This is a genomic window from Candidatus Chloroploca sp. Khr17 (assembly GCF_004138165.1).
Taxonomy (GTDB): domain Bacteria; phylum Chloroflexota; class Chloroflexia; order Chloroflexales; family Chloroflexaceae; genus Chloroploca.
The window spans coordinates 1-57,486 of sequence record NZ_RYFF01000031.1 but is presented as its reverse complement, the minus strand read 5'-3'; the positions used below and the strand labels follow the sequence as shown (position 1 = coordinate 57,486).

The window sequence follows — 57,486 nt, the reverse complement described above, 5'->3', positions numbered from 1 at the left end:
CGCTGCGGGTGATGCGCCGTGAGGCGCCGCCCGAACCTGAAGCGCCCCGGGCCACGCCAGCAGCCACCGATGGACGTTCCTATATGCTCGAGCGCCTCCGTGAAACGAAGCGTGAAGAGCAAGAGCGGGCTGAGTTGACGAAGATGGTGACGGACGTAACGGCTGACCTTGCGGCCCTCGCCGTTCAGGTTGAACAGAAATTTCTGATCTCGCCGCGTACTCTGTTAAAAGCCGCCTATCTGCTTGACCGTGAAAGTATGGACGAGGCACGACGTCGCCTTGCCACGATGCGCGAAGCATCGCCTGAGCTTGCTTTTCTGGCCACAGGCCCGTGGCCGGTGTATAGTTTTGTACGACAACTCGCTGACTGATACCATTGCAGATTGCAGATTTTGGATTGCGGATTGCCGCGGATGATAAAGGAAAAAAAAGTATGAGTCTACAAGAACATGCAGATATAAAGCATTCAACCGCACATTGTGACCTGGAAATCCAGGAAATTGATGATCTAAATAAGATACTCTGTGCCCCTGAAGATCGTACCGGACTCGTGGCTGAGCTTGGTGCAACACGCCAGGCGCATTCAGGCCGGATAACCTTGGATCCCGACAAGGTCGAAAGTGGTCTGGCGCAACTGGTTCTGACGGTCGTTGAGTTGCTGCGTCAATTGATGGAACGCCAGGCCTTGCATCGCGTCGAGGATGGTACGCTTGACGACGCGGCGATTGAACGGCTTGGCCTGACCTTTATGCGTCTCGACGAGCGCATGAAAGAGTTGAAAGAAGTCTTCGGTTTGACGGATGAAGATCTTAATATTGATCTTGGGCCGCTTGGCAAATTGCTGTGAGTATGTGGTGGAGACCACAGAACCCCAATAATCTCGCTTGTGCGGGCGAAAACGACTAGCTTCGCTGGTCGTTTTCGCCCGCACAAGCATGGATTTTCATCACCAGGTGATGGCAAGTTGCGCATTGCCAGCGTCGAGGGGGACGGCGATGTAGCGGTCGTGGGCGATACCTTCGATGGTGGTGGGTACGATGTCGCCGTTGAGTGTGACCTGGAGGGTCGCGGCGGCAAGTTCGGGCGGGATGAGGATACGTGCATAGATGCGTTCGCTTGACCCGGTGATGTCGAGATGGATGGCCCGATCTTCACGCTGCCAGCGATAGGCGAGGTAATGTTGCGAGGCGGCGTAGGTGGCAACAGCGCGTACCTGGGTCAACGAGGGGTCACTGGCCCAGCGCGGCGAGAGGATCACGTCGCGGTAGCGTTCGGCCTGGTCGTCAAAGCCGGCCAGACCTTCCAAGAGGGCGCCGATCATCGCCCCGGCACCCCAACCGTCGTTAGAAATCGTATCTGGTCCTTGAATCCCTGGGCGCCCGTCGGGATAATACCAGAGATAGGTTGATCCGGTGAGCTCGGTGAGGTCGGCGTAGCGACGGAGAATGTCGAGACCGTAGGCGGCAAAGCCGAGACGAAAGGCACCGCGGGCGAGTTCGCCGCCAACGAGGGGTTTGATGCCGCCGTTGGTGTATTCGCCGGGATTTTCGCCTTTGCCACCCGCCATGCCAAAGCTGCCCGCTGGGAAGGGTGGGTCAATCGAGTACCATTCGGCAAAGGCCCGGGCAAAGTCGCGTCGGTTGAAGTACTCTTCGATGATGCGCTGCCCTTGATACCCGTCCACGCCGAGCCGGTTGAGGGCATAGGCATTCGAGAGGCTCAACTGGGCGGCAGGGTCAACGCCAGCCGGCGCAAAGGTTGGATCTTCGGGGATGAAGTGGGTGAAAAAGCGCCCGTTCCAACTCAGTTCGTTTAGGCGATCCATCAAACCCTTGCTTGCACTACGCCATACTGAGGCCATAGCCGGGTCGCCAACGTGTTCTTCGATGCGGGCCATCAAGAGCATGGCGTGGGCGACGCCGGTATTGTCGCCGTGGAAGGTGCCCCAGATGGTATCGGGCTCGATCCAGTGGCGAGGGGCGGGCTTGCCATCAGGACTGATCGTTGTTGGCCCATAGGCAAAGTCCCACATGTCAATCGTGTAAGGCCGGCGCACGAGTTGGCGCTGGGCGTCCCAGCGGAGTGGATCGCTGGTGATGTAGTTCAGCGCACGCCGCATTGACTCAACATGTCCACGGAGCCACTCGTCGTCACCGGTCATTTGCCAGGCTTCGTAGACGCCCTGAACATAGAGAAATTCGAGGTCGCTTTCAACTTCTTTGCGATGGGCCTTGACCATGCGTTCGGGGTAATCGAGCACATCGGGCAGGCTGCCGTCGGGCAACTGGGCCTCGCGGAAGGCATCGAGCACACTGGTGACATCGGTCTCGAAATAGCGGAAGCCGCGCCCCTGATAGACGTGATCGCGGAGCCAGATGAGCGGATTGTCGGGCGAACGATAGCCGCGAATGACGCGCCCATTGAGCTCGTAGCTTACAACGGCGCGTTCCATAAAACCACGAAGCCGTGGATAGAGCGCATCAAGCTCGGGATCGCCTGTTTCCAATGCAGTTGTTGGATGGAGGGTGAAGAGGGTGCTGCGTGCCCCGGCCACCTGCCCATCAATCAACACAACGGCCCACTGTGGACCAGGGGCACCACGCGGGTAGATCGTGACGTGGGCATAGCCCTCGGCGAGTTCCAGGCTCACCTGACCGGCGGGTTGCACAGCTGCATCAAAGAGATGCAACTCGGCAGGCCCGTTATAGCCAGGGGCCCGAACAGTCACGTTAAGCGGGGCAAGCGGCCCTGCGAGGCTCTCGGCTCCCTCGCCGAGCAACACCGAGGCGCGCTGGGTTGCCGCCGGGGCGTCGCGCAGCAGCGCGGGGTAGCCGGTGCTCCAACCTTCTTCCAGCCCCTCGACCACCGCACGGCGAGCATCAATGGCCGTGATGCGGTGGTTGGCAAAGAGTTGCACCTGGTATTCGTCAATCCAGAGCGGTGGAGTCTGAGGGGGGCCAAGCGTTTCGCCGCCGGCCCGGCGCCATGCGCTCAAAAACGGCTCATCGAGATCGTAGGGTGCTGGCAACCCTGGTGCAAGGGCACAACCAGCCAGGGCCAGGATCACCCAGGCAACAAGGATTACACGCACAAACATAGCTCCGACAGTTGTCGTCCTCCGATTATCTTGGGCAATGCATTTGCCCGCAGTGTTGCACATGCTAGAGACCGTGCGGGCAATGACTGGGTCCAAAGAGCCAGTCTACCCCGAGGTGGTGCAATGTCCATGTCCTCATTGTACCGCGTTCTTGCCATTCCTGATTGAATAACTAGTGTGTCAACTAAGTTTGCTGGCAGAGGGCTTGGCTTCGACAAGCTCAGCCAACCGCAGGTGATGGGCGTTGCGCACGGACGTAGGCTGAGCCTGTCGAAGCCCCCGTTGGTAGAAGAAAACATCGTTCCCAGACTAATTAGGCTATAATTGTTCAATTTCCTGGCTCTAAATGAGGGGGGTGTATGCATCCGTTTCCTTCCGATGCGGCTCACCGGATGATCACGGTTGAGGCGACGCGGCTGAGCTACCTTGATTGGGGTGGCACGGGATCGCCAGCCGTGCTGTTGCACGGCATTACGAGTAGTGCGGCGACCCTCTGGCAGGTTGCCGGGGCGTTACGTGAGGCTGGTTTGCACCCGATCTCGTTTGACATGCCCGGCCACGGTCTCAGCGACGTGAGTCGTGAGCACAGCATTGATGCGATTGCGCGGCTGATTGGCGAGGCAATGCAGCAACTTGGGCTCGCCGAGGTGACGTTGCTTGGGCATTCGTGGGGCGGGGCGACGGCTCTGGCGCTCGCGAGTCACCCGGTCTATGGCAAGTTACTGAGGCGGGTTGTCTTGGTTGATCCATTGTTGGGTCTTGATCCCGCGTGGGCCAGCGAGCGGAAGTCTACCTATGGGGCGGGTGTTGGTGGCCCGGTCGAGCAGGGGCTTGTCACCGTGCGGGCCAATAATGCAACCTGGTGTGATGAGGATGTGTATTGGAAAGCAATTGCCCTTGAGCAGTGCCGTGTTGCGCAGGTCGAGGGTCTTTTTTGCCCACCGGCGGCATGGGATCTGCTTGATCGATTTGCGCAGGTTCATGTACCGCTGCTGATGCTTGTCGCTGATCCTACGTTGACCGTTGTTTCGCCCGCACAACTCGTTATGGTGCAACAAGGCCTTGAGGGTCGTCAGGCGCAGATCGAGGTGGTACCGGGCACGAGCCATAATATGCTGCGAGGGTACGATTATGCGGTGACGGTGCTGATTGTGCTACGCTGGTTGGAGGTTTGAAAATATGTAGGAAAAGTGGTGTATACTATTGCTGTGCCTTTTGAGCGAGTTTTATTAACAAAATCGTGTCCGCTCCTTCAACCGGTATGGCTACACCTGTACGTATCCCGTGGGCACGTCCAGCCTTTGGCGAGGCCGAAATTGCTTCGGCGGTAGCTGCACTTCATTCCAACTGGTTAACGATGGGGCCACGGGTTGCTGCGTTTGAGCAGCAACTTGCTGCGCTGGCGGGTCGTCGGTATGCTGTTGCCGTGTCGTCGGGGACGGCGGCCCTCGATCTTGCCCTGGCCGCCCTCGGGATCGGCCCCGGCGACGAGGTGATTGTGCCGGCGATGGCCTATATCGCTGCGCCCAATGCCGTCAGCTATCAGGGGGCGCGGCTGGTGCTCGCTGATGTTGATCCGGTGACCTGGACGCTTGATCCCGCCGAGGTCGTATGCCACATTACGCCGGCGACGCGGGCTGTGCTGGCGCTTGATTATGGTGGTGCTCCGGCTCATCATGAGGTACTTACCACCCTGGCCGAGGCGCATGGTCTTGCGCTTGTCGTTGATGCGGCCGAGTCATTCGGCGCGTGTTTCCAGCAGCGCCAGACGGTCGCGTATGGGCATGTTGCGATAACGAGCTTTCACATGGTCAAGATCCTGACCACGATCGAGGGTGGCATGATCTTTACCGATGATCATGCCATGGCCGAGCGTCTCCGGCTACTGCGCAATCAGGGCGAAGATCCGCAGCAGAAGTATTGCCATCTTGCGATTGGCAACAACTACCGTCTGAGTGATCTGCACGCTGCGATTGGTCTCGCGCAAATCCCGCAACTCGAGGCGCGTCTGGCTGAGCGGGCACGCCTGGCGGCACGCTACCAGGCGCGCCTGGCGCATCTGCCGATTCAGTTGCCGTGCCTCTTGCCCGGTGCAACCTCGACATGGTTTCTCTATTCGGTGTTGGTGCCAAACCGTGACGTTGTACAGGCGGCCCTCGCTGCGCAAGGGATCGAGACGCGGGTGAGTTGGCCGCTGCCGGTGCATTGGCAACCATGTTATCAGGCACTTGCTTTGGGTTCTCGTTTTCCTGTCGCCGAGCATATGGCTGCCCATGTGTTGAGTCTGCCGCTCTATCTTGGGATGCGTGATGAGGAGCAGGATGAGGTATGCGCTGCGCTGGAGGATGCGTTGCGCACGTTGCTTTAGCTTGCACGGTAGACTGCCTCGGTCTGGGCGGCCATGGCCTGGTAGCTGAAGTTGGCAAGCACGCGAGTACGGGCCTGCCTGCCGAGGTGCTGGCGCAAGGCTGGGTCGTTGAGCAACTGACGCAGCGCGGCGGCCATAGCGCCAGGGTTGCGCGCCGGCACGACGATCCCGTAAGCCCCAACTTCTTCATAGCCCGAGGAGGCGTCGGTGACAATGGCTGGTGTGCCACACGCCTGGGCTTCGATTGGGGTTAGGCCAAAACCTTCGAGCAGCGACGGCGAGACATAGACATCGGCGAGCGAGTAGTAGGCGGCGCGTTCGTCGTCGGCAATCGGGCCGATTTCGATGGCGCGCTCGTAGGCCTCGCCAAGTGCCGCCATGACTCTGGCGCGATAGCCGGGTTCCCATTGTCCGACGATCAGCCAGACAACATCGGGCGGAAGTTGGCGTAACGCGAGCGCCAGATGCTCGAGGCCTTTGCGGGCCGTCGCAAAGCCGACAAAAAGAATGATGCGTTTGCCGTTCAAGCCAAGGCGCTCGCGGAGTGCGTTGGTTGGGACGGGGCGCAGTGCTGTCAGGTTTGTACCCTGCACGACGTGGCTGATCCGCGTTGGCGCAACACCATAGTGTTCGATGAATTCCTGGGCGGTCGAGGCACATGCAGCGAGCAGGCACCGGGCTCGCCGCAGGCTGATTGGTTCCATCACGCGCTGCGCCACGGCATAGTACGTGCGCCTGATCAGATAGTTGTGCCGACTACTGGCGTACGGATGTCCCCCATCCGCGTGTAGGCGCTGGCGAAATGATTGCCAGAGCGAGGCGACGTATGGCCCATTGTAGGCATAAGCAAAGTGAACATCGAGAAAATGGACGATGTCAAAGCTTTTTGTACGGCGGAGTTGGGTGACTGCCCGGGCCGCCCAGAGGCTATACCCGATCCAGTCGGTGAAGCCGAGTGCAACCCGGTAGACGGTGACCCCGTTGCTTGTTGCTATACGCGGCGTACCGTTGCGGTGCGCTGCGATCACACTGACCGTGTGGCCGCGTTCGCACAATCCCCGCGCAAGATCCTCGGCATAGATCGTCAGGCCCGAACTGCGGTGGGGCCAGTAGTCGAGGCTCACAAGACAGATCTGCATAGCTCGGTTTACCCCTTCTGGCGTGTGTGGTGACCGTGGTCAAACGAAGTCCCGCTCAGATACCAGATCGTCTTCTGGTCATATGCGGCCAGGCAAACTCGCTATGGGCAATGTGCTGCTGGCGGAACCAGGGTTCCAGCCGCGATAAAGCTGGCTGCCTGACCGGATCTGCCCAGAGGCCCGAGAAATGGTGTGCTGGCTTAGGTTTCACTCGCTTCGCTCTCGATCCAGGCCATATGGCGGCGGGCATAGAGCCTGGTATTGCGCCAGAGCCGTAAGGCCAGCAACCCATCGAGCAAGCGCCCTGCCAACCGATCCATCGGCTCGAGACTCATGATGCGGAAAACGAGATAGGTGGCGAGCACGCGCAAAAAGGGTTGGGGCAGATTGAGACTATGGCAAAAGAGGGCAAAGTTATAGTAGGTTGAGGCGATGATCTGAAAATTGTAGGCATAACTACGCTGGTCATCGGGGGTGATGTAACCGTCAACGATTGCCCGGTGATAGAGGTCGGTGCCTGGATAAAAGGTCAGCGCGTGGAGCGCAAGACGGTAAGGCGGGGGGATCTGGTTGATGAGTTGCAGCGTTGCCCAGCGATCTTCCAGCGTTTCATAGGGATTATCGGTGATGAGATCATAGTTTGGTCGCGGTACCCAGGCTTGAAAGCGGTGGATCTCCCTGGCCGCTTGCAATACCCGTTCATTGGTTACCTTGCGCTCGTAGAGTTTCTGGATGCGTCGAGATCCGCTCTGGATGCCCATGATGACATAACGCAACCCCGCCTCGGTGAGGTACTGCAACTTGACTGGATCGACGGTTTGCGCTGTCGTATAGGCACGAAACGGTAACCCGACCGCTTCGCGATAGAGGCGGCTGAATTTAGCGATATAGTCGGTTGCATTGGCAAGAAAGGTATCATCGTGCAGAATGATGGCCTCGATCTGAGGTAGACGCTCGCGTACCGCCTGGATCTCGGCGATCACACTCGCGGGACTCCGCCGTCGCAGGTGGCTCCAATGCTCATAGATGTCCATCAGCGCATTATTGGCACAAAAGGTACAATGATACGGGCACCCGCGCATCGTCAACACCCCATAAACCGGGCCGACGGCCCAACTCCCCACGTCGGTCATATAGTAGGCCATCAGTCGTTCTGTTGCGTGCGTCAACGTCCCCTCGTGCAGCAGATAATGGTCTTCAAAGGCATAATCGGGAAAGGGCAGTGCATCAAGATTGGTGATCAGTGGACGCAGCGGATTGAGCACGAGTTGGCCGTCCTGGTCGAGGTACCCCAGGTTACGAATGGTCTTATACGAGCGTCCTTCAGCGAGGGCTTGCACCAGTTCAACGATGGCCTGTTCCCCTTCACCGATACAGACCAGATCGGCGTATTGGAGGCACTCATCGGGCCGCACGGTTGGATGAATTCCGCCCCAGATCACCGGGATAGACAGGTTCGTTTTGATTGCCTGCGTTAAGACACGGGCCTTGTGAAAACTCGGTGTCATGACGCTTATGGCAACGAGATCCGCGTTGGCGCAGATGCTCGTCATCTGCTGCACCAGCGCGGGCTCAACGTTGCGCACGTGGAAATGATCACCGGCCATGGCTTCTTCGAGATTGGGGAGAAAGATCATGCTGGTTGTGGCCCCCGCCGCTTTGAGACATGACGATAGGACGCGCAACCCGATTGCCTCAATGCGACTGTAGGGGCTGATCAGAACGATGTGCATAGGTGTGTTCTCCCAAGAGCGATTTTATGCTCAACTTTCATCCTCTTTGCATGGGCGTCAAGTTTTCTATATAGTAGCTAAAAAAACAGTTCATAGCGTAAAGAAAGCACAACTGAGAACACGTTGTTTTGTCTTGTCGATAGCATGGTTGGACAAACGTCCAGCTTTTGCAGATCGTTGCTATCTGAGCTAATATACCAGTCCGATCTGGGTTGCAAACAGAAGTGTCGGCTTTAGTCGGCTCTAGCAGTCCGATCTGGGTTGTAAACAGGAGGGTCGGCTTTAGCCGGCTAAAGTCGGCACTCCTCAGACACAAACCGCACAGGTCTGCTAGACCCAATACTTTTCAAATAAGGATGAGAAGAGACCTCACAGGTCTTGCTGATGGCGTTCCAATGCCGACGAGCAGACCTGTGAGGTCTTCTTTGCAAAGTATTGCTGCTAGACCGGTGAGGTCTCAGGCGGGTTACGGTTCCTGCAAGCGTCATTGGTAGCATAGAAAGGCAAGAAGATGACAGAGCGCGTTGGCTTTATCGGGTTGGGCATTATGGGGCGCGGGATGGCCGCTAATCTGTTGAAGGCAGGGTTTGAGCTCACGGTCTGGAATCGGACGAGTGGGCGTGCAGATGAGTTGCTGGCCCAAGGCGCGAGCCTGGCGGCGAGCCCGGCGCAATTGGCGGCCCAGTGCCAGGTGATTATTTCGTGTGTCAGTGATACGCCCGATGTCCATGCTCTCTTGCTTGGCGATGTGTTGACGTCGGCGCAGCCTGGGAGCCTGGTGATTGATATGAGTACAATCAGCCCGCAGGGTGCGCGGGTCTGTGCCGAGGCGCTTGCGGCGCGCGGCATTGCGTTCCTCGATGCACCGGTTAGCGGGGGCAGCGAGGGTGCCGCCAAGGGCACGCTGAGTATCATGGTTGGCGGTGCCGCCGAGGATGTTGAACGCGCTCGGCCCTATTTTGAAGCGATGGGCAAGACGATTACCCATGTTGGGCGCGTCGGCGATGGTCAGACGGTCAAGCTTGTCAATCAGATTCTGGTGGTCGGGACGATGCTCGCCGTGAGCGAGGCCCTCGTCTTTGCCCAGGCGAGTGGTGTCGATCTCGAGCGCACGCTTGCTGCCGTTTCGGGTGGGGCGGCAGGGAGTTGGATGCTCACGAATCGCGGGCCACAGTGCGTCAACCGTGACTGGCGTCCTGGGTTCACGATTGATTTGCAGCAAAAAGATCTGCGCCTCGTGCTCCAGGCGGCTGATCAAATCGGGGTACCGATGCTTGGCACGGGCATGATCTTTCAACTCTACCGCACCCTGCAAGCCGATGGTCTGGGTGAAGAGGGCAATCATGCGTTGATCAAGGCGCTTGAGCGCCTCGCAGGCGTCGAAGTTGGGGAGGCGTTGGGGTAATACCGGTCAAAGAAGGCGGTTTTTTTGACGCAAAGGCGCAAAGACCGTTGTGAGCGCCCGTCAGACCTCACAGGTCTTCAAGACCTGTGAGGTCTCAGATGGTAGGCACCACCATCAATGTAGAGTGGCAACTCTGCCGGGTCTTTATGCGACATAGATCGGATTGGCAAAGAGCCAGCTTTTACTGCCAATATAGGCTTCGAGGCGATAGACGCCGGGGGTTGCGATCGTGTGGCGCAGTTGGCGTACCCCGTGGGCGATCATGTGTCCATTGGCAATGAGGCGGAGGTCGGCGTTGCGCTGAACGTCCACCTCGATGTGCAATGGCCCCTGGGCGAGCGAGGCGGTGTCGCCGATGCGATACGCGTGACTATTGCGCCGGGCCACAAAATGCAACGCGGGCAGCTCGGCTTCACGCCGGTTGATAAAGTAACTCTGGCCTTGGCGCAGGGCGGCATAGACCTGTTGGGTCGCCTCGGTGGCGTCGTTGCTCAATGGTTCGGTGAGCTGCAAATAGTTGGTCAGGGTCTGGAAGAGCCACCGATAGGGGAAGATTTCGATCTCATACCAGCCGATCTTCCGGCGAAAGGCGTGGGCATCAACCCCACCGACGCCAAATGTACGCCGCCCGGTCATATTGAGCCGATCCCACCAGGCGAGCGTGGCGGGCGAAGGCCCGCTGAGACCGAGGCCGGGCACGCAAAAATGGAGAAGTTGATTGCCCGGCGTCAGGTGTTCCCCCCAATCGCTCATCAGATTCCACAACTCGAGCCCGACCGCTTGCCCGGCCCGGTCGCGTGGGCCATCTATCGTCCAATCGTCCCAGCGATAACAATCTTTGAAGCGATTGACGACCTGCTCATCGGGATGCGCAATAATGCCAAACCCACCGCTTGCATAGGTCTGGTCAATGAACTGTTGGGGCGGCAACTGATGGTTGATAACCTGGTCAACCCCCAGGGCGAGAAAATGATTGCGGTCAGGCGTAATCTCGTGGTCAACAATCACCAGCACGCCATCGTGCCAACCGGCATACGAGCGCCCGGCAAGCGTATCGTGGTCGGTGACAATGATCCAGCGCAGACCGGCATCCCAGGCTGCGGCGACGATCTCAGGGAGGGTACCGGTGCCATCAGAATACGTCGTATGGATATGCAGCGCACCAGGATAACTAAAGATCATAGTGGTGACGGCACATCCAGGGCCTCGGCGAGGCGAGCGAGCATATCGCGTTCGGCCTGATTGACGCGTTCACCCCCGAGGCCAAAAAAGCCACCTTCGACGGCTGCGTGAGCGACGTTGACCCCGATTTCAAGCAACCAGGCGCGCAACTCGGCTGACAGGTCGGGGGGGGCCTTTTGTTCAAGCAACTCGCGGGCGACGCGGCAGGCTTCCACGGCACGATCCACATCCTGGCCCAGTTCAAGAATATTCATCTGCTGGAGTGCCGGATCATCAAGCCCGCCGCCAAACGCCTCAAAACGCTCTTTGAGGCTCAAGAGCACGGCAACAATCAACGGATTATCGCGCTTCGTTTCGGCGGCTTGCTCAAAACTCTTCACCGCGGCGGCGACCTCTTTCATAATGCCCACCGGCCCACCGAGACTCGAGCCAATAATTGCCGAAATCACCGCCACCGGTGCCGCGAGAACGGTAGCCCATTCCTCATCCGTATATTCGACTCGTTCAGTCATTGTTTCCTCTCCTTGCTGGCATCGTTACCCAAGAATATCATCAACACGGACGTTGAGCATGGCAAGATGCGGACTCGTCAAGGTCTGGCCGTGAACCCATGTCTGTTTGGTTCGATACGATCCATTGGCAGGATCGATATACTGTTCAATCTGCTGATGAGAGAGATCAACAAGCCACACTTCACGGATGCCTGACTCGGCATACCGTGGAAGTTTTTGTTCGCGATCATAGTCAAGCGAGGTATCTGACACTTCGATCAGCAGTTCAATCTCAGCGGGTTGTGGATGTGAGGCTGCATAATAATCAGCACGATAGTGCAGGAGCGCAAGATCCGGTTGTGGTTCACTCAAATCTGATAACTGAATAGGATCTTGAACACTCAGCATAAACTGATGGCCTGCAGCCTGACTCAAGATTGTATTCAGACGACGGACAATGGCAGCGTGCAGGGGTCCGATCGGACTCATAAGCACGACCTCTCCATCAAGTAATTCAACGCGATCATCTTCCGCAAAAATACCAACATCGCGCATCCGATGGTAATCCTGGACGGTAAACTGACGGCGAGCGACAAGCATAGCGCGCTCCTTTGGCTTGAGTTTTGTTGGCAGGGGTTACTCCTAGCCGAGGTTCATTGCCTCGAGGTGTTCGTGCAGCCACTCGGCGAGGCGTTGGCCCTGGCCCAGCACCTCACAATGATAATCGGGATCGGCATCGTGGGTGGTCAGGACACGGCGCAGATTGCCTTGAAGCCAGATTACCTCAATCATCAGCGGCAGCGCTTTGCGCTCATAGGATGAGAGGGGCGCGATCTGGTCGTAGCCATTGAGCAACTGAGCTGCTCGCTGCGCATCAAGGGGACCAGCATAGACACCCCAGGGATACCAATCTTTGGGAGGCATCCCGACGGCAAAATCAACGAGCGCATCGGCGAGATCAACGAGGCGCGCATCAAGCGTCACCTGATCGAAATCAATCAAGGCGGCGACGGTATCACCACGAAAGATCAGATTATCGCGATGGACATCACCGTGAATCAGCACGTGCGGCAGAGCCTCATAGCTTTGCTCGCTGAGTGAGCGTTTGAGATCGGCGGCTCGTCGGTCATACCAGTTGAGTTGGACGGTCAAATCGCCCATCATATCGCGCTGCATAATGCGCTCGATCAGCCCTGACAGCGATGACGTGCTATAGCGTGGCCCTTGTGAGAGGGGTGGATCAGGGAAGCCATCAACGGCATTGTGATAGTGGGCCAGGATCGACCCGGTGCCAGCGAGGTGAGCCGGGCGATCGTGGTTAAACTCGTCACCTTCAATAAAGGTCTGGACTTCAAAGAAGCGCCCATCAAAATCAATGGCCTGATCGCCATTACGTGCCGGAATAAGCCGGGGGGCAGGAAAGCCGCGCGCACGCAGCCAGGCCATCAAGCGATGGCGCAGATCAACAGCGCTCAACCCTTGTTTGCGCTGATTGCGGCGTACCACATAGCGCCCGATGCTCGTCTCGACGAACGCCGTCTCATTGACCGCCCCGTGGCTCGCCGGGCGGACACTACGAACCTCCCCGAGGTCATAGTGTTGCAAAGCACGCTCGACATCAAATTGTGTGAGCATAACGTACGTCCTGTCATGCACTGACCGGCAGAGCCAGGGCAAAAGTACTTCCATGGCCTTCGATGCTATGGAGCCAGATCTGGCCTCCGTGGGCTTCAACGGCCAATTTACAGAAGGTCAGCCCGAGGCCTGATCCGCGCATGCGTTGCCCATGGTGGGCCTGACCAAACTTATCAAAAATACGGGCGTGGTACTGGGCAGCAATGCCTGGACCCTGATCGCGGACCCAGAAGATCAGGTGTTCACCAGGCCCCGGATCGGGCATACGAACATCGGGCGGCAGGGTTCCCTGATCTTCGCGGCTTGCCGTTGGCATAACGCCAGCCCCAAGGACAACTTCGCCCCCTGACGGTGAAAATTTGATCGCATTATCAAGCAGATTCTGCAAGACACGGACAAGTTTCTCGCGGTCGGCCTCGAGCAAGGGCAGGCCAGCCCCGAAGTGCTGCTTCAACTGGATATTCTGGCTCTGCGCCGAGACTCGCAGGCGATCGAGAGCCTGGTCAATGACGGCATAGGGCGAGAGGGGCTCGCGATTCAGATTCATATGCCCCTGTTCCATCCGCGAAATATCAAGCAGCGTATTGATCATCGCCAGCATCGCCTGGCTTCCTTCGTGAGCAATCGACAGCAACTCTTGTTGCTGCTCGGTCGTTGGTCCACCGAGGCCGCGTTGCACCATGAGGATACCATTGATGATCGCTGTCAAGGGAGCGCGCAAGTCATGGACAAGCATGCCGACATAATCATCGCGCAGCTGATCGAGGGCACGTTCTTGCGATATATCTTGAAAGAGGGCGAGTTGCCCGATCTCGGTACCGCTCGTTTCACGCACTGGCAACATATAATGGCGAAGGAAGCGCCCCTGAAGGGCGGGCAGTTCAAATTCGAGCACTTCAGAAGTGGCCTCGTGGGGCAGACGTGACGAGAGACTGACACTGACGGCGCGGCTGTGCAGATCGTTTCGCACCTGATCGAGCGTATGACCAATCAACTCGTTGCGGTGTCTATCGAGCAGTTGTGCCGCTCTGGGATTGGCCGTCATAATGATTCCACGCATATCCACCATCAAAATGCCATCGTTCGTTGAATTCAGAATCGCCTCGAAGCGATCGCGCACTGTCGTCACCGTTTGAAAGAGGCGCGCATTTTCTAGCGCAATCCCAATGGTCGCCGCCATGCGCATCAGGCGGGTCGCCTCTTCCTCGGTAAAAGGGCCTTCAAGCTTATTCAACAGCTCGATGACCCCGATGGTGCGCCCCTTGACCACCATTGGCACACAGAGAATCGTCTGGACGGTATACCCGAGGGCATCACTCACTTCACGGAAAAAGCGCGGATCAGCCTGCGCGTCGTTGACCACGGCATAATGCTGGCTCGAGGCAACGCTCCAGACAATGCCTTGACCATAGGGTACCCGAACGCCAAAGAGTTTTTCTTCACCGGCTTCCAGGGTCATCACAAACACGAGGTCATTGCTCTCTTCATCAAGCATCAAGAGCGAGCCAGCATCAACACAGAAATAGGTATTGATCTTCTCCATCACCAGATGGTAGATCTCGCGGGAATTGAGCGAAGAGGTGACGGTATTGGCAATCTCATTGAGGGTCGCGAGTTCTGCGGTACGACGGAGGGCTTCTTCGGCGATCCGGAACGACGTAATGGCAGCGGCAAATTGCCCTGCCATCAGGCGTGCCTGGGCAACTTCGTGTTCATCAAACTGACGTGGCACTGTACGGTTACCAAAGACAAGCACACCAATGACCCGATCCTGAGCTACCAGAGGCAAAAAGAGGAGCGAATGGATCTGTTCGGCGTTAAGCAACGGCAGAATCTGGCGTGTTGCGGCGGCAGCATCAGCCGCTCCCAGTGCGAGCGCCACATCGCCAACTTGCATAGCCTCGCGATTGGCTATCACCCGCCACAGAAACGTCGTCTCGGTGATGAGAAATGCAGGAGGCAGACTGGTGCGCAGCGGGATCGTAATGACCAGGCTCGCCGTCGTGCCGGCCTCATCAAGCAAGATGACGCCACCATCACTCACCTCAAGCAAGTGAGTGAACTCATTGAGGCCGAGCATCAGTAACTCATCAAGTGTTGTTGCCGTCTCGATGGCTGCTGTAAGCTGCAGCAGCGCTGTTGTGCGCAGATCGCCCTCACCTGGTCTGGCGCTGCCCGTCTCGCTCATACACGTGACTCCTCAGCGCACATCGACCATATTTGCTAAGACTTCGGCAAGATGGCGTGTACGGATCGAACTTCCAGCACGGGAAAGACCGCCGGCAATCTGGGTCATACACGAAGCATCGCCAGTGACCACTAGGTCGGCCCCGCTTGCTGCGATCGCCGCGAGTTTCCGCTCGAGCATCGCCTCAGAGATAGCGGCCTGTTTGATCGCAAAGAGCCCTCCAAAGCCGCAGCATTCCTGGCAACCAGCGAGCGGCATCAGTTCAGCATCGCGAACCCCGCTCAGCAAGGCTTCAGCTTGCGCCTTGACCCCGATAAAACGCAGACCGTGGCAGGCATGATGGTAGGCAATGCGCCCCGCAAAGTGGGCACCTACGTCGGTAATGCCGAGCACATCAACGAGGTATTCAGTTAGTTCGTAGGTGCGCCCGGCCAGTTCGCGGGCTGGCTCGGCATAGGGGCTATGGTCAAACAACTCAGGGTAGAGGTGACGGATCATGGCGCTACAGGAACCTGACGGTAACACAACGTCGCCCTGACCCCGTAACACTTCGATGGTACGCCCAGCAATTGCATAGGCTTCATCGCGAAACCCTGCATTGAAGGCCATCTGACCGCAACAGGTGAGCCGCGGTGGCACATGAACTTCAACCCCCTGTTGCTCTAAGAGGGCTACCGTTGCTTGACCAATCGAAGGATAGACTTGATCAACAATGCAGGTTACAAAGAGTGTTGCCCGCCGGTGGTTGTTTGCGCTTGTCACGTCTGGTCTCCTTAACCGCGCTGTAAAGGGGATCGCCCTCGTCATTATACCATTTCACGGATACTTGCCATGAGGCGCAAAAGCTGAGTAATGTAAGTCGGTGATGCCTGATAGTTTAGAGATTGCGCAGCTTTGCCTCGCAAAACCATTGACAAGGTGTGCAAAAGGTTGTATACTCTGGTTGTGCAAAGGGTGGACAAAAAATTTACGCTAATTGTGCAAATGCACAAACATACGTCAGACGCGCACGAGAAGAGAGGACACAGATAATGATCAAGGTACATCGCCGCGCCCACATTGAGAATACGACGCCCGAGGCGATTTTTGCGGCCCTCTCTGACCCCAATAGCATCACGACAATTCTTCCCCGGGTGCAAAAAGTTGAATTGCTCAGCCGTGATGAGGTTGCACGCAAAGCTCGTCTGGTAACGTATATGAGCCTCGGTGGCATCTTTGGAACGATCCGCTGCGAGGGCGATCTGACGTGGACTGATAACCAAGAGATTGTCTTCAATGTGCGCACGCCCGTACCCGTCGAAACACGGTGGGAGCTTGTGCCGGCCATCAATGGCACTGAAATCAAGACAACCATGGGTTTGAACCTCGCTCCTATGCTTGGCCCCATGGCCGCCTTTGTGCCGACCCAGCAGGTTGCCGATATGCTGATCGCTGAGCTTGATGCCGCTCTAAAATCGATTAAAAAGCAAATGAATGAGACCGAACTCAAAGCTCAGGCTGTTGCAGCCTGATTGCTCAGGTCTGGTATAATCGCGGGGTGTCACTCAGGTGGCACCCTGTTTTGTGTGCCGCGCACAAAGCAGGTCTCATCCGTAGACTGTTTTAAACCCTCTTGTGCGGCTGGATTGAGCAGTGCAGACGTTATGGACATAGCACAGCTGGGCCTTGGTCTGGTTCTCAGTGTCGGGATTGGCGGGCTCGCCTACTGGCGTCGCTCTCTTACGCAGAGTGGCTGGCTTGGCGCGGTTATCGTTGGCACGTTGACGTTTGGCTTTGGTGGCTGGTCGTGGGGCTTAACCCTGATTGCCTTTTTTGTGACCAGTACGATCCTCTCGCACTATAAAGAGTCACTCAAAGAGCGTAAGGCAGCCGAGAAGTTTGCCAAAGGCGGTCGCCGTGATCTCTGGCAAACCTTTGCAAACGGTGGGCTTGGTGCATTATGTGCTGCAGCCTATGCTTTGACCGGGCAGCCAGTGACGTTGCTCGCCGCGTTTGCTGGCTTTATGGCGACGGTCACGGCTGATACCTGGGCGACCGAGCTTGGTGTGCTCAGCCCGCATAAGCCTCGCCTGATTACCAATGGCCGCCCGGTTGACCCTGGTACCTCAGGTGGCATTACCGTCTTTGGGACGAGCGCCTCGGCCATCGGTGCCTTGCTGATCGGGACGATCTTCTTTGTCCTGCTGGTCATTGAGGGTGCGCCTGCTGCTTCCACCTGGTGGGTGATCCCCGCTTCGCTGATTGGTGGCGTGGGTGGTGCGCTCATTGATAGCCTGATGGGCGCAACGGTGCAGGCGATCTATGCCTACCCCGATGGTCGTGAAACCGAGCGCCGTGTGGCCCGCGATGGCCGTCCCACCACGTTCCTCCGTGGTTGGCAGTGGCTCAACAACGATATGGTTAATCTGATCTCTTCCGTAGCCGGTGCCCTGCTGGCGATCCTCACTGGTCTTGCGCTTGGGGCCTGGTAGAGGTTATGCCATACGAGGCGGACAGCTTGGCTGTCCGCCTCGTATGGCATGATGACCTGTTATTGAGCGAGCAAGGGGAGATAGACGCTACGAATCGTTGCGCCGATGCGTACGAGTTTGTCTTGCTCGAGGAAGACGATGCGGTTGGTGCGCTGCGGTTCCTGCAGTGCGGGCGGCACGTTTGCCTCAGTGATCGGTACGGCTGTGCCCGCAGCCTCGCCTGGCTCGCGTGGGATGGCGGGGATGACCTGGCTCGGTGGGAGCGCCGCCCCGGTCGTCAGGTGGGCATAGATCAGATCCAGCGCCTCGAGGGCGTAGTGGTGGATCGGGACGTACCGCGTATTGAAGCCAGCAAACCCGTTGAAGGCATCGAAGTGCTGCGCGTTCAAGATTTCGTAGTAGTGCAGCTTGCTTGCCTCGCCTTCAACCAGTTGATTGAGCCCAAAGTAGGCGCGTCCGGCATAATTGACCGGGATCACCGAGTCGGCCCGCCCATGGACGATAACCGTTGGCTTGCCCTGAAGATTGCCGTTCGCACGTACTGCGGCGGCTCCCGCACGTACGCGTTCACTCTGCGCCAACTCGTCTCCGGTCAGCGCATTGCCATCTTCGTCGACCCCCGTTGCCAACCGACGCAGACAGAGCGCCCCGGCGAGGTTCTGATCGGTTTCGCCACCTGGCCCGATCGAGGCGCGGCTGACCAGTGGCCCGCCCAACGAACGATCATTGATGATCGCAATGGCCCCGGTCGGGGGAATGCCGTTGCCGGTACTAAAAATATTCGCCATCAAGGTCGCATCGGGTGCCGTCGGGGCAAAGGTGCCGTCGGCGGCTGCGTAGCTGAAGCCACAGATATTGTCACTGACGCTGAATTGGCCATAGCTGTAGGTGTAGAGCAACGCAATGCTCTCGAAGACGGTGAACGCATGGTGCGAAGGAAGCAGCATCAGTTGCTCTGTGAGCATGCCATAGGCACGAATGCGGGTTAGCGCATCGGCAGCCTGTTCCGCTACGGTGCCCCCGTTCAGCAGGCCGCGGGTCGCCAGGCTGGCACAGCGCGCATCACCGAGAGCCGGGGCCACAATATTAAAGGGCGCTGTCGCTAGTGATGCGTCACGCACGGCACACGGTGCATAGATGTTTAAGAAGGTGTAATAATCGATCAGACCTCGGCTGTGATTTGGCAATGCCCAGAGCTCGTCGCCCGCCTCGATTGCCAAGTCGCGCCGTTGCGTTGGGTTGACATTCGGCTCAGAGACGGCAACTCCGTCGATCCAGCCCTGGTCATCCAGTTCAGCGGCACGTAGCGAGGCCCCACCGCCATTCGAGACGCCAGCCGCAATGACGAGCGTATTGTCGGACACGAGGGCACGCTGGTTGGTACCACCATTATCGGTGCCGTAATTCTCGGGTAGATTGAGAATGTAGAAAGCGAACTCGATTGATTGCAAGACGTGCAAGCCCCAGTCAGCTTCGGGGTTTTGCTGCGAGTGAGCATGCTTAACCGCGATCCGGTTGGGGTTGGCCGTCACCCAATCCTGCTCGAAGGTCGCCACAAAATTGGCATCCAGTCCTGCTGCGGCCACGGTGCTTCGCTCGCCCGTGAGCAGATTGACTGTGCCGGCGGTCAGATCGTGATAGCCCATGCCGGTGCCTTTATCGGTATAGGCGACGGCACACCCTCGCTTCAAGGCCCACTCACCCGATGCGCCAATGGCCCCGTAGACCCCACGTGAACCCGACGAAGGTGCCGTCACGAGACAGGCATTCTGGGGGTCGAAGGTCGCTGGGATTTGCACCATCATCGTCACATTCTGGGCACCGGTGCCGTCATCGGCATAGGCCAGGTACTCTTTGCCGGTAATTTTGCCACTCTCGGTGGCCCCGGGGCCAACAGCAGGCCCATAGAGGGTGCCATAGCCCGAGCCGGGGGTGACATCAACAATCGCCCGGTAGTTGGTGTAGATCGCCAACCGGCGCAATTCGGCAGCGGTCGGATTGAGTGGATCAGCCGCCACTGGCGCCGCCCCTTGTAACCCGACCTGACCAAGTCCGGCCGTGAGCAGATCATCGCTGTCACCGTCATATGTGGCCCGAATGATCTCGCCACGCACAAAGGCGGGCAACACATTTTCGGAACCAACCTGTGATGGACTAACGGCACGCACCGGGGCGGCAACCCCGAACCCCATCAGGGTAACAACAACCACGAGCAGACCCGACAGAGCGAACAGACCACGGCGTCGCGATGAGCAACGAGTGCTCGGATGGTGTGTCTTCATCGACCTCTCTCTTTTTCAGGACACTGATCCAATACATGGCTTGGGAAGCCAGAGCAATTCTATGCCATGGAGGGGATTTTTGCCAATCGGAACAGGCACCGCGTACGCGGTGCCTGTTCCAATGGGCAAGGGAGGGTTGCTCAGGCGCTGCCCATGTACGCGGTGCCTGTTCCAATGGGCAAGGGAGGGTTGCTCAGGCGCTGCCGATAAAACGTAGGGCGGTGAGGGCAAGGGTGCGGGTGCAACTGAGGAGGTCGTCGAGCGTGACATATTCATCGGGGCGGTGGGCGATGCGTATATCGCCGGGGCCAAAGAGCACGGTCGGGATGCCGGCGGTGTTGGCGAGCAGGCGCATATCGGCCCCGTAGGTCATCCCTTCGAAGCGCGTCGGGTTGCCAGTGGCATCGGTATAACTGGCGGCGACGGTCTGCACCAGCGGGTGATCCTGCGGTGTTGCGGCGGGGTCAAAGGTACCGCCCCACCACTCGAGCAGCGGCGGGTGGTCGCGTAACCACGGATCAGCGGCAACCACTGCGGCAATGGTTGCTTCGAGCTCGCGCCGGGCGACCAGCGGATCTTCGCCGATGGCAATGCCATAACGCCCCTCGGCAACCAGACTCTCGGCTTCCGAAGAGGCCCAGGTGCCTGCGTGGACGGTACCAATGCAGATTGGGTACGGGGTTGTGTAGCGCGCATAGAGCGGATGGCGGAAGCGTTGGTTGCGTTCGCGTTCGAGTTGCAGGATCGCCTGGTGTAGCGGAAAAAACTTCTCGATGGCACTCACGCCTTCTTCACGGACACAGCCGTGGGCCGCCTGACCATAGACGGTCAACCGGAAATTGTGCGCACCGGCCTGGAGCGGCGCAAGCTTCAACTCGGTCGGCTCCATCACGATCGCCCCATCCGCTTGGGGGCCGTGGAGGATGGCGGCCAGGGTGCCCAGTCCGCCATCCTCTTCGCCGATGACGCTCTGGATCACCAGGCGACCCTGCAAGGCAAGGCCTGCATCGCGGAGCGCTTTGGCGGCAAAGATGGCACAGCAGAGCCCGCCCTTCATATCGGTGGTGCCCCGCCCATAAATCAGCCCGTCGGTGAGTGTTGCCTGCCAGGGTGGATAGCTCCAGTTTGCTAGATCGCCAGCAGGCACGACATCAACATGTCCATTGAAGATCAGATCGCGCCCTGCCCCAGGGTTGCCAAGGCTGCCGACAACCCCGAGTGCCTGCTCGCGGGGCAATTCCCAGCTACACGCCGGATGCGCATAGAGCGCTGGTAGATCGAGGTTCCACTGTTCGACCGCGAGGCCGCAACGCCGCATCAAGTCAGCGACCGCCTCTTGCGCCACTTGCTCCTCTGGAGTTCCCCCCAGACTCGGGATCGCCACCAGTTCGCTCAGTGCCGCAAGCAAGCCTTGCTGATCAATTGCCTCAACGACGGCTCTTTCATCTGCGTTCATAGTCTTCCACCTTCTTTTCTTGGAGGCTCTTTAAAACCCATCCGCCGCGTGAGACCTCGCCCCGACCGGCCCGGCGACACCCGCCAGGGTACGGGCACCCCTGGCGGATGCCCCGACCGGGGATCGTCTCGCATGATAGCTCAGCGCACCGTCTGTGCGCGACACGGGCGCGACCTCACAGGTCTAGCAGACCTGTGAGGTCTGGTCGAGCGGATTAATTTCTGGAAAACCATAAGCCGGCACTCCAAGGACACACCACGTGGTGGTGAACGATGCTGGCACCCTTTTCAGACAGCCTCTTACTGATCGGCCCGCACCTGGAATTCAATTCTGAAAGTCAGATCAGTTTCGCGTCCGATTGCGACCATGATATAAGTTCCCTCGGGGGCGTCATCAGGCGCACGCCATTCCCAGCTCGCGCTGTTATCGCCGATTGCTTTGATGTCGCGGGTGCCGTGCAGAACGACGCCATCGGGCCGTTCCACCCAAGTGTCGAGCTGTTCGTGGACATTGAAGCCGACCGCTTTGAACTGGAACATCGTTCCTGGCGGGCCGATGTCGGGGGTTACGGTTGCAAAGGGCACATACGGGGCCTCGATGGTAAAGGGGATCTGCACTTCGCGCCGACTCGTCATGCCACGGGCCGTCATGATCCAGGTGCCCGTCGTGACCAAGCGGGGGGCTTGCCATGTCCACGTCACCTGGCCGTCGCGGTCGGCGCGCAGTTTTTCGAGGACTGGTACCGAGGCGCCGGCGGCATCGGTGGGCCAGTAGGCGATCTGTTCGTTGGGATTGAAGCCACGTGCGGTGAAGGTGAAGGTGTCGAAGGGTTTGCCACTCGCTGGAGTGACACTGCCGTCACCGTCAGGGCGCGGCGCTGGCTCAGGATTTGCGCCGGTGATCGTCAGGTCAAGCACAACCTCAATGCGGCTATCGGCCCCACGCGTAATCGCCTGCCAGCGTCCAGCCTGGGCATTCGCAGGGGCTGTCCATGTCCATTGCACCGTGCCATCACGGGCCACGATCATATACGGTGTGCCGTCAACCCGGGCCCCCGCGGGCGTATTGAGCCAACTACCGGCCACTTCACCGGGTGTCAGGCCGCCCACCGTCACCTCAAAGCGTGTTCCTGGTGCCCCGACCACCGGCTGCACCTGGCGCACCGGCGCTGGGGGGGCCTGGCCGGTCACGGCAAAGGGCACCTCGAGCACGGTTCCACCGCGTTCAGCGCGGGCCAGCGAACGCCAGGCCCCGGGGAGCGTGCCCTCGGGGGCCGTCCATGTCCAGGCAAGACGGCCCTCGCGATCAACCTCGACGCGCAGTGACTCGCTATCGGGGCCAATATTGCGGTCGCGGCCATCCGGGCCACGCACCCAGGGCGCAAAACGGTCACCAGGGGTGAGGCCCGTCACCGTAAAGCGGAAGGTTGTCCCTGGCGCACCTGCCTCAGGTTCAGCCTGGGCAACCTGGGCAGGGGCGTTGGGCACAACCACCATGAAATCGGTCGGCACCTGGCGATTAGAACGAATCCCGCGCGCCACTGCGGTCCAACGTCCACCTGGGGCATCGGCGGGGACATCCCATGACCAGAGCACGGCCCCGTTATCATCGGCTTCTACCGACGGGAAACGGGGGCGACTTCTTCCATCAGGGCCAGTCACCCAGAAATCAACCCGTTCACCCGGATTGAAGCCATCGGCGTAAAAATGAATGCGCTCACCGGGCGTTACCGTTGGCACATTCGCCTGCACTTGCAGCGGCACCACAAGCGCCAGCATCAACGTCAACAACAGTAGCAACGCACTGCCTGTGCGTATGCGTGAAACAGTAGGTAGCATCATCACCTTGCAATCCTTTAATGAAACGACCACTTTGCAAGCAACACTACCATGATACACCGCTTTGCAAGCCATACGACGCGGAATGTTATACTAGCTCTATATGTAGTCCTCTTTGGGTTGGATTGAGGTCGTCTGTCAATGAGTTTTGTCAAGCGTTCCGACGGCAGAGATGTTTCGCTGCGCTCCTAAGCAACAAAAGCGGTCGAAGACCTGTGAGGTCTGACGAGTGCTCAGCATGACACGGCTGCGAGCCCTGGGAGCGCGGGCGGCCCGCCCGCTTCGGGCCTACCAGCGGGCGCGCGCGGCCGACCACGAAGAACCCTCACGAAGAGACGAAGACCGGCTTTGTGACGCATATTCGTTTCTTCGTGGCCCCAATTCGTGGACGGCTGAGGACGCCAGGAAACGTACGTTACGCACCATTTAGTTGACACACGACTGCGCCTTTGCACCGTTGCTTCAAATCATCAAGGATAGGAGCCATTATGTTGTTACGAGTTGCTGATGAGGTGAGTGAGGCGCTCGAAGAGGGTCGGGCGATCGTGGCGCTCGAGAGTACGCTGATCAGTCATGGGTTGCCGTATCCGCAGAATCTTGAGGTGGCGCAGGCGCTCGAGGCTGAGGTGCGGGCAACTGGTGCGATCCCCGCGACGATCGGGGTGGTTCGTGGCGTGCCGACAGTCGGACTCACCCTTGAGGAGTTGGAGCGTTTTGCGACTGGCGGCGAGCAGATCCGCAAGTTGACGCGGCGCGATCTGGCGCTGGCAGCGATGCAACGCGCCGATGGGGCCACGACGGTCGCTGCAACAATGGCGCTCGCGGCTGCTGCTGGCATTGCCATCTTTGCGACCGGCGGCATCGGTGGCGTGCATCGCCAGGCGAGTCTGTCGTGGGATGTGTCGGCTGATTTGACTGAATTGGCGCGGACGCCGGTGCTCGTTGTGTGCGCTGGGGCCAAAGCGATCCTTGATCTGCCGGCAACCCTTGAATATCTTGAAACCCTGGGTGTGCCGGTCATTGGCTTTGCAACCAATGAATTTCCGGCCTTCTATAGTTTTAGCAGTGGCTTGCGCCTGAATGCTTGCGCCAATGATGCCGCCGAGGTTGCGGCGATCTGGCATACCCAGCGGACGATGGCGACGATGGCTGCGCCTGGTGGCATGCTGCTCTGTGTGCCGCCACCCGAGGCAATCGCGTTGCCTCGCTCTACGGTCGAAGAAGCCGTGGCACGCGCCCTCGCTGCCGCTGACGTTGCCGGTGTCCGCGGTCCTGAGGTGACACCGTTTTTGCTGCGGGCGATGGCTGTCGAGACCGAGGGCGAAAGTATTGCGACGAATGTGGCGCTGCTTACCCAGAATGCCCGTGTCGCCGCGCTCGTCGCAATCGCTTATGCCGACCTTCCTCCTCTTTTCGCAAGATAATTCCGCCAGAAATGGTGAAACCCCCCTTGACAAGTTATGGTATCGCAACTATACTCAACATCGTAGATAGTTGCTTTGAACCCCAAATCAATTCACCCATACGCGGTTGACCCCGCACTGTTGCGTGCAACAAAAAATGACTTCTGGCCCCTGGAATAGTTCGATGTGGCGCTATTACCGGAGACTGGTTCGATCTGTTGGGCCTGAAGCTTGGAGAGGCAGATGTTGCTTTTCTGTCATGCATGGCATCTCTGCCATACCCTAAGAACCTAGCTAGGAGCGCGGATCAATGCTCAAGCGAACAACCCCGATCTGGGAGTTAGCCGAACCGCAGACGTTGGAGCAGGAGCATGAGACCGAGGCGTTGAACGATATTGATGAGCCATCTCCTGCAGTGAATGGAGGGCGGGTTGGCGAGCCCTCGCTCGATGCCGTGCAACATTACCTCCAGGAGATTGGGCGTGTGTCGCTGTTGACGGCACGCGAAGAGGTTGAACTTGCCGAGCGGATTGAGCGTGGCAATGCAGCCGAGACTCATCTGGAGGCTGGCGCTGAGCCTGATTTCCAGTTTCGTTGCCTCCTCGAACGTGATATTCAGTGTGGCAATGATGCCCGCCGTCATTTGATTCAGGCGAATCTGCGCCTGGTGGTGAGCATTGCCAAGAAGTATGTGGGACGCGGTCTTTCGTTGCTCGATCTGATCCAAGAGGGCAATATCGGGTTGATGCGGGCGGTCGAGAAGTTTGATTACCGCAAGGGCAATCGCTTTAGTACCTATGCGACCTGGTGGATCCGTCAGGCCGTGACCCGGGCAATTGCCGAACAGGGCCGTACGATCCGTTTGCCGGTGCATATGAGTGAGTCGGTTGGTCAGGTGAAACGTACGACCGAGCGCCTGGCGCAGTCACTTGAGCGTCAGCCAACTGCTGAAGAGATTGCGTTGGCCCTTGGGCAGCCGATTGAGCGCATCCAGCGTGTGCTTGAGGCCGCCCGCCGCCCGGTTTCGCTTGAAACGCCCGTTGGCGATGAGGGCGACCATACGCTCGGGGATTTTTTGACCGATGATGATGTGCCCTCGCCAACCGATTTTGCTTCGTCGCAGCTCTTGCGCCGCGATCTTTCGGCGGCTCTCAACCACCTCAATGACCGCGAACGCCGCATTATTGATCTCCGTTACGGTCTGCTCGATGGTCGCCGCCGCACCCTCGAAGAGGTTGGGCGTGCCCTGGGCATGACCCGTGAACGCGCACGTCAGATTGAGGCCGAGGCGCTCCGCCGCCTCCGTAGCCCCGATATTGGACAGCATTTGCGTGACTATCTGGAGTAGAGGGCGTAGCTCCACATTCAGCTTCGTTCGCTGAAAAAAGCCAGCTACGCTGGCTTTTTTCAGCGAACGGAAATTTCTTGGGGGCCGTAGGCCTCTAAGTCCCCAGCCGGAGGCTTGCTTCCTTGCACGACGATCAGATTGCAGCCATGGCCCCTGATGCGGCGTCGTTGACGGCGGCCAGGAAACTGGCGTTGCCAAAGCTTTGGCCAACACGCGGCACGAATACCCGCGCCCTCTGGGGCGAGTGCCAGGGCAGTGGGGCCAGTCCGTATCGCGTCCAGGTTGACCTTGAGACGCTGGCCTTCCGTTGCTCGTGTCCGAGCCGCAAGCTCCCCTGCAAACATACGCTTGCCCTGATGTTGTTGCTGGCAAATCAGGTTGATCAGGTGCCTGTGACCGAGTCGCCCGATTGGGTGGTCGAGTGGCTCGCACAGCGTACCCGTACTGCCGCGCGTCGCCAGGTATCTGCCGAGGCTGCGCCTACCGCCACGCTGGCTGAGCTTGACCAGCCACCTTTGCGTACGCCAACCGCGCGTGAGAAGCGTGTTGCTTCGGGGATGCTCGAGCTTGAGCGCTGGCTTGAGGATCGCGTTAGAACGGGCTTGGCTAGTTTGCAAGAGGGGGCCGCAGGTCTCTTTGCCTCTTTTGCTAGCCGCATGGTTGATGCGCAGGCCCCCGGGGTGGCCCGTCGCCTGCGCGAGGTGGCCCTGTTGCCGGGATCGGGCGTCGGTTGGGAAGCCCGTCTGCTTGATCAGTTGAGTCTGTTGCACCTACTTGCGTGTGCCTATGCGCACCTCGATGACCTGCCCCCCGATCTCCAGGCCGATGTGCGCACAACTATTGGCTTTACACAGAGCCAGGCGGATCTCCTCCTGGGCGCTCAGGGTGTCTTCGATCAGTGGCTGGTACTCGGGCGGCGCATTGAAGATGAAGAGCGCCTGCGCGTGCAGCGTACCTGGCTCTGGGGGATGACCGAACAGCGTCCCGCGCTGGTGCTTAGTTTTAGCACGGCCTACAACCCCCTTGACCAGAGCTTGGTGCCGGGGAGTCTCCTGGCCGGTGAGCTTGTCTTTTATCCGGGTTCAGTACCGCTGCGTGCGCTGGTACGAACCCGTGAGGAACAGCCGACAGAGCCAGGCCCGCTGCCTGCCAAGTCAATCAATGCGGCCATTGGGATCTATGCGGCAGCACTGGCCGCCAACCCCTGGCTTGAACGCTATCTATTGATCATTGGCCCCTGCCGCCTTGCCTCCGCCGACGAGCGTTGGTATCTGTGCGACGCCGATGACCAGACGTTGCCGTTGCCCCGCACCTTCACTCAGATCTGGCAATTGCTGGCATTGACAGGTGGCCATCCTTTTACGCTCGTAGGCGAATGGGATGGGCAGATGTTGCTGCCGCTGGGAGTGCAGGCCGAGGGGTGGTTTTTTTGCATGTGAACGAAGTTTTTCGGTAGCACTGCCGACCACGAATACTGATCACGAATAAACGAAGATGGGCGTTGCAGTGCGGTATTCGTTTATTCGTGGCCCTCATTCGTGGACGGCTGAGGACGCCAGAATACGTAGGTTACAGACCATTGCGTGGTTTGTAACCTACGTTTCTTGATACCAACGGGGGCTTCGACAGGCTCAGCCTCCGTCCGTTCGCAACGCCCATGATCCGCCGTTGGCTGAGCTTGTCGAAGCCAAGCCCGAGAGCAGAAAACGTAGGTTACAAACTATTGAGAGAGGTGGGTATGATTGGTGATCCGCAGCGTTATTGGAATGATCTGGTGACGGTGGCGTTGATGGGGACGGTGCGCCGTCCTCAGTTGCCGCAACCTCCTGCTGGTGCGCTGGCTGAACTGGTGTCCGGGTTGCCGAGGGCAAATGATCCGGCGGCGGTGCTCCTTGATGCCGCTGCGGCGGCGACGCTCTATGTGCGCACTGGTGCGCTGCCGCCTGTGCTTGAACTGGAACCCGTTGCGCCGGCTCCCGATGAGATCCAACTAATCTGTGGACGAGAAGCGGCCCATCTGTTGGCGCAGGTGCTTGAGGGTCAGCCAGATTCACTGTTGAGTGAGTGGTTGACCAGGGCCGTTGCGCACGGGGTGCGGATTCCTCCACCATTTCTGCCTGCATTGCTCGAACGCGCCCGAACCTCGCCCGATCTGCAACCTCTTCTGATCAAGGTGGTTGGTCAACGGGGCCGTTGGCTCGCCAACTTCCATCCGGGGTGGGCCTTTGCGTCGGTCAGTGAGACAGCGGTGGCCGCGCAAGATGTGGCATCGCTCCAGGCTGCGTGGGACGTGGCTACCCGTGACGAGCGCTTGGCGCTCTTGAAGATCTTGCGCCCCGACCGCCCCGCGCTCGCCCGTTCGCTCATCGAGGCGACCTGGGCGCAAGAGAAGGCCGACGAGCGCCAGGCGTTGCTTGAGGCGCTGCAGGTTGGTTTGAGTAGTGCCGATGAGCCGTTCCTCGAAGCGGCCCTTGATGACCGGAGCAAAGGCGTGCGTGAGCTAGCTGCCACCTTGCTGGCGACCCTGCCAGAGTCCCGCCTGGCGCAGCGGATGACCGGGCGGGCGCTGGCGCTGTTGCGGTATAGTGGCGGCTTGTTCGCCAAACTGAGCATCGAACTGCCCGCAGCATGCGACGAGCCGATGCAGCGTGACGGCATCAGTCTCGAACCGCCGCCTGGGCTTGGCGAGCGTACCTGGTGGCTGATCGCCATCGTTGCGCGCACGCCACCGTCGGCCTGGTGCCAAGCATGGTCGCGTTCGCCTAGCACCCTGCTTGAAACACGGATGCCCAAAGAATGGCGCGAGCCGATGCTCAAAGCGTGGATTACGGCAACGCTGGCCTTTCGTGATGCAGCGTGGGCACGCGCCCTGGTTGAATATGGGTTGAAAAGCCCGGAGGCAATCAACGTTTTTCCTCTTTTACCCTTGATTCCAACAGCCGAGCGTGAAGCCCTTGTCTTCACGATGCTCAAGGCCAATCAGAAAGTACCACACGATGGCCTCACGCGCCTGCTGCTCGAAGCCCGCATCACGCCCTGGAGCAATCAGCTTGGCCGAGCCATTCTCGATGACTTTGCTTGTGAGTTGGCGCGTATCAATCCAGCCGATGGGCAAAAGAACGACGGCCTTCACCGTACCCTCGATCTGCTAGTCGAAGCTGTTCCGCCTGAACTGGCTGATGAAGCGGCGCGTATAATTCCACTGAAGATGGCGGAACACTTCCGTTGGCAACAGGTAGCCGCTACATATACCGAGCGATTGCACCTGCGTCGCCGTATCGCGGAAGTTTTCTAGGGGCCACAGGCCCAGTCTCTTAGGGTTGCGCACCCATGGACATGTTGTGCGTTGTTGGCGGCTTTGCCGCCAACAACGCACAAACAGAATCTCTCTCGTGCGTCAGCACAACAAGGAAAACCAACCATGACCACTCTTCTTCGCGAACACGCTGAACAGCAATATGCCGATGAATTGCAGGCGCTCGCCGCCCACGATGAACGCCAACGCCCGCCACGCTGGCGTCTCTCGCCGTGGGCCGTGGCGACCTACTTGCTCGGTGGGCAGTTGCCCGACGGGACGACGATTACGCCCAAATATATCGGGTCGCGCCGACTGATCGAGACGGCTATCGCCACCCTTGCGACTGATCGCGGTCTGTTGCTAATCGGCTTGCCCGGAACCGCCAAGAGTTGGGTTGCGGAACATCTGGCGGCAGCGGTGAGCGGCGATTCGACGATGCTTGTCCAGGGTACCGCCGGCACCAGCGAGGAGTCGATCCGCTATGGCTGGAACTATGCCCGCTTGCTCGCCGATGGCCCGAGTGCCGCTGCAATCGTCGCCAGCCCGTTGATGCGGGCGATGCAAGAGGGCAAAATTGCCCGCGTCGAAGAGTTGACCCGCATTCCTGCCGAGGTGCAGGATTCGTTGATTACGATTCTCTCCGAAAAAACCTTGCCTATTCCCGAACTCGGCAGTGAAGTGCAGGCCGTCAAGGGCTTCAATCTGATCGCGACCGCCAACGATCGCGACCGTGGCGTCAACGAGCTTTCGAGTGCGCTCAAGCGCCGCTTCAATACCGTCGTGCTGCCGCTCCCCGATAGCCTCGAACAAGAAGTCGAGATTGTGCAACAACGCGTGACGAGCCTCGGGCGTGCCCTAGAGTTGCCCGGCGAACCGCCAGCCCTCGAAGAGATCCGCCGGATTGTGACGATCTTCCGTGAATTACGCGCTGGGATGACCGCCGATAGCCGGACAAGTCTCAAATCACCGAGCGGTACGCTCAGCACAGCCGAGGCGATTTCGGTGGTCAATAGCGGCATGGCGCTCGCAGCCCATTTTGGTGATGGCGCCTTGCGAGCGGGCGATGTGGCCGCCGTGCTGGTTGGCGCCGTGATCAAAGATCCGGTTCAAGACCGCGTCGCCTGGCTCGAATATCTCGAAACTGTTGTCAAAGAACGCGAAGGCTGGAAAGATCTCTACCGCGCCTGTCGTGAACTTGCCTGAGGCACTATGGCACCCGCAACTCACCACATCTTTGGCATTCGCCACCACGGGCCTGGTTCGGCACGCAGTGTGCGCCGGGCCTTGACGGCGCTTGCCCCCGATCTTGTTCTGGTCGAAGGGCCGCCCGAGGCCGACGCGATCTTGTCCCTGCTCGCCCATCCCGAGCTCGAGCCACCCATCGCGCTGCTCATCTATGCCACCGAGCGCCCCGATCAGGCCGTCTTTTATCCCTTTGCCCGCTTTTCGCCCGAGTTTCAGGCAATTACCTATGCCCTGCTTCACCAGATCCCTGTGCGCTGTATGGATCTGCCGCAGTTCCATCAGTTCGCACTGGAAAAAACCGGGGAGGCTCACAGTCTGGCTGATGTTTCACCAATCCTTGCTCCTGCCAACGATCCTCTTGGGGCCCTTGCCCACGCGGCAGGCTATAGCGATGGCGAACGCTGGTGGGAAGAGTTGGTCGAGCAGCGCCGCGATGATGCGGCGATCTTCAGCGCGGTCCTCGAAGCGATGAGCGCTTTGCGCGAGGATCAGCCGACGCCAACCGACCCGCACGAGGCCTATCGTGAAGCCTGGATGCGCCGTACCCTCCGCCAGGCCCACCGCGAGGGCTTCCAGCGCATTGCGGTCGTCTGTGGGGCATGGCACGCACCGGCCCTTGTCTCACTGGACGGTGCCCGTGCTGATGACATGTTGCTCAAAGGGTTGCCCAAAGTCAAGACCGCGGCAACGCTCGCCCCCTGGACCTACGGACGCCTCACGTTTGCCAGTGGGTATGGTGCCGGTATTGCCTCGCCAGGGTGGTACGATCATCTCTGGGCGATGGGTGAGGCGGCCCACGATGCAACGGCAGTCACGATCCAATGGATGACCCGCGTCGCCTGGTTGTTGCGGCACCACGACCTCGACGCCTCATCGGCGCATGTCATCGAAGCGGTGCGCCTCGCCGAAGCGCTGGCGGCGCTGCGTGAACACCCCGTGCCAGGGCTAAGCGAACTTGAAGAAGCAGCGCGGGCGGTCTTCTGCACCGGCAGCGACGCCCCGATGCGCCTCATTCACCAACAACTGATCGTCGGCGAACGCATCGGTAGCATCCCCGACGAAACCCCGCTCGTCCCCTTGCAACAAGATCTCCGCCAACAACAGCGGCGGCTCCGCATGAAACCAACTGCCGAGCGGCGCCTGGTCGAACTGGATCTGCGCAAAGCCAATCACCGCGAACAGAGCGCCCTGGTGCGCCAGTTGAACTTGCTCGGCCTGGCCTGGGCCGAGCCGGGCGAAGTGACTAGCACTGGAACCTTCCGCGAGACTTGGTGGCTGCAATGGCAACCAGCGTTTGATGTTGCCCTGATCGAAGCCGCCATCTGGGGCACGACAGTACGCGGGGCGGCAACGGCACGCACGCTCGACCGCGCTGGCAAGAGTGATGTGCTGAGTGATCTTGTTTCGATTGTCAATAAAGCCTTATTTGCCGATCTGCCTGACGCAATCTCCCCGCTGATGGATCTGCTCCAGCGGCGGGCCACACACACAGGTGACACCGGAGAGCTGATGGATGCGCTGACGAGTGAAGATGGGCAGACACGCAGCAGCCTCGTCAACAGCCTGCGGTACGGCAGCGTCCGCGAGCTTGACACGAGTCTCATTGCTATCGTTGTTGACGGCATGGTCACGCGGATCTGCATCGGCTTAAGCAATGTCTGCACCAATGTCAACGACGAAGCCGCTGCCACGATGAGTCGGCGCATTGCGGCGACCAACGCAGCCATTGGTCTGCTTGGACAGTCTGCGCAACGTGAGCAATGGCTCACCGCCCTGGCCCAACTCGTGCATGCGTCGCACATACACGGCCTGCTCGCTGGGCAAGCATGTCGTCTGCTGCTCGACGCCGAGCGTTTGAGCAACGACGCAGCAGCGCGTTTCTTGAGCCAGGCCCTTTCGTCGGCCCAGCCACCCACGGCGGCTGCCGCCTGGATCGAGGGCTTGCTCCAGGGTAGTGGCATGTTCATCGTGCATGACGAACAACTCTGGCACCTCATTGATACCTGGCTTGGCACCCTCACCGACGAGTCCTTCCAGACCATCGTCCCGCTTTTACGGCGCACCTTTGCTACCTTCACACGACACGAACGCCACCTGCTTGGCGAGCGTATCAAGCAGGCACCCGGCGCACGCCCGCTTGAAGCATCCAGTCAGCTTGACCACACCCGCGCCGCCGCAGCGCTCGCACGGGTGCAACTGATCGTGACGCGGAGGTAGCTAGATTGAAGCGCAAGTCCCAGAATCGTTCCTTTGCTGGTCAACAACGCCAACGTAGCTGGCGTTGTTGACCAGCAAAGATACGGCTGGTAGGGCGTTAGCCCTACCAGCTCTACAACAAACCTATGCCTATCACAGAAACCGAACGCCAACGTCGTTGGCGCTTGATCCTTGGCGAGAGTGCCAATGAGAGCCTTGGCTACCCACTGCAGGGCAACGACCTGGCGATGGATCGCGCACTGGAGACCTTGTACGACCGCGAGCGCAGCGCGAGTCTGAGTAGTTCGTCGCCCTCGGTGGCGCGCTGGCTCGGCGACATTCGCACCTATTTCCCATCGTCGGTTGTCCAGGTGATGCAACGCGACGCTATCGAGCGGCTCAATTTGCACCAGATGCTGCTCGAACCGGAACTGCTCAACAGCGTCACCCCCGATGTCCATCTGGTGAGTACGTTGATCAGCCTGCGCAGCGTCATGCCTGACCGGGTCATTGATACGGCCCGACAGGTGGTGCGCAAGGTTGTTGAGGAACTCTCGCGCAAACTCGAAGCCCCGACGCGCCAGGCAATTGTCGGTAGCCTCAGTCGTGCAACGCGGAATTTCCGCCCACGCCACAACGAAATTGACTGGGGACGCACGCTTCGCCGCAATCTGCGCCACTATCAGCCGGCGTACCGCACGATCATCCCCGAACGACTGATTGGCTACGGTCGCAAGCGCGGCTCACTCCGCGATGTCATCCTCTGTGTTGACCAGAGTGGCTCGATGGGCCCGTCCGTTGTCTACAGCAGTGTCTTTGGAGCCGTGCTCGCCTCACTGCCCGCCGTCACAACGCGCATGGTCGTCTTCGACACCGCCGTTGTTGATCTCACCACCGACCTCAACGACCCGGTGGAACTCCTCTTTGGCGTGCAACTCGGGGGCGGCACCGACATCAATCAGGCGCTCGCCTATTGTCAGAGCCTGGTGCAGCGCCCGCAAGAGACGATCATCGTGCTGATCAGCGATCTTTACGAAGGCGGCAACCGCAGCGAAATGCTGCAGCGTGCCGCAAACCTGACCACCTCGGGGGTACAACTCATCGCCCTGCTTGCGCTCAGCGACCAGGGCGCACCAGCGTATGATCAGCGCAATGCCTCGGCCCTGACCGCCCTGGGCGTTCCGGCATTTGCCTGTACGCCCGACCTCTTCCCAGATCTCATGGCTACCGCCATCAACCGCCGCGACCTCGGCCAATGGGCGGCAGCGCAAGGCTTCGTTACGGCGCGGGGTGAGGCATAGTAGCGCGGGCTGGAAGCCCGCGCTGCCATACGGTGCACACCTTTCCTGGGTGCGCGGGCGTCCCGCCCGCTTCGGGAGCAAAAGCGGGCGGGACGCCCACGCACCCAGGCTTACAAAAGACCGGAAAACTGCGTTGACAGACTAACGAGCAGTCTGTCAACGCCAAAAGCTTGTTTTGTTCACCGCAGAGGGGCGCAGATGCTGGAGCCTTTGTACCGGTATAGGTGTGAGCTGTGTTATACTAGTCTTTGTATTTACGTAAAAGGTAATTCAAATCGAATCGACTTTGATTATCTTTTCGCGCAAGGCTTTGTGTAAATAATGACCGAAACCCTCTTGCTCACTCCGGCCTCGTCTGGCTATCTTAACCTGTTTACGCTAGCGATTCTGGCCTTGGCGTACCTGATCTTACGTCTGTTCCGCACCCAACCCCGTGTGTTAACGCGCCAGTTGCTCTATGTAACTGGGTTTTGTCTCAGCACCACTCTTTTTGCTGGCCTTTCCTTCGTTGAGGTCTCCTTGCTTGCTCCACAACGCTTCGCTGCCATCGTGCTGCAACCGGTGGTGGTGGCCCTGCTCGTTGCCTTCTGGATCCAGTTTGTCACCACGGCGGCTGATAACCGATCACCCCCATTGCCGCGTGAACGCTCAATCGTAGCCGTGGCGATTCTTGCCTATCTGGGGGTAGAAGGTGCCCTGGCGCTACAAGAGGTGTGGCGATCAGGCACATCTACGGGTAGTTTGCGCCCGAGGTGGCTGGAAGCCGTCCTGGTTGCTGGTCTACTCTGGGTGTTGGTGCGCTTGGTGCAAATGCGGCAGCGCCATGTCTATACGCCTGTTGAGCGCCTCCAGATGCTCGTGCTGGTTCTTCTTGCCTTGGTCGTTGGTTTGCGCCTGGCCTTTGCGTGGGATTTGCCTCCGTTGCCTGTCTACCACGTTCTGGTCACGCATACCTTGATGTTCAGCCTGCTCTTTGCCGTGATCGTCGGTCTCACCTTGTTCCGCGAGCCAACCTCACTCACGGTTACGCTGTCAGCAAGTTTGCTCATGATTATTATATCAATTTTAACGCTTTTTGTGTGGTTTGTTTCGCCAAATTACGTTGAACAGTATGTGCATAATCAGAATGATATAAATATTCGTTTTTTGTTACATGATCAACTCTGGTCGATAACTATTGCTACGGTGGTGACTAATTTAATCTTGATCCTAATATTTCCCCTGGTTTTTTCTGTGATCATGGCCCGCTCATTACAGGCAGTGCTGGTAGGTATGCGTCAGTGGAAACTTGATAGCGCCAATACCGACATACCAGTCTATTTCAATGATGAAATTGGCTTGCTAACCCAGGAGTTCAACCGGTTTGATCGTGAAAGGTATAACCTGATCAAGCGGATGGAAGAGCGGATTAATGTCGGCACGATTGCCCTGGTGCGGGCGGGTGAGAAATACCGTGATCTCTTCGAATTTGAGTCTGATGCCAATTTTGTCGTGCGTAGTTCTGACGGCAAGATCCTTGAGGCAAATAGTGCGGCGGCGGCGCTCTACGGTTTTTCGCAAGAGGAACTCAAACAGATGCGCAATGTCGATCTCTCCGCTGAGCCTGAAGCAACGCACCAGCGCACAATCGAGGTGCAGCCGAGCAAAGAGATTGTCCGCATCCCTTTGCGTTGGCATCGTCGCCGTGATGGCACGGTCTTCCCCGTGGAAATCACCGCCCGTTTCATTGAATGGGATGGCGAGATAGTGCATATCGTCTCGATCCGCGATATCACTGAGCGGCATAAAATTCAGGCCGAGCTAGAACGCCTTGCAACCACCGATGCGCTCACAGGAGTCTATAACCGCCGCTATTTTTTTGAGCATGGGATCAGGCTTTTTCTGCGGGCCAAAGCTGGTGATACTGGCGGGGCGATTTTTATGCTTGACCTCGATCACTTCAAGCTTGTCAATGATACCTATGGGCACTCGGTTGGCGATCTCGTCATCTGTGAATTTGCCCGTCGCATTCGTGCCAAGCTTCGTCCTGGTGACATCCTGGCCCGCTATGGCGGCGAAGAATTTATTGCGCTCATGATGATCCCTGATCAAAAAGATCTCCCTCAGCTTGCCGAACGGCTCTTGCAGGTTGTCAGTTCTTCGCCCTTTGTGTTTGAAGACGTAGTCATATCTGTGACAACCAGCCTTGGCATTGCGCCTTTTCATCCTGCTTTCGCCTCATTTGGCCAGCAGGTTGACCTCGCCGATGACGCCCTCTATCAGGCCAAAGAAGCGGGTCGCAATTGCTGGCGGATGGCTGTGTTTCCAGATGCTTGAGCGTTATCTCTCCCCTACCTGCGGTATAATGCAAGTCACGGAGAGATCGTGCCGATAGGCGAGACGTCGTATGCAGATGAATGCTGTTGAGTTTCTTGAAACGTTGCTGCGGATTCCGTCGCTCTCGGGGCAAGAGGGTGAAGCTGCCGCGTTCTTGACGGCCCGGATGCGTGAGTTTGGCTGGTATGCGTTTGTTGATGCCGCTGGCAATGCCGTCGGACACCTCGGCACAACTGGTCCGCTCGTGGTGCTGCTTGGGCATATTGATACGGTGCCCGGGATGATCCCGGTGCGCATTCAGGATGGCTGCCTCTATGGGCGCGGTGCCGTTGATGCGAAAGGTCCTTTTGCTACCTTTGTGCAGGCTGCCCGCCACCTCGAGTTGACCGGACGCTTGCGTTGTCGCCTGGTCTTGATCGGCGCCACTGAAGAAGAGTCTGCTAGTTCTCGCGGGGCCCATTATGCCCGCGAGCAGTATGCTCCCGTGAGTTGCATTATCGGCGAGCCGAGTGGCTGGGATCGGGTGACCCTCGGCTATAAGGGGCGTTTGCTTGTTCACTACCACCTTGAACAAGACGCGGCCCATAGCGCCGGTGAGCAACCCGCCGCTCCCGAGGTGATGGTTGCTTTCTGGCGTGCGCTGGAAGCCTATTGCGCGACCGTCAATGCCGGACGCGAGCGCCTCTTTGAGCAGTTACTTCCTTCGTTGCGCCGCGTCGCCAGTGGCGGCGATGGCATGACCGATTGGTGTGAGGCCTCCATCGGTCTGCGTTTGCCCGAAGGGGTGGAGCCTGATGCGCTTGCCAGCCATGTTGCGTCGTTCGCTGGCCCGGCGAACCTGCGTTTTGAAGGAGGCTGCCCCGCTTTTCGTAGCCCGCGTACAACCCCGCTCGCCGGGGCGTTTGTGCGGGCGATTCGTCAGCACGGCGGCAAGCCTGGTTTCTTGCACAAGACCGGTACCGCCGATATGAATGTCGTTGGCCCGGCCTGGCGCTGTCCAATTGTGGCGTATGGTCCCGGCGACTCGCGCCTTGACCATACCCCCGATGAACATCTTGACCTGGAAGAATATCAGCGCGCCATTATCGTGCTCGCCGATGTGCTTGCCCAACAGGTCTAGGTTCAATACCTTGGCAAGAAGGACGAGCAGAGACCTCACAGGTCTTGATGAGGGCGTCCCAATGCGGACGAGCAGACCTGTGAGGTCTTCTTGGAGACGTATTGGGTGTAGGTTCTGTGTGAAGTGTGACCGGAGGAAGGTTATTGCGAACGAGTATCTGGTTTGTGCGTCACGGTCAGACGCAATTCAATCTCGAGCGCCGTTATCAGAGTTGGAGCAATAGCCCCCTCACTGCCTACGGGCATCGCCAGAGTCGTGCTGTTGCGTTGCGCCTGCGCCGCATTCCGTTTGATGTCGCCCTGGTGAGTCCTGCCGAACGTACTCAGCGGACTGCCCAGGAAATCCTCGCCGGGCGGCGTGGTGTGACGGTGCGCCTCGATCAGAATTGGGCCGAGTCGCACCATGGTCACTGGGAAGGCCTCACCTATCGCGAGGTGCTGCAACAGTTTCCCGATGAAGCCCGCGCCCGCTGGAGCGCCGGGATCAATGGTCGCGCTGAAGGCGGCGAGAGTCTTGCTGAGGTCTATGCACGCGTCGCAGCCGCGTGGCGTGCGTTGCTCCACGATCATCCCGGTGGGCGGATTCTTGTTGTGACCCACGCAACCCCTATTCAGCTTGTCCTCTGTGAATGCTTTGGCCTTGCGCCGGGCAGTCACTGGCATTGGCGCATTGATCCGGGCAGCCTTACCAGTCTTGATGCCTATGCCGCTGGGGTCATTCTTCGTATGGTCAATCATGTGCCGCCTCTTCCTCCGGTCGAGGCCTGAGCCTTACCCGCTGGCCCCCCCGTATATCTGCGGTGTGGTGCCTGTAGCAGCGAGTTGCCGATCGAATGATAGTTGAACCAAAGACCATCCTGGCGCTCGAAACATCGTGTGATGAGACTGCGGCTGCCGTCGTTCAGGGCGGGCGCCGTATGCTCTCGAATGTGGTTGCCTCGCAAATGGCGATGCATCAGCGTTTTGGCGGTGTGGTGCCCGAGGTTGCCTCGCGTCAACATATGCTGAGCTTGATGCCCGTGGTCGAACGGGCCCTCGAGGTTGTCCCCGGCGGCTGGCAAGGCATCGATGCGGTTGCTGCGACCTATGGCCCGGGCCTCAGTGGGGCGCTGCTAACCGGCCTCAATGCGGCCAAGGCGATGGCCTGGCAGCGTAACCTGCCGTTTGTCGGGGTCAATCATCTCGAAGCCCATATCTATGCGAACTGGTTGCTTGAGGACGCCCGCACCGATCTGCCTATGCCGGAATTTCCTCTGGTAGCCCTGGTGGTCAGTGGCGGGCATACGTTGCTCGCGCTGCTGCGCGACCACGGCGACTACGAGCTCTTGGGGCAGACCCGTGATGATGCCGCTGGTGAGGCCTTTGATAAGGTGGCCCGGATGCTTGACCTTGGCTACCCTGGTGGCCCGGCTATTCAGCAGGCCGCTCAGGGCGCGACGGCGGCGATGACGCTGCCGCGTGCCTGGTTGCGCGATAGTTTTGACTTCTCCTTTAGCGGCCTGAAGACGGCGGTGCTTCATCGTGTCCAGGAACGACGCGAGCGGGACGCCCTGTTGCCCCGCCCATCCTCCGAAAAGCCGTCCGCTTCGCCTGACCAACAGCCGCCTTCCACGCCGACCGGTCGCCCCCAACCGCAGATCTTGCGCGGCAAGCGCTCGCTGGAACGGCCACGTGAGCCCGCCGAGCCACCTGCCTCGGTTGCGCCTGCGCCCAAGGCCGCGCTTGATCCACGTTTTGTCGGCCAGATGGCCTACGCCTTCCAGGAGTCGGTCGTTGATGTGCTCACCGCCAAGACCGTTGAAGCGGCCAGTCGGTATAACGCCACGGCCATTCTGGTCGCCGGAGGCGTTGCCGCCAATGTGCGCCTGCGCGAAGAGTTGTCCCGGCGCGCCAGCGTGCCGGTCTTTGCCCCGTCAGTCGCCCTCTGCACCGACAATGCGGCCATGGTCGCCGCCGCTGCCTTTTACCGTTTTCACGCCGGCCTCCAGAGTGGCTGGGATCTCGATGTTGTGCCCTCGCTTCGCCTTGGCCAGTAGAGTGTAAGAGGCTGTCTGAAAAGGGTGTCAGCCTCGTTCGCCACCACGTGGAGTGCCGGCTTTAGCTGGCTAAAGCCGGCACTCCGGAGCAGCCTGTCGACTTTTCAGACAGCCTCTAAGACCAATACCTTGCAAATAAGGCGGCTATTTTAACGCAAAGGCGCAAAGGTTTTTGCGTAGGTGAGCTTAACCCTTCGCGTCTTCGCGTGAGCTTATTTGAAAAGTAGTGCCTCTAAGTCAAGGCTTTCGACGATAGAAAATAGGAAAGAGGCCGAGCGCATCAGGACGGGATGCACGCCTCTGAATGGTAAAGCAGCCTGAAACCTTGCCCAAGAAAGGAAGACGTAGTATGCCTCCGACATGGAACTTGCCCGAGTATCTTGAACGCAAACGTGATCTGGTCGAGGCCTATCGCGAACAACTGCGCAGTCCCGCCGCGGCCCCGGCCCCCCTACGGGCTACGGTCAAGGTCGCCGCTGGCACGGGTGCCCGCCCGATCCAGATGCGCGAGCACATCGTCATGACCGACGCCGGGGGTGTCCTTGGCGGTCACGGGCTTGGGCCGACCGCCCCCGAATTGCTGCTGGGCGCCCTGGCGAGTTGTCTGGCCCATTCGGCCCTGGTTATCGCCGCTGACCGTGGGTTGCATCTCGAACAGCTTGAGATCGAGGTCACCGGCCAACTCGATTACCGGGGTACGCTTGCGGTGAACGACCATGTCCCGGTTGCCCCCACCGACCTGGCCTACCTGCTACGGGTCACTGGCTCGCTTACGCCTGAAGAAGTGGCGACGCTCGAACGCGACATCGCCGAACTCTGCCCGATCTTGCGTGCGCTGACCAGCCCGACCCCGGTGACTGGTCGTACCGAAGTTGTTGCGCCATAATCAGGCAAAAAGTTGGACGCCTTGCGGTCTTATACCAGTTGCAATTGCGCAATCCGCATTAGGTCTTGCTGCCCGAGCGTGTTGGAACACCATGCGCGGCAATCGGCAATCCAAAATCTCCAATCTGAAATGGCCTCACGTCATGCGACGCCGATATAACTCTTTGCGTGCCACATAATGCTCGGCAGGCGTACGAATGCGTACCGCCTGCTCGGGGCTGAGGGGGCGGATGCGCCCTGGAATACCGAGCACCAGCGAACCGGGCGGAACCTCCATGCCCTCAGTTACGAGTGCGCGTGCCCCGATCATCGAGCCGCGCCCGATGCGCGCCCCATTCAAAACCACCGCCCCGATGCCAATCAAGACTTCGTCCTCGATCAGTGCGCCATGCACAATCGCGCCATGCCCGAGCGTCACCCAATTACCAATGATGGCCGGAAAGCCCGGGTCGCCGTGAATGATGCAGCCATCCTGGACATTCGAGTAGGCCCCGATGGTGATCGGCACCGTATCGGCGCGCAGCACGCTCATCGGCCAGACACTGCTCTCAGCCCCTATGGTAATGGTTCCGGCAAGAAAGGTGTTGGGGAAAATGTAGGCGGTTGGGTGAATGTCAAACTCGTCGCGTAAGACTGGTTCTTGCTCGTTCATACGTGCCTTTGCATAGATATAGCTAGGTTCGATTGTACAAAATCTATGGTATCCTGGCAAGCGTGAAAAAGTTGGATGACTGCTCGCGGCGTAGCCGCGAGCAGTCATCCAACCACCTTTCCACACCCGTTAGGGTTACGCTATACGGCACATTCAGGCGAGCGACGAATGCTTGGCGATCAAGGTGGAGTCACATATGGATACCGCAGCAACGCAGCAGGTCTGGATCTATATCGGCGAGGGCGATAGTCGGCATGGGCAGTCACTGGCGCAGTGGGTTCTCGATGCACTCCGTGCGGCGGGATGCCCAGGTGCCACCGTGTTTCGTGGCATTGGTGGGTATGGGGTCAATGGCATGATGCGCTCTGATCTTATTGTGGATGCGCCCGGCCAGCTTCCTGTGATGATTACTTTTATTGATCGAACCGATCGCGTTGAGTTGGTGCTGCCAACCTTGCGCGAACTAGTGACTGAGGGCTTGATCGCGGTCAGCCCGATCCAGGTGATCCAGCATAGCTATCGCGAGGGTGGCCCCTTTCCACGTCACCTCACCGTTGCCGATGTGATGAGTCGTGATGTTGCCTGGGTTGGCCCCGATGCGCCGGTCAGTGAGATCGTGAGCCTCTTGATTGATCGCGCCTTGCGCGCCCTGCCGGTTGTCGACGATGATCTGCGCGTGATCGGGATCATTACCGATGGCGATCTGCTGACCCGCGGTGGTACCACGCTGCCCCTGCGCCTCCAGAAGCTCTTTCCCCTTGATGAACGTGCCGCTCAGGTTGCTGCCCTTGCCCAACAGCCCCAACGCGCCGCCGATGTGATGACGCTCGACCCGGTCACTCTCACCTTGACGACCTCGCTTGCGCATGCCGCTGAGGTGATGGCGAAACATAATATGAAGCGCATTCCGGTGGTAAATGCGGCGGGCAAGCTTGTTGGCATGGTCAGTCGCTATGATCTGCTCAAGACGGTCACCGAAGGGCTGCGTCAGCGCCCCGAACAGCAGTTGCGCCGCCCTAATGGCGAACTTTCAACCGTAGGGAGCCTTTCGATTGCCCCGATTCCCGTGGTGCGCGAGACAACTTCACTTGCCGAAATGCTTGACCAGTTGCTCGCTACGCGCAAGCGCCGTATTGTGGTCGTAAACTATAACAAACAGGTCATTGGCATCATCACCGACGGGGATGTTCTGCGTCGGGCAACGCGACCTGTGCCGGGTAGTGCGCTGCAACGCCTGGCGACGCTGCTGAGTGGCGGCAATCGCCCCGAAGGGCTTGAACTCGATCTCAAAGGCCGCACGGCTGCTGATGTGATGACGAGTCCGGTGATTACCGTCACCGCCGATACGCCAACGACCGAGGCCATCCAGTTGATGATTAGCTACAAGATCAAGCGTCTACCGGTGATTGACCAGCAAGGCCACGTCGTTGGCATCATCGGGCGCGCCGATGTGCTGCGGGCGCTTGAGCAAGGCCAGCACGAAGCCGAGCAGTGATTCGCGCATGAAATCCTTTTTTAGCTGGCCTCGTTCGGCAGGGATGCTTTTGCCGTCCACTGAATTTGCCATTGCGCTCGGTGCGGTGCTTGGGGCCAGTACACGCTTTACGATCACCAGTCTGGTTGCGTCCTTGCAGCCTGTCGGCTTGCCTCTCGGAACCCTGCTCGTCAACGTGATTGGCTGTTTCTTTATCGGTGTGGCCCAGACGCTCTTTCTGGAATTGATCAGCGTGCGCCGCGAATTGCAGGTGCTGGTGACCGTCGGTTTTCTCGGTGGCCTGACCACCTTCTCTTCGGTGAGCGTCGAGTTGGTACGACTGATCCAGGCGGGGGCGCTGCCCATTGCCGCAGCCTATCAACTTGGTTCGCTCGTCGGTGGCATCGTGGCCGTCCTTGCAGGGATCGCCTTGGCCCGTGCGATCCATCGTCTCGTGATCGCTAGGCTTCGCTCATGAGCTATCTCTTACTCAGTCTGGGGGCAATCGTCGGGGCGCTGAGTCGCTACCATTTGGTACGTGTGATCCAGGCTCGCTACGGCAGTACCTTTCCCATAGGTACCTTTGTCGTCAATCTCAGCGGGAGCCTGTTGCTCGGTATCCTTGCCGGGCTCATTGCTACCCATCCCGCTTGGCCGCTCACTTCGCTTCAGGCCCTTGCCGGGGTAGGCTTCTGTGCCACTTATACCACCTTTTCGTCTTTTATCTTCGAGACGATTCAGCTCTGGCGCCAGGGCAACCAGCGTAGCGCGATGCTCAACCTCTGCGGCCAACCCATCCTCGGTTTCGGTTTTGCCTGGTTGGGTATCTTTTTGGGGAGGGTGTGATGCTTACGACGATCGCCCACGCCGCAAGGCCTGTTCAACCATGTGCAACGCATGACGTACCGCCTGCCCGTGACGATCCACGGACACCTGGAGCTGCCGTAAGTGCAGCGCGAGTTCACTGAGACTGATTTGCTCGCCAGCATGGGCGTGATCGGTTGCGTGTGCTAACTCGTCAACGGGATGGTTGGCTTTCAGACGCCCAACCAGAGCTTGCATCAGGGGGCCTGGGGTAGTCTCGAACTCTTCGGCTAGCATCGTGGCGCACCGCTCGTACTGGCGCAACGCGCCGCTCCGATCACCGGCACGCCAGTATAGGCGCATCATCCGCCGATAGCACTGCTCGTTTACGTTGTCGTACTGCTGAAAAGCTGCGCCATATGCTAGCCCCCGCTCGTATTCACCGTGGGCCTCACAGTAACCCATCAGTTTATCGAGCAGCGCTAGATACATCTGTTGCAGCCGCTCACGCTCGACTAGGCACCAATCCTGGTAACAGCCGTCAAAGAGATCCCCTCGATAGAGATCCACAGCCTGCGCGGCCGCGCTTGCCCTTGCGTGACTCAATGTTTCGCCAGGCTGCCCCTTCGTTTGCTCAAAGATAGCCTCGATCTCAGCAACATCCAGCCAGAGTGGAAGATCAGGTTTGATCTGAATCCAGTCAGCCTCGATCGCCAAAAGCTCGGCAGCGATTGGCTCTGCCGGCAGATGTTGCAATTGCCAGAGCGTGCGCCGCAAATTTGCCCGTGATTGCGCGGTGCTCGTATTGCTCCAGAGAATACTCGCTAACCCTTCGCGTGCATGGGATCGTCGGCGATGGATCAGCAAGTAACACAGCAATTCCTGTACCTTGCGCACCTCTAGGCCCGTTACTTCAATATTGTCGTAACGCACATGCAAACGGCCAAAGAGCTGCACAGCAATGTTGCTCATGCCACCTCCTCACTGAGGCTAGAAGCTGGAAATGCCTTTTGCCGCATCAGAAAGCGAAGTGGATGTCACCCTTCGGAGGAGCCAGAAGCAGATTGAGGGGGTGCGACGCGATCAGTATAGCAGTTGATCCAAAAGAAAGTCAATTACAAACTGGTTAAACCCTTGATGACCCTTACATTCTGCCTATCCCTGCCAGCATTGCTGGCAGGGGTAGGCACACATATAGCAACCCTAACGGGTTTGTAAAAGCGGTTGTATGCTTGCTCGCGGCTACGCCGCGAGCAAGCATACAACCCATTTATAAATGATTTAGGGTTGCTATAGCTCTATCCCTGGCGTTCATCGTACTGCTTGCGATAGTATTCCAGGTATTCCCCAGATTTGATCGGTCGCCACCAGGCTTCGTTCTCGACATACCAGCGCACGGTCAATTCAAGGGCCTCATCAAAGGTGTGGCGCGATTGCCAACCCAGGGCACGCAGTTTGCTGCAATCGAGCGCATAACGTCGATCATGCCCTGCCCGGTCGGTCACGTGGGTAATCAGGCTGTTTGGTTTGCCCAGCATCGCGAGGATCTTGTGGGCCATCGCGATGTTCGACGTCTCGACTTCGGTACCAACATTGTAGAATTCGCCCAGTTCACCTTTGTGTAGCACCAAATCAATGCCTTCGCAATGATCAAACACATACTGATAGTCGCGTACCTGCAGGCCGTCGCCGTAAATCGGCAGCGGCAGGTTGTCAAGCGCATTGGTGGTAAAGAGCGGCACCGCTTTCTCGGGGTAGTGGAACGGGCCGATGTTATTCGAGCCGCGGGTCGTCGTGACCGCCAAGCCGTATGTTACGAAATAGGCATAGACCAGATGCTCAGCTCCGGCTTTGCTCGCTGAATAGGGACTCCGCGGTTCGAGTGGATCACCCTCTTTCGACCGTTGTGGTACCGGGATGGCCCCATAGACTTCGTCGGTACTGATCTGGTGAAACCGCTCAAGTTGCTGCTCACGCGCTACTTCCAGCAGCGCCCACGTTCCATTTACGTTCGTGGCAATGACGGCATCCGGGGTCATGATCGAGCGATCAACATGGGTCTCAGCCGCAAAATTGATGATCGTGTCGATCGCATGCTGCTGCACCACCTGACGTACCGCTGCCAGATCGCAAATATCACCCTGTACAAAAGCGTACCGTGAGCCAAATGCTTCAGCCCGTGCCAGGTTTTCTAGCCGTCCGGCATAGGTGAGTTTATCAAAAACAATGATCCGATAGTCACTATACTTTTCTAGCATATAGTGAACAAAATTCGACCCGATAAAGCCTGCCCCTCCGGTCACAAGTAAGTTACGCATAAGCCCTTCTTTAGAAAGAGTGAACCCTACCCTTGCTCCAGGCGCTCATTTTTTGCACGGGAAGTTGCGGCGAGCGCTTCTTTGTATGCACTCATCCGTGTCATCAAAGCTGGATCGCTTGTTGCAAGTATTTGTACGGCCAGCAAGCCTGCATTCTGTCCGCCACCAATGGCAACCGTCGCTACCGGTACACCGGCTGGCATTTGCACAATCGAGAGCAGCGAGTCGAGCCCGCTGAGTGCTTTCGTTTGCACAGGTACACCAATCACAGGCAGGGGCGTGCAAGCAGCGAGCATGCCTGGCAAGTGAGCAGCACCGCCGGCACCCGCAATAATCACCCGCACGCCTCGCTCGTGTGCGGTCACGCCATACTCAAGCATATCACGAGGTGTGCGGTGGGCCGATAGGATGCGCACTTCGGTCGCTACCCCAAATTCGGCACAAATGTCAATGGCAGCCTGCATCGTCGGCAGGTCGCTATCGCTTCCCATTACAATGCCAACCAGGTTTGTCATTAGATTGCCACCAGATCTGCGGCCTGTCGTGCACGGGCCTCTGCTTCAGCCAGCGTTGCCCCATATGCCGTGACGTGGCCCATCTTGCGCCCGATCCGCGCCTCACGTTTGCCATAGAGATGCACATGCGCCCCTGGGATCGCCAGCGCCGCTTCAAGTGCTTCAGGTTTAACTGTTCCATTCCGTTGACCAAGCAGGTTGATCATCACTGCCGCTGGCTCACGGAGGCGCACATCGCCTAGCGGCCACCCAAGTACCGCCCGTATATGATTCTCAAACTGTGAACAAACACATGCCTCGATCGTATAATGCCCCGAATTGTGTGGTCGTGGCGCCATCTCATTGTATTGCATCTGACCATTAGGCAACGCAAAGAGTTCGACGCCAAAAATGCCTATTCCATCAACCGCACGTACCGCATTCACGGCCAGTTCCGTCGCTGCATCCGCTTCGGTTGGGCTAAGCGGTGCAGGCACACGCACCACATGGCAGATATGATCACGTTGCACCGTCTCGACAACTGGGTACGCCTTTGTCTCCCCCGTACGCCCACGCACCACCATCACGGCCAGCTCCCGCACAAACGGCACCCACGCCTCGACGAGCAAGGCGTTCCCGCCTTTGCTCAGCCGTTCCCACGCTGGCCCGACATCTTCGGCGGTGCGCAGGGTTGCGTTGCCATAACCATCATAGCCATTCCGCCGCGCTTTCAAGACCATTGGCCACCCCAGGATCTTGCCGGCCTGCAACACTTCGTCGGGTGATCCTACCCCCTGAAAAGCAGGCACACTGAGCCCCGCCGACGCAATCCGCTCTTTCTGCGTCAGTTTGTCTTGCACTACGGCAACGGTCGCTGCGGTGGGAAAAACCGGCAAACCTCGGTCTTCCAGCGTGGCAAGAATCGTCGCGTCAACAAACTCGTTCTCTAGCGTCACCAGATCGCACTGCTCGGCAAAGCGAGCCAACGCCTCGGCCTCATCCCACGCTCCCACCACCTCGCGCCGCGTAAGGCGCCCGGCCGGGCTGTCGGCGAAGCGCTCGAAAATGACCGTCTCGAGCCCCAGCGTAATCGCTGCCTGTGTTAGCATCCGGGCGAGTTGCCCGCCCCCAAAAATTCCAATGCGCATCATGTCGGCCATGATACCGGTACATGCCGCTCGGTGCAAATTGAGCGCTGAACCCAATCCTTTGCAAGAATGAAATCATGTAGTGCCGACTTCAGTCGGCTTGCGGCTCAGCCGACTGAAGTCGGCACTCCCATAGACCCGATGTAAGATTGAATATTCATCAGCGACGCCGATCTGGAGGCAAAGGCGGCTCATTGTCGCCCCTGCGCTCTATTTTTCCTGCCTGAACCTGCTCTGTTCATTGGAAGCGTCACCGCGATTCTAAATGCTTAAAGCAATCATATGCGTAACCAACAAAACCACTTTCTTCGTCCCGTTCTTGTCGCCTTCATGACCTTGTTCGTTCTCAGCCTTACCTTGCCATCACCAATGCCTGTCCAAGCCAATGCTCCACGCTGTACCGATGGCTATGCCCTTTGGGCTGCCAACCAGCGCGGCGACAATATCATCGAGATGTCGGGTAGCGAAAATCGTATCAATGGCAAAACTCGTTCCTATGCCGATCTCCGTATCAGTGGCTCGAAGAATCAGTTGACCGAAGCCGTTGAGTATGTCACGCTCTTTCAGGATGGGGGCGATGCGAATCGTTATCCCATCCCGATCCAGGTTGTCTCCACCAGGGGAGCGGCGTTTTGCAAGAGCGCTCAGATGACCAGTTAGTTGCTAGCCTCGGCCAGGGCGGTACCCTCCCTGCCAATAGCTCGGTTCTTGTCAGCGCAACCTACCGCCTCCGCACAAATATGCAGGATAATCACGCCTCTAACCAGCTTACCTTCAAACTCACAACCCGTGTGCTCTTCACCGATCCAATGGGATCGCGTGCCACGACTACTCCGCCTACCCTCCTTCCTGTTGCACCTCCAACCTCGCCGAACCCTCCAGTCGCGTCTACCTTCCCTTTGTTATGCGCCGGTGGCCAGCGCAGTTTTCACCGAGCAGCCCTGAGGTTTGCCCGCAATTGCTGGCAGGCTCAGGGCTGCTCGGTGAAATGTAACTCCTGGTAACTCCTGGTAATCCCTTGTAACTCCTTGTAACTCCTTAAGCTACACTATTCCTGTAGGGACAAAATAGCGCACTGCGTTAAACAAGGTTGCTTTTACCATGCAAGTATAACGTGCCAGTCGCCTGTTGCTGCGACGAACACGAGGAGGTACATCGCCATGCTCACCGCCAGTCAGCGCGAGCGTATTCTTAGCCACCTGCGGCGAGGCTGGAAGCTACCCGATAGCCTGGTTCTTGAACTCTGGGAAGCGTACGAAACCCTCGAGAGCCAGACACCCACCACCGATCGCATGTCATTAGACGAGCGTGAAGAGCAGGAACTCGCGTATACACCTCATCGCAGCGCACATAACGGTCAACGTCGCTCCTTGTAGGCTACCCCAAGATTTAACTTAATTGCACCTCAGGCAACAACAGCCAGCATAGCTGGCTGTTGTTGCCTGAGGTGCAATCAGTTGTATAATAACAATCTTGTGATCAATGTCTACGCATACCAGGATCTTATGGCAGTCTCCACCAGGGTTGAACAACCCGCTACTCGTCTTGGTCTCCCCATCACCGATCTCACCATGCTGCTGGTGGTCTTGATCTGGGGCATTAACTTTACCGTTGTGAAAATTGTTCTGCAAGAGATCCCCCCGCTTCCCTTTGCGGCCCTGCGCTTTTCTGGTGCTGCCATCCTGCTTTGGCTGATCCTGCGCCTCCGCGAAGGCCCCCAGTCTCTCCCCAGAGGGTTGCTCTGGAAACTTACCTGGGTCGGTATTGCCGGTAATACGATCTATCAGGTTGGGTTTACCTATGGCCTCAAGTTGACGACCGCCGCGAATGCGTCGCTGATTATTGCGACGACTCCTGCCCTCGTCGCTGGCTTTGGTGCGCTGCTTGGCATCGAGCGCGTGCGCCGCATCGGGGTCATTGGGATCTTGCTGGCGATCAGTGGTGTCGCTCTTATCCTTGTTGCGCAAGGCCTCCAATTTCGTAGCGAGAGCATCGTTGGCGATCTGCTCTTGATTGGCTGTGCGATCGCCTGGACGATCTATACCCTCGGTGTCCGTACCCTTGGTGGAAGTTTGTCGCCCCTGGCAATTACAACCTGGACAATGGTTGCCGGTCTGCCAGGTTTGGTTCTGGCCGCCTTGCCTGATATGCTACGCACCAATTGGGCAACCGTTAGCCTCAATGTCTGGGCTGGCCTCGCGTATTCAATGGTGCTCGGTATCGTGGTCGCCTATGTGCTCTGGAATAATAGTGTGCGCGTTGCAGGCAGTAATCGAACCGCCATCTATGGCTGCGCCATTCCCCTCGTCGCAACCCTCGTCGCTTGGCCTGTCCTCGGCGAAACCCCAACCTATCTCCAGGGTTTTGGTGCTATCTTGATTGTGGTGGGTGTGCTGCTCAGCCGTCGCTGAGGTGCTGCTGGCGCTCGCTTGCTCGCTAGGAAGAAACTATGCTTGATCTTTGCCTCGATGCCAGTTGGTCTCTTCACTTGACCAGTGACCATCGTACGGCTCGTCTCGCGGCGACAGAATTGCAGACCTTCCTTGGGCAGTTTGGTGCCCCCGCGCTGCCACTGACCTCGGCCCCCCATGGCCCGCGTATTCTGCTCGATCATGGCCCCTCTGGCGATGGTTTTGTCCGTACTACCGATGCCCAAGGCCTCCGCCTGCGTGGCGATGGACCTCGCGGCTTGCTCTACGCGGTCTACGATCTGCTCGAGGCTCTCGGTTGCCGCTGGCTGACGCCTGATCCGGGCGGTACCCATGTTCCCGCTCTCTCTACTGTCTGTCTCCCCGGCCTAGCTGTTGCTGATCGTCCCGCTTTTGCCCATCGCAGTCTGATCATTGGTCACGATCTCTTCCTGGCTCAGGCCGAAGCATGGATCATCTGGGCGGCCCGGAATCGCCTCAATACGCTCTTTATCCATACCACGATCCACGAACCCGCTTTCGGAGCCTGTCGCCTTGCGACTTGGCGTGCCTGCCGTCGCCAACTGCTGCCGTTGATCCAAGATCGTGCGCTGCGCCTCGAAATTGGCGGCCATCACTTGCGCGATCTTTTGCCCCGCCGTTTCTTTCGCAAGGCCCCCGAGCTCTTTCGCTATGATGGCACGCGTCGTACCCCCGACTACAATTTCTGTGTCTCAAGCCCCCAGGCGCTTGCCTATGTGCAACAGTCCGCCGAGGCTTTCGCCCGCGCTTATCCCGAAGCCGAAGTCTACCATCTCTGGCCTGATGATCTGCGTGACGGGGGGTGGTGCCACTGTCCAGCCTGTGCCCGGCTCACGCCTTCTGATCAGGCCCTGCTTGCGACGAATGTTTTGGCTGAAGCAGTTCGTATCCACCAACCCCAGGCCATGGTGAGCTATTTGGCCTATCACGATACCGAGGCCCCCCCAACATCTGCCTCGCCCCATCCCGCCGTCCAGTTGCTCACCGCGCCACGCCTGCGCAGCTACGCCGCCGCCATTGATGCCCCGGTCAACCAGGTTGTCACTGCGCACCTGACCGGCAATCGTCCGCTCTTTGCCCATCAGGCTGTCTTTGAATATTATCTCGATGGCCTTCTTTTTAAAGCAAGCCCGCCCCCGCTCACTAGGATCATCGCCGCTGACCTGCAAGCCTACCGTGCCAACGGGGTGAGTTCGGTGCATGCCTTGCTCACTGGTGATCGTCCCTTTGCCTGGACTCCGCTCAATGCCTATCTCTTCGCCCGGCTTGCCTGGACCCCCGATAGCGATCCCGTTGCCCTCCGCGAGACCTACGCCACGGCGCGCACCTCTTCGGCTGAGTCCGCCAAGCACCTCATTGAGGCCTATGACGCCCTCGAAGCCGCCTGGCAACCAGTGCTCGCCCGCGACCCCGCAAGTGACCATGTGATGCGCATGAACCTCATCCCAGCACTTGATCCGGTCAATGCCCCGCCAATGGATGCCCTTGATATGCTCACCGAGCCGCAGCGCCCCGCCGAGCAACGCCTTGAAGCAATGCTCGCCACCACAAGCCAGTTGCAACAAGGCCAGCAAGCCTGGGCCAGCCTTGCGCCAGTGGCTCACCCTGATCTCGCTGCCGAAGCCGCCGAATGGCAATTGGCGGCCGAGTTACTCCAGTTTTTTCGGTTACGTCAGCAACTCTATGTGCTCGTGGCCCGCAAAGCCGCGCCTGCGACCCTGCGCGAAACGCTGCAAGAAGCGCAGGCAAGCCTTGATGTTTTGCGCGCCTGGGCTCAGCAGCATGTCCCCCCTGCAGCGCGGCCAGGGCACCTCTTGCTCCGCACGATCTTTCAATTGCACCTTGACCATATCGCCGATCTGTATCTGCTCAAGCCCTGGCACCGCCTCGGACTCCGTGCTCGTCGTGCCAGCGACCTTGCTCTCATGCTCTCTCGTGTGATCCGGCCATAACAATTTTGCCGCTCGTCTCGTTTTATAAACAACCCTTGCGCTTGCGGCTATTAATAGTCTGTCAACAAAGTTTTCCGACCTTCCTGGGTACGCGGGCGGCCCGCCCGCTTCGCGAGCACCAGCGGGCGGGCCGCCCGCGCACCCAGGGCGCGAAGTATCAGCAAACTTCGTTGACAGACTACTAATTAAAAATGACATTGGGCATAGCAGCGTGCCGACTGATGTCGGCATTCCCTGATTTGATGCTTGAAAACCCTGAGCCCTGTGGGATTCGTTACATTCTGATCGATTTTTCCTATCTTCTGTTTCCTGTCTTCTATTTCGTAATACAGCACAGATAATCACGGGATCTACCTATGAATACACTTGATTATGCAATTCTGCTTGGAAGTGGCGTTTTTGTTCTGCTTGGAGTCTATTGGGGCTTGATCAGGCAGGTTCTCTCGCTTGTCGGTCTCGTCGTCGGCATTGCGATGGCCGGGCGCTACGGCCCCGAGGTTGCCGCTTGGCTCACCTCATTTATCGCCGACCCGCTCGTTGCAGGGGTTCTCGGCTTTGTTGGTGTTCTGCTGCTCGTGAGTAGCCTGGCAAGCCTCCTTGCCTCGGTACTCCGCATGTTTGTTGGCCTGCTCTTTCTTGGCTGGCTTGATCACTTGCTTGGTGGCGTTCTCGGACTCATCCAGGCGATCCTGGCTGCTGCCATCATCGTTGTCGCGATGGTTGCCTTTCCCCTGCCGACCTGGTCAACCGCCATCGAAGGCTCGCTCTTGGCTGAAAATCTCTTGCGCATCGGCGGTCTCTTTCAAGTCTTCTTGCCCTTTGCTATGCCATCACTCTCGTACCATGTTGGCTTTTGAAGTAGGCTGCTAGACCCAATACCTTATCCTCAACGGGACACGGCCTGATACAGGTTCTCGTAGCGCGGCAACACCGCCTCGTACGCAAAATGGGTGCCCGCAAAAGCACGCGCACCTTCGCCGAGTCTGTTCCGGGCAACGGGGTCAACCAAAAGCTCGGCCATACGCTGGGCAAAGATGCGTGGTGTGACGGCGACTGCCCCTGTGATGCCGTCATGAATGATGTCCGGCGTACCCCCAGTTGGCATAGCCAGCATCGGCGTGCCCAGGCCCGAGGCTTCCAACAAGACCCGACTGAGCGGCTCGCCCCAGGTCGACGGAAAGAGCAACAGCGTGCTCCGTTTCATCAGACGCAACACCTCATCGTGGCTGGCCCAGTTGAGTAACTGCACCTGAATGCCCAGGGTGCCTAGTTCAGCCGTCAGATGGTCACGCAGTACCCCATCACCTGCAATCACGAGCGTGAAAGGTGGTACGTTGGGCATGCCAGGTGCGCGCAGTTCACGAAAGATCGCCGGAAGCAACCCCGCCCCTTTGTTGGCTTCGAGCTTGCCCACAAAGAGCAGTAGTTCACCTTGCCACTTCGTTTCTGGCGGGGCAGTTGCAATTGTTTCATTTGCCGCCATATCAAGCATATTAGGCAAGACATGCAAGCGTTCAGGTTGTACCATCCCGGTCAGGCGTTCGGCAATATAGCTACTCACCGCGATCACGGCATCGGCACGGGCGAGATACTGTGCCCGTCGTCGCTGATGCGCCAGCATATATGGAAGCCCTGCTAGGGCCAGACCCCCACGCAATGGCCCAAGGCGTGCCGGCAGTTCGGTGGCCAGCCCGGGCCAGCCGGCGCGACCATAGGGAACCTGATCACCGTGGAGACCAGTGGCAAAATAGTGCCAGGGCCAGTGGTCGCGCACCGTGACGACCACTGGAACCCCCAGTTGTTCGCCCGCGAGCACGGCGGCGGGCGCAGTTTGCACATGCTGGGCATGCAACACCTGTGGTAGCGACCCACGGCGCGCCTCGGCGACAATGACTTCGGCCAGCATGGGCCAGAAGCGCTCGTGCCGGAAATAGTTCTGAACAACAGGGATCGATGGGGCAGCATATCCGACCCGCACGGCAGGTACCCCAAGTGCATCAGTGTGAACCACACCCCGCTGACCACGGATAGGCACCAGCGCTGTCACCTGATGGCCCCTGTCCAGCAACCCACGCGCCAGGGCGTGGCTACTCCAGGCAGCCCCCCCACGGCCATCGGGCGGAAACACATCTGTTGGTAGCAGAATTCGCATCGTAGGGCCACGGCGGTGCCGTGGCCCGTTTATACCAAACCTACTTGATCGCCGCAGTTGCGCCAACCTCGGTAAGCTTCGCCTTGGCGGCATCGGCCTCTTCCTTCGAGACGGCCTCTTTGACTGGCTTGGGCGCCGCCTCGACCAGATCCTTGGCCTCCTTGAGCCCGAGGCTGGTCAACTCACGTACCACCTTGATCACCTGGATCTTATTGGCCCCAACTTCCTGAAGGATCACATCGAACTCGGTCTGCTCTTCCACCGGAGCGGCGGCGACGGCATCACCGCCAGCAGCGGCAACCATCGGCATTGCGCCCATCATCATCGGCGCAGCAGCCGTCACGCCCCACTTCTCTTCCATCGTCTTCTTGAGCTCAACCAACTCAAGCACATTCAGCGTTTCGATCGACTCGACAATCGCGGCAATCTTCTCACTCGACATGATGTATCTACTCCTTTATCCATTGCAAAGTTGCGCTAGCAATGCCTGCCAGCAAAACACGAGGTACGTTTATTCACCGGCTGGCTGCAGCTGGTCAATGCGGGCCTGCACGACATACGCGATATTGGAAATAGCTGCATTCAGCACCCCAACCACACCAGAGACTGGTGCCGCGACGCCACCGACAATACTTGCGAGCGCTTGCTCACGCGAAGGCAGTTTCGTCACCGCATCAAGCCCATCGGCCTGAATCGGACTGAAGCCCAGCAGACCACCCTTTACCTTAAGCGGGCGTGCAGTCACCCTGCTAGCATCAAGCAGCACTTTGGCAACCTTCGCCACATCGTCATAGGCAAACACAACTGCGGTTGGCCCCTCAAGGTTTGGCTCAAGACCTTCCTTGCCGGTATTGCGTGCAGCGATGCGCAGCAGTGTATTCTTGGCGACGACCAATTCGGCACTGTTTTCGCGGAGTTTCGCACGCAGCGTTGACAAATCAGCGACATTGAACCCGCGGTAATCGGTCACAACCGCCAGTTGCGAACGCTTCATCTTCTCGCTTAATTCAGCCACAAGATCAAACTTGCGTTGCGTTGGCACAGTATTCACCCCCTCTCATACGCAGAACAAACAAAAAAGGCCGCCAATGTCCTAGACATGGCGACCAGAGGCAGAGCACACCGTGCCCAGATGAAGGACAGCCTCGGGCTGCCCAGATCATGCCTCAGATCTACCTCGGTCGGCGGCCCGCAGGCCATTAAGGACAAATGCCACCAGACTGTCTAGGGTAGGTATATGAACAATGAGTCGTTAATTCAGCGCTGCACCCTGCGCCAGCAATGGATTGACCGGAACACCGGGACCCATCGTGCTCGCCAGGGTCACACTGCGCACAAACGTTCCTTTGGCTCCGGAAGGTTTCGCCCCTTTGACCGCATCCATCAGCGCCACAAAGTTCTCGTGCAACTGTTCGGGCGTAAAGCTAAGCTTGCCAATTGCCACATGCAAAATACCGGTCTTATCGTTACGGAACTCGACGCGGCCACCACGCACCTCGCGGATCGTCTTGGGCAGATCCTCGGCAGGCACGATCGTGCCGCTCTTGGGGTTGGGCATCAAGCCACGTGGGCCAAGCTTCCGACCGATGCGACCAACCTTGCCCATCATATCTGGGGTTGCGATGGCAACATCGAAATCAAAGAAGTTCTCTTTGTCAACACGTGCAATCAATTCATCATTGCCCGCAAAATTAGCCCCTGCATCAAGCGCCGCTTGCACAGCATCATTCTGGCAAAAGACCAGCACACTCACCATCTTGCCAGTCCCGTGTGGCAGCGCAACGGTGGTGCGAATATTCTGATCAGCATGGCGAGGATCAATCCCAAGGCGAAGATGCACTTCGACCGTGGGGTCAAACTTGACGTAGCTCGTCTCTTTGACCAGCGCGAAAGCCTCTTCAAGCGTATAGAGGCGATCTGGCTCGACCCGCGCAGCTACTTCACGATACTTTTTACCTTGTTTTGCCATCTTCATCACTCCTGGTGGTACAGGCGGGCTTTGCAAGCCCTCCCACGTTACAGCCTGGTGCGCGTTGCACCTAGTCAACAATCTTAATACCCATACTGCGTGCCGTACCAGCAAGAATCTTCTCGGCCGCTTCCAAATCCAGCGCATTCATATCCGGCAGCTTCTGTTCGGCGATCTGGCGGAGTTGAACCCGTGAAACCTGGCCTACACTGGTACGATTCGGAGTTCCCGAACCCTTCTGCGCACCTGCGGCTTTGCGCAACAGGTCAGCTGCCGGTGGGGTCAGCAATTTGGCGGTAAAGGAGCGATCACTAAAGATGGAAACTTCAACCGGCACGATACTACCGGCCTGGGCAGCCGTCTTCTCGTTGTACTCCTTCACAAACCCCATAATATTGATGCCATATTGACCCAATGCAGGGCCAACAGGCGGGGCCGGTGTTGCTTTCCCTGCGGGAAGTTGCAATTTGACGACACCAACCAGTTTCTTTGCCACAGTAGCTCTCCTCTGTGTGGAGGCGGATCGCCCCCTCCCTCATCGTCCCAACTCACATGCGGGCGACGAGGTGTACAGTATCTAATGAAGTCCGTCCAGCGGCCTTCACAACGACAGATCGATCAATCAACCAGGCGCGTAACCTGGAGAAAGTCAAGCTCAACCGGAGCTTCACGTCCAAAGAACGAGACCAGAACTCGCACACGTCCGCGCTCGTGATCGATGGCGTCAACCACACCTTCAAAATCAGTGAAGGGGCCATCAATAATTTTGACAGCCTGACCCTTCTGATAGCTAACGCGCACCTTGGGTGCTTCACCCTCCATCTGCTTGAGAATCGTCTTGACCTCATCGTCCTCAAGCGGAGTTGGTTTATTACCGTGACCAACAAAGCTGGTCACACCGGGGGTATTGCGTACAACATACCAGGAGTCATCAGTCAAATGCATTTGCACGAGCACATAACCGGGATAGATCTTTTTATTGACCGTCCGGCGTTGCCCATTCTTGATCTCAATCTCTTCTTCGGTTGGTACGATCACACGAAAAATCTGGTTACCCATCTCCATCGATTCGATGCGATGCTCCAGATTCTGTTTGACCTTATTTTCATATCCCGAGTACGTATGAATCACGTACCAACGCCGATCTTCGGCCTCTTTTTCGGTTGTTTTTGATGGAGTTTCCTCAGACACACCGAACCCCCACAATGGTTAGCTCTTCTAAAACTTACGAAACCAGACTTACCAGGGTGGTGTAGAGGAACAAGAAGATCGTGTCGCCAACAGCCAGGATTGCTCCAATAATCGTTGAAATCGTCAAAACCACGATTGTCAACCGAATCGTCTCTTCACGTGTCGGCCACACAACCTTGCGCAACTCACTGCGTGTTTCACGCAGCCTGCGCACAATGACGTTTTCCTGCTGTTCCTTTGAATCTTTAACCACTGTCATGTCGTTTCCTATTGCAGATTGAAGATTGCAGCCGGGTGCAAAACGCATGCTTATCGAGCTACGCACACCAGGCTGCAACCTGCAATAGATTCTTATGCTATGATCTTGGTGACAACACCAGAGCCGACCGTGCGGCCACCCTCACGGATGGCAAAGCGCAAGCCTTCTTCGATCGCGACGGGCACGATCAA

At 58.4% G+C, this 57,486-nt stretch carries 51 protein-coding genes and 1 pseudogene (1 of these 52 only partly in view); 27 read left to right on the top strand and 25 right to left on the bottom strand.

The window, feature by feature from the left end; translation table 11 throughout:
• Together EKD05_RS17080 and EKD05_RS17075 are read left to right on the top strand one after the other, a co-directional pair.
• On the top strand, positions 1-371 hold the 3' portion of the coding sequence (locus EKD05_RS17080; RefSeq protein ID WP_165360775.1) for a GvpL/GvpF family gas vesicle protein. Its footprint begins 328 nt before the window's first position; only the last 371 of its 699 coding nucleotides appear in the window; its start codon lies beyond the left edge, outside the window; it ends in the stop codon at positions 369-371.
• Positions 372-550: 179 nt separating this feature from the next.
• Positions 551-847 (top strand): gas vesicle protein K, encoded by a 297-nt coding sequence (locus EKD05_RS17075; protein ID WP_370374910.1) that lies wholly within the window; start codon positions 551-553, stop codon positions 845-847.
• 99 nt (positions 848-946) lie between these two features.
• Here the strand turns inward: EKD05_RS17075 and EKD05_RS17070 are convergent, their stop codons facing one another.
• Positions 947-3,097 carry a hypothetical protein gene (locus tag EKD05_RS17070; protein ID WP_129674919.1) on the bottom strand — a complete coding sequence of 717 codons (2,151 nt, stop codon included), beginning with the start codon at positions 3,095-3,097 and terminating at the stop codon, positions 947-949.
• A gap of 359 nt (positions 3,098-3,456) precedes the next feature.
• On the opposite strand from EKD05_RS17070, the gene EKD05_RS17065 reads away from it, so the two are divergent.
• Both EKD05_RS17065 and EKD05_RS17060 read left to right on the top strand, forming a co-directional pair.
• Positions 3,457-4,272 (top strand): alpha/beta fold hydrolase, encoded by an 816-nt coding sequence (locus EKD05_RS17065; protein WP_129674917.1) that lies wholly within the window; start codon positions 3,457-3,459, stop codon positions 4,270-4,272.
• Between the two features lie 86 nt (positions 4,273-4,358).
• Complete coding sequence (locus EKD05_RS17060) at positions 4,359-5,465, top strand: DegT/DnrJ/EryC1/StrS aminotransferase family protein (protein ID WP_129674915.1); 1,107 nt, start codon at positions 4,359-4,361, stop codon at positions 5,463-5,465.
• Here the strand turns inward: EKD05_RS17060 and EKD05_RS17055 are convergent.
• Together EKD05_RS17055 and EKD05_RS17050 are read right to left on the bottom strand one after the other, a co-directional pair.
• Positions 5,462-6,604: a glycosyltransferase family 4 protein gene (locus EKD05_RS17055; RefSeq protein WP_129674913.1), complete on the bottom strand. Its 1,143-nt coding sequence runs from the start codon at positions 6,602-6,604 to the stop codon at positions 5,462-5,464. The two genes, EKD05_RS17060 and EKD05_RS17055, sit on opposite strands and share 4 nt — an antisense overlap.
• Positions 6,605-6,804: 200 nt before the next feature.
• Positions 6,805-8,337 (bottom strand): B12-binding domain-containing radical SAM protein, encoded by a 1,533-nt coding sequence (locus EKD05_RS17050; protein WP_129674911.1) that lies wholly within the window; start codon positions 8,335-8,337, stop codon positions 6,805-6,807.
• A 511-nt stretch (positions 8,338-8,848) separates the two neighbouring features.
• Here EKD05_RS17050 and EKD05_RS17045 point away from each other — a divergent pair.
• Entirely contained in the window at positions 8,849-9,742 is an 894-nt protein-coding gene (locus EKD05_RS17045; protein ID WP_129674909.1) for an NAD(P)-dependent oxidoreductase, read from the top strand.
• A gap of 144 nt (positions 9,743-9,886) precedes the next feature.
• On the opposite strand, the gene EKD05_RS17040 is transcribed toward EKD05_RS17045, so the two are convergent.
• From EKD05_RS17040 to EKD05_RS17015, 6 genes are read right to left on the bottom strand one after another with little or no spacing between them, the layout of a single operon-like run.
• Entirely contained in the window at positions 9,887-10,924 is a 1,038-nt protein-coding gene (locus tag EKD05_RS17040; RefSeq protein WP_129674907.1) for a CehA/McbA family metallohydrolase, read from the bottom strand.
• Positions 10,921-11,436 (bottom strand): hypothetical protein, encoded by a 516-nt coding sequence (locus EKD05_RS17035; RefSeq protein ID WP_129674905.1) that lies wholly within the window; start codon positions 11,434-11,436, stop codon positions 10,921-10,923. Before EKD05_RS17035 ends, EKD05_RS17040 begins: the two co-directional genes overlap by 4 nt.
• Before the next feature lie 24 nt (positions 11,437-11,460).
• Positions 11,461-12,015 carry a Uma2 family endonuclease gene (locus EKD05_RS17030; RefSeq protein ID WP_129674903.1) on the bottom strand — a complete coding sequence of 185 codons (555 nt, stop codon included), beginning with the start codon at positions 12,013-12,015 and terminating at the stop codon, positions 11,461-11,463.
• Between the two features lie 42 nt (positions 12,016-12,057).
• Positions 12,058-13,050, bottom strand: coding sequence for a homoserine kinase (locus tag EKD05_RS17025; RefSeq protein WP_129674901.1), 993 nt, complete (start codon positions 13,048-13,050; stop codon positions 12,058-12,060).
• A 13-nt stretch (positions 13,051-13,063) separates the two neighbouring features.
• Positions 13,064-15,238, bottom strand: coding sequence for a GAF domain-containing protein (locus EKD05_RS17020; protein WP_129674899.1), 2,175 nt, complete (start codon positions 15,236-15,238; stop codon positions 13,064-13,066).
• A 12-nt stretch (positions 15,239-15,250) separates the two neighbouring features.
• Positions 15,251-16,000, bottom strand: a complete 750-nt coding sequence (locus EKD05_RS17015; protein WP_240695828.1) for a (Fe-S)-binding protein — start codon at positions 15,998-16,000, stop codon at positions 15,251-15,253.
• A 269-nt stretch (positions 16,001-16,269) separates the two neighbouring features.
• On the opposite strand from EKD05_RS17015, the gene EKD05_RS17010 reads away from it, so the two are divergent.
• Both EKD05_RS17010 and EKD05_RS17005 read left to right on the top strand, forming a co-directional pair.
• Positions 16,270-16,749 (top strand): SRPBCC family protein, encoded by a 480-nt coding sequence (locus EKD05_RS17010; RefSeq protein ID WP_129674895.1) that lies wholly within the window; start codon positions 16,270-16,272, stop codon positions 16,747-16,749.
• 132 nt (positions 16,750-16,881) lie between these two features.
• Positions 16,882-17,709 (top strand): DUF92 domain-containing protein, encoded by an 828-nt coding sequence (locus tag EKD05_RS17005; protein ID WP_129674893.1) that lies wholly within the window; start codon positions 16,882-16,884, stop codon positions 17,707-17,709.
• 59 nt (positions 17,710-17,768) lie between these two features.
• On the opposite strand, the gene EKD05_RS17000 is transcribed toward EKD05_RS17005, so the two are convergent.
• From EKD05_RS17000 to EKD05_RS16990, 3 genes are all read right to left on the bottom strand, one after another.
• The gene (locus EKD05_RS17000) at positions 17,769-19,991 is read right to left on the bottom strand and encodes a 3-hydroxybutyrate oligomer hydrolase family protein (protein ID WP_129674891.1); all 2,223 of its coding nucleotides are present in this window, start codon (positions 19,989-19,991) and stop codon (positions 17,769-17,771) included.
• 193 nt (positions 19,992-20,184) lie between these two features.
• The gene (locus tag EKD05_RS16995; protein WP_129674889.1) at positions 20,185-21,447 is read right to left on the bottom strand and encodes an ArgE/DapE family deacylase; all 1,263 of its coding nucleotides are present in this window, start codon (positions 21,445-21,447) and stop codon (positions 20,185-20,187) included.
• 299 nt (positions 21,448-21,746) lie between these two features.
• Positions 21,747-23,288, bottom strand: a complete 1,542-nt coding sequence (locus tag EKD05_RS16990; RefSeq protein WP_129674887.1) for a hypothetical protein — start codon at positions 23,286-23,288, stop codon at positions 21,747-21,749.
• Positions 23,289-23,776: 488 nt separating this feature from the next.
• On the opposite strand from EKD05_RS16990, the gene EKD05_RS16985 reads away from it, so the two are divergent.
• From EKD05_RS16985 to EKD05_RS16930, 12 genes are all read left to right on the top strand, one after another.
• On the top strand, positions 23,777-24,709 hold the full coding sequence (locus tag EKD05_RS16985) for a pseudouridine-5'-phosphate glycosidase (RefSeq protein ID WP_129674961.1): 933 nt from the start codon (positions 23,777-23,779) through the stop codon (positions 24,707-24,709).
• 289 nt (positions 24,710-24,998) lie between these two features.
• The gene (locus tag EKD05_RS16980) at positions 24,999-26,036 is read left to right on the top strand and encodes an RNA polymerase sigma factor RpoD/SigA (protein ID WP_129674885.1); all 1,038 of its coding nucleotides are present in this window, start codon (positions 24,999-25,001) and stop codon (positions 26,034-26,036) included.
• Between the two features lie 122 nt (positions 26,037-26,158).
• Entirely contained in the window at positions 26,159-27,475 is a 1,317-nt protein-coding gene (locus EKD05_RS16975; protein ID WP_129674882.1) for an SWIM zinc finger domain-containing protein, read from the top strand.
• Positions 27,476-27,774: 299 nt separating this feature from the next.
• Complete coding sequence (locus tag EKD05_RS16970; RefSeq protein WP_129674881.1) at positions 27,775-29,331, top strand: DUF5691 domain-containing protein; 1,557 nt, start codon at positions 27,775-27,777, stop codon at positions 29,329-29,331.
• A 126-nt stretch (positions 29,332-29,457) separates the two neighbouring features.
• Positions 29,458-30,537 (top strand): AAA family ATPase, encoded by a 1,080-nt coding sequence (locus EKD05_RS16965; protein ID WP_129674879.1) that lies wholly within the window; start codon positions 29,458-29,460, stop codon positions 30,535-30,537.
• A gap of 6 nt (positions 30,538-30,543) precedes the next feature.
• On the top strand, positions 30,544-32,796 hold the full coding sequence (locus tag EKD05_RS16960; RefSeq protein ID WP_129674877.1) for a DUF5682 family protein: 2,253 nt from the start codon (positions 30,544-30,546) through the stop codon (positions 32,794-32,796).
• 125 nt (positions 32,797-32,921) lie between these two features.
• Entirely contained in the window at positions 32,922-34,076 is a 1,155-nt protein-coding gene (locus EKD05_RS16955) for a VWA domain-containing protein (protein WP_129674875.1), read from the top strand.
• Positions 34,077-34,397: 321 nt separating this feature from the next.
• Entirely contained in the window at positions 34,398-36,392 is a 1,995-nt protein-coding gene (locus EKD05_RS16950) for a sensor domain-containing diguanylate cyclase (protein WP_129674873.1), read from the top strand.
• Between the two features lie 70 nt (positions 36,393-36,462).
• Positions 36,463-37,512: a [LysW]-lysine hydrolase gene (locus tag EKD05_RS16945; RefSeq protein WP_129674871.1), complete on the top strand. Its 1,050-nt coding sequence runs from the start codon at positions 36,463-36,465 to the stop codon at positions 37,510-37,512.
• Between the two features lie 143 nt (positions 37,513-37,655).
• Entirely contained in the window at positions 37,656-38,279 is a 624-nt protein-coding gene (locus EKD05_RS16940) for a histidine phosphatase family protein (protein WP_129674869.1), read from the top strand.
• 65 nt (positions 38,280-38,344) lie between these two features.
• Positions 38,345-39,547 carry a tRNA (adenosine(37)-N6)-threonylcarbamoyltransferase complex transferase subunit TsaD gene (gene tsaD, locus EKD05_RS16935; protein WP_129674867.1) on the top strand — a complete coding sequence of 401 codons (1,203 nt, stop codon included), beginning with the start codon at positions 38,345-38,347 and terminating at the stop codon, positions 39,545-39,547.
• Between the two features lie 349 nt (positions 39,548-39,896).
• The gene (locus tag EKD05_RS16930) at positions 39,897-40,433 is read left to right on the top strand and encodes an OsmC family protein (RefSeq protein WP_129674865.1); all 537 of its coding nucleotides are present in this window, start codon (positions 39,897-39,899) and stop codon (positions 40,431-40,433) included.
• A 135-nt stretch (positions 40,434-40,568) separates the two neighbouring features.
• Here the strand turns inward: EKD05_RS16930 and EKD05_RS16925 are convergent, their stop codons facing one another.
• Entirely contained in the window at positions 40,569-41,084 is a 516-nt protein-coding gene (locus EKD05_RS16925) for a gamma carbonic anhydrase family protein (protein WP_129674863.1), read from the bottom strand.
• 196 nt (positions 41,085-41,280) lie between these two features.
• On the opposite strand from EKD05_RS16925, the gene EKD05_RS16920 reads away from it, so the two are divergent.
• The 3 genes from EKD05_RS16920 to crcB (EKD05_RS16910) are packed head-to-tail and all read left to right on the top strand — an operon-like array spanning position 41,281 to position 43,404.
• Entirely contained in the window at positions 41,281-42,579 is a 1,299-nt protein-coding gene (locus EKD05_RS16920) for a DUF190 domain-containing protein (RefSeq protein WP_129674861.1), read from the top strand.
• A 7-nt stretch (positions 42,580-42,586) separates the two neighbouring features.
• Positions 42,587-43,036, top strand: a complete 450-nt coding sequence (gene crcB, locus EKD05_RS16915) for a fluoride efflux transporter CrcB (protein WP_165360774.1) — start codon at positions 42,587-42,589, stop codon at positions 43,034-43,036.
• On the top strand, positions 43,033-43,404 hold the full coding sequence (gene crcB, locus EKD05_RS16910) for a fluoride efflux transporter CrcB (protein WP_129674857.1): 372 nt from the start codon (positions 43,033-43,035) through the stop codon (positions 43,402-43,404). The genes crcB (EKD05_RS16915) and crcB (EKD05_RS16910) overlap by 4 nt, the downstream gene beginning before the upstream one ends.
• A gap of 3 nt (positions 43,405-43,407) precedes the next feature.
• On the opposite strand, the gene EKD05_RS16905 is transcribed toward crcB (EKD05_RS16910), so the two are convergent.
• The 4 genes from EKD05_RS16905 to EKD05_RS16890 form a co-directional block, all read right to left on the bottom strand.
• Positions 43,408-44,334 (bottom strand): BTAD domain-containing putative transcriptional regulator, encoded by a 927-nt coding sequence (locus tag EKD05_RS16905; protein WP_129674855.1) that lies wholly within the window; start codon positions 44,332-44,334, stop codon positions 43,408-43,410.
• 326 nt (positions 44,335-44,660) lie between these two features.
• Positions 44,661-45,680, bottom strand: a complete 1,020-nt coding sequence (gene rfbB / locus EKD05_RS16900) for a dTDP-glucose 4,6-dehydratase (RefSeq protein ID WP_129674853.1) — start codon at positions 45,678-45,680, stop codon at positions 44,661-44,663.
• Between the two features lie 26 nt (positions 45,681-45,706).
• Positions 45,707-46,195 carry a 5-(carboxyamino)imidazole ribonucleotide mutase gene (gene purE / locus EKD05_RS16895; RefSeq protein ID WP_129674851.1) on the bottom strand — a complete coding sequence of 163 codons (489 nt, stop codon included), beginning with the start codon at positions 46,193-46,195 and terminating at the stop codon, positions 45,707-45,709.
• Positions 46,195-47,334 carry a 5-(carboxyamino)imidazole ribonucleotide synthase gene (locus EKD05_RS16890; RefSeq protein ID WP_240695827.1) on the bottom strand — a complete coding sequence of 380 codons (1,140 nt, stop codon included), beginning with the start codon at positions 47,332-47,334 and terminating at the stop codon, positions 46,195-46,197. The genes purE and EKD05_RS16890 overlap by 1 nt, the downstream gene beginning before the upstream one ends.
• A 270-nt stretch (positions 47,335-47,604) precedes the next feature.
• Between EKD05_RS16890 and EKD05_RS16885 the strand changes: the two genes are divergently transcribed.
• From EKD05_RS16885 to EKD05_RS16865, 5 genes are all read left to right on the top strand, one after another.
• Positions 47,605-47,982: a hypothetical protein gene (locus tag EKD05_RS16885; RefSeq protein ID WP_129674849.1), complete on the top strand. Its 378-nt coding sequence runs from the start codon at positions 47,605-47,607 to the stop codon at positions 47,980-47,982.
• 500 nt (positions 47,983-48,482) lie between these two features.
• A complete protein-coding gene (locus EKD05_RS16880; RefSeq protein WP_097650527.1) occupies positions 48,483-48,698 on the top strand; it encodes a hypothetical protein in 216 nt (71 codons plus the stop codon).
• 81 nt (positions 48,699-48,779) lie between these two features.
• Positions 48,780-49,733 (top strand): DMT family transporter, encoded by a 954-nt coding sequence (locus tag EKD05_RS16875; protein WP_240695826.1) that lies wholly within the window; start codon positions 48,780-48,782, stop codon positions 49,731-49,733.
• A gap of 38 nt (positions 49,734-49,771) precedes the next feature.
• Positions 49,772-51,724 (top strand): DUF4838 domain-containing protein, encoded by a 1,953-nt coding sequence (locus EKD05_RS16870; protein WP_129674847.1) that lies wholly within the window; start codon positions 49,772-49,774, stop codon positions 51,722-51,724.
• 356 nt (positions 51,725-52,080) lie between these two features.
• Positions 52,081-52,581 (top strand): CvpA family protein, encoded by a 501-nt coding sequence (locus EKD05_RS16865; RefSeq protein WP_129674845.1) that lies wholly within the window; start codon positions 52,081-52,083, stop codon positions 52,579-52,581.
• Between the two features lie 29 nt (positions 52,582-52,610).
• Here EKD05_RS16865 and EKD05_RS16860 read toward each other — a convergent pair whose 3' ends face one another.
• From EKD05_RS16860 to EKD05_RS16825, 8 genes and pseudogenes are all read right to left on the bottom strand, one after another.
• Complete coding sequence (locus EKD05_RS16860; RefSeq protein WP_129674843.1) at positions 52,611-53,876, bottom strand: glycosyltransferase family 4 protein; 1,266 nt, start codon at positions 53,874-53,876, stop codon at positions 52,611-52,613.
• 40 nt (positions 53,877-53,916) lie between these two features.
• A complete protein-coding gene (rplL, locus tag EKD05_RS16855) occupies positions 53,917-54,318 on the bottom strand; it encodes a 50S ribosomal protein L7/L12 (RefSeq protein WP_129674841.1) in 402 nt (133 codons plus the stop codon).
• A gap of 69 nt (positions 54,319-54,387) precedes the next feature.
• Entirely contained in the window at positions 54,388-54,918 is a 531-nt protein-coding gene (gene rplJ, locus EKD05_RS16850) for a 50S ribosomal protein L10 (protein WP_129674838.1), read from the bottom strand.
• A 210-nt stretch (positions 54,919-55,128) separates the two neighbouring features.
• Entirely contained in the window at positions 55,129-55,845 is a 717-nt protein-coding gene (rplA, locus tag EKD05_RS16845; RefSeq protein WP_129674836.1) for a 50S ribosomal protein L1, read from the bottom strand.
• Positions 55,846-55,915: 70 nt separating this feature from the next.
• On the bottom strand, positions 55,916-56,341 hold the full coding sequence (rplK, locus tag EKD05_RS16840; protein WP_129674833.1) for a 50S ribosomal protein L11: 426 nt from the start codon (positions 56,339-56,341) through the stop codon (positions 55,916-55,918).
• Positions 56,342-56,463: 122 nt separating this feature from the next.
• Positions 56,464-57,036 carry a transcription termination/antitermination protein NusG gene (gene nusG, locus EKD05_RS16835; protein ID WP_129674830.1) on the bottom strand — a complete coding sequence of 191 codons (573 nt, stop codon included), beginning with the start codon at positions 57,034-57,036 and terminating at the stop codon, positions 56,464-56,466.
• Positions 57,037-57,070: 34 nt separating this feature from the next.
• On the bottom strand, positions 57,071-57,295 hold the full coding sequence (secE, locus tag EKD05_RS16830) for a preprotein translocase subunit SecE (RefSeq protein WP_129674828.1): 225 nt from the start codon (positions 57,293-57,295) through the stop codon (positions 57,071-57,073).
• A 92-nt stretch (positions 57,296-57,387) separates the two neighbouring features.
• Positions 57,388-57,486: pseudogene (locus EKD05_RS16825) on the bottom strand (elongation factor Tu); the annotation flags it as partial.

What these genes read in the sequence shown, in the direction of transcription:
- EKD05_RS17030 (WP_129674903.1), bottom strand. Translation starts at nt 12,015, where the DNA reads ATGCTTGTCGCTCGCCGTCAGTTTACCGTCCAGGATTACCATCGGATG.
- EKD05_RS17005 (WP_129674893.1), top strand. Translation starts at nt 16,882, where the DNA reads ATGGACATAGCACAGCTGGGCCTTGGTCTGGTTCTCAGTGTCGGGATT.
- rfbB (WP_129674853.1), bottom strand. Translation starts at nt 45,680, where the DNA reads ATGCGTAACTTACTTGTGACCGGAGGGGCAGGCTTTATCGGGTCGAAT.
- EKD05_RS16965 (WP_129674879.1), top strand. Translation starts at nt 29,458, where the DNA reads ATGACCACTCTTCTTCGCGAACACGCTGAACAGCAATATGCCGATGAA.
- EKD05_RS17040 (WP_129674907.1), bottom strand. Translation starts at nt 10,924, where the DNA reads ATGATCTTTAGTTATCCTGGTGCGCTGCATATCCATACGACGTATTCT.
- EKD05_RS16860 (WP_129674843.1), bottom strand. Translation starts at nt 53,876, where the DNA reads ATGCGAATTCTGCTACCAACAGATGTGTTTCCGCCCGATGGCCGTGGG.
- EKD05_RS16885 (WP_129674849.1), top strand. Translation starts at nt 47,605, where the DNA reads ATGCGTAACCAACAAAACCACTTTCTTCGTCCCGTTCTTGTCGCCTTC.
- purE (WP_129674851.1), bottom strand. Translation starts at nt 46,195, where the DNA reads ATGACAAACCTGGTTGGCATTGTAATGGGAAGCGATAGCGACCTGCCG.
- EKD05_RS17055 (WP_129674913.1), bottom strand. Translation starts at nt 6,604, where the DNA reads ATGCAGATCTGTCTTGTGAGCCTCGACTACTGGCCCCACCGCAGTTCG.
- EKD05_RS17020 (WP_129674899.1), bottom strand. Translation starts at nt 15,238, where the DNA reads ATGAGCGAGACGGGCAGCGCCAGACCAGGTGAGGGCGATCTGCGCACA.
- rplA (WP_129674836.1), bottom strand. Translation starts at nt 55,845, where the DNA reads ATGGCAAAACAAGGTAAAAAGTATCGTGAAGTAGCTGCGCGGGTCGAG.
- EKD05_RS17060 (WP_129674915.1), top strand. Translation starts at nt 4,359, where the DNA reads ATGGCTACACCTGTACGTATCCCGTGGGCACGTCCAGCCTTTGGCGAG.
- EKD05_RS16905 (WP_129674855.1), bottom strand. Translation starts at nt 44,334, where the DNA reads ATGAGCAACATTGCTGTGCAGCTCTTTGGCCGTTTGCATGTGCGTTAC.
- EKD05_RS16890 (WP_240695827.1), bottom strand. Translation starts at nt 47,334, where the DNA reads ATGGCCGACATGATGCGCATTGGAATTTTTGGGGGCGGGCAACTCGCC.
- EKD05_RS17010 (WP_129674895.1), top strand. Translation starts at nt 16,270, where the DNA reads ATGATCAAGGTACATCGCCGCGCCCACATTGAGAATACGACGCCCGAG.
- EKD05_RS16990 (WP_129674887.1), bottom strand. Translation starts at nt 23,288, where the DNA reads ATGATGCTACCTACTGTTTCACGCATACGCACAGGCAGTGCGTTGCTA.
- EKD05_RS17070 (WP_129674919.1), bottom strand. Translation starts at nt 3,097, where the DNA reads ATGTTTGTGCGTGTAATCCTTGTTGCCTGGGTGATCCTGGCCCTGGCT.
- EKD05_RS17000 (WP_129674891.1), bottom strand. Translation starts at nt 19,991, where the DNA reads ATGAAGACACACCATCCGAGCACTCGTTGCTCATCGCGACGCCGTGGT.
- EKD05_RS16995 (WP_129674889.1), bottom strand. Translation starts at nt 21,447, where the DNA reads ATGAACGCAGATGAAAGAGCCGTCGTTGAGGCAATTGATCAGCAAGGC.
- secE (WP_129674828.1), bottom strand. Translation starts at nt 57,295, where the DNA reads ATGACAGTGGTTAAAGATTCAAAGGAACAGCAGGAAAACGTCATTGTG.
- EKD05_RS16945 (WP_129674871.1), top strand. Translation starts at nt 36,463, where the DNA reads ATGCAGATGAATGCTGTTGAGTTTCTTGAAACGTTGCTGCGGATTCCG.
- EKD05_RS17050 (WP_129674911.1), bottom strand. Translation starts at nt 8,337, where the DNA reads ATGCACATCGTTCTGATCAGCCCCTACAGTCGCATTGAGGCAATCGGG.
- rplL (WP_129674841.1), bottom strand. Translation starts at nt 54,318, where the DNA reads ATGTCGAGTGAGAAGATTGCCGCGATTGTCGAGTCGATCGAAACGCTG.
- EKD05_RS16980 (WP_129674885.1), top strand. Translation starts at nt 24,999, where the DNA reads ATGCTCAAGCGAACAACCCCGATCTGGGAGTTAGCCGAACCGCAGACG.
- crcB (WP_165360774.1), top strand. Translation starts at nt 42,587, where the DNA reads ATGAAATCCTTTTTTAGCTGGCCTCGTTCGGCAGGGATGCTTTTGCCG.
- EKD05_RS17035 (WP_129674905.1), bottom strand. Translation starts at nt 11,436, where the DNA reads ATGACTGAACGAGTCGAATATACGGATGAGGAATGGGCTACCGTTCTC.
- EKD05_RS16920 (WP_129674861.1), top strand. Translation starts at nt 41,281, where the DNA reads ATGGATACCGCAGCAACGCAGCAGGTCTGGATCTATATCGGCGAGGGC.
- EKD05_RS16930 (WP_129674865.1), top strand. Translation starts at nt 39,897, where the DNA reads ATGCCTCCGACATGGAACTTGCCCGAGTATCTTGAACGCAAACGTGAT.
- EKD05_RS16970 (WP_129674881.1), top strand. Translation starts at nt 27,775, where the DNA reads ATGATTGGTGATCCGCAGCGTTATTGGAATGATCTGGTGACGGTGGCG.
- EKD05_RS16870 (WP_129674847.1), top strand. Translation starts at nt 49,772, where the DNA reads ATGCTTGATCTTTGCCTCGATGCCAGTTGGTCTCTTCACTTGACCAGT.
- EKD05_RS16955 (WP_129674875.1), top strand. Translation starts at nt 32,922, where the DNA reads ATGCCTATCACAGAAACCGAACGCCAACGTCGTTGGCGCTTGATCCTT.
- EKD05_RS17065 (WP_129674917.1), top strand. Translation starts at nt 3,457, where the DNA reads ATGCATCCGTTTCCTTCCGATGCGGCTCACCGGATGATCACGGTTGAG.
- EKD05_RS16880 (WP_097650527.1), top strand. Translation starts at nt 48,483, where the DNA reads ATGCTCACCGCCAGTCAGCGCGAGCGTATTCTTAGCCACCTGCGGCGA.
- EKD05_RS16950 (WP_129674873.1), top strand. Translation starts at nt 34,398, where the DNA reads ATGACCGAAACCCTCTTGCTCACTCCGGCCTCGTCTGGCTATCTTAAC.
- EKD05_RS16865 (WP_129674845.1), top strand. Translation starts at nt 52,081, where the DNA reads ATGAATACACTTGATTATGCAATTCTGCTTGGAAGTGGCGTTTTTGTT.
- EKD05_RS17025 (WP_129674901.1), bottom strand. Translation starts at nt 13,050, where the DNA reads ATGCTCACACAATTTGATGTCGAGCGTGCTTTGCAACACTATGACCTC.
- tsaD (WP_129674867.1), top strand. Translation starts at nt 38,345, where the DNA reads ATGATAGTTGAACCAAAGACCATCCTGGCGCTCGAAACATCGTGTGAT.
- EKD05_RS17045 (WP_129674909.1), top strand. Translation starts at nt 8,849, where the DNA reads ATGACAGAGCGCGTTGGCTTTATCGGGTTGGGCATTATGGGGCGCGGG.
- EKD05_RS16925 (WP_129674863.1), bottom strand. Translation starts at nt 41,084, where the DNA reads ATGAACGAGCAAGAACCAGTCTTACGCGACGAGTTTGACATTCACCCA.
- crcB (WP_129674857.1), top strand. Translation starts at nt 43,033, where the DNA reads ATGAGCTATCTCTTACTCAGTCTGGGGGCAATCGTCGGGGCGCTGAGT.
- EKD05_RS16960 (WP_129674877.1), top strand. Translation starts at nt 30,544, where the DNA reads ATGGCACCCGCAACTCACCACATCTTTGGCATTCGCCACCACGGGCCT.